Origin of the sequence: Anaeroglomus insulsum, from assembly GCF_050689095.1 — a bacterium.
In the GTDB taxonomy this organism is placed as follows: Bacteria; Planctomycetota; Phycisphaerae; order Sedimentisphaerales; family Anaerohalosphaeraceae; genus Anaeroglomus; species Anaeroglomus insulsum.
Genome location: NZ_JBOGCL010000004.1, coordinates 1 through 57,671, shown reverse-complemented (window position 1 = coordinate 57,671; position 57,671 = coordinate 1). Strand labels below are relative to the sequence as shown.

Below are 57,671 nucleotides of genomic sequence, written 5' to 3'. Positions count from 1 at the left end.
GTTGTTGAGTATATTCATCCGGATAAATTCGACTACTGGGCACAAACCGCCAAAGACCTGGGCTTTTCCTGGGTCCAAAGCTCCCCCTTTACCCGCAGTTCCTACCACGCAGAACAGGAATAATACACGACTTTTTTCATCTTGTGCCATTTCGCATCTGCCAGATTGGCCTTTATCGGACGTTTTGCAGATTGATTTTCATAATACATATTTTACTCATCAATAATCCGTATTGTTACTGATGTCAGGGGATTATTTAGGACTACGCAAAAAAAGTATTCTCGTCACGGTCTTGCGTTATTGGCCGCGTTATTATTCCTGGCGGTTTTTTCTGCCTTATCGGTCGGCTTTCTGAGCCTGTCCAGCGCCAACACCCAGATTGCCTGCAATCACAAGCATGGCAACGGTGCCCTGACCAGCGCCCTGTCGGGCTACGAGGTCGTGCGTTATCTGATGGAGGGGATTCAGATTTACGGCATGCATCCTGCCGGCACGGTGTATGAAGTCTATCAGCAGCTTCAGAATCGCATCAGCAGTTATGGGATGAGCTGCATTCAGGCCAGCTACAATCTCTCGGCAAACAAGATTACTGTAACCAATGTTCCCCTGACAGCAAACGGCAGCAAATCCTTCTATTTCACCCTGACCGGCGATGATACCGATTCGAACCTGTTTCATACCACCATTACCGGTATCAACGGCGATATCAGCCGGCGCATCGCGGTGAACTATCAACTGATTGCCCGCGGTCACAGCGTATTTGATTTCGGTATCGCCACCAAAGGTCCCCTGCTGATGAGCGGACAAACCTCGGTCAGCGGCGTCAACATTGCGGTGGAATCCGATGTGTTCATCGATGCCAATACGACCGGCGATTCCTTTACCATCAGCAACCAGGCTCTTGTGCAGGGCAATGTGCATATTGTCAATCCTTATGCGTCTTATACCATCGGCAACAAATCCAGCATTGGCGGTGAAACCGGCAAAGCGGCGGAAGACCACGTGTATGTGGTGGTCGATCCCGTGGATTTTCCCACTGCCAACCCCACGTATTTTCGACAATTTGCCACCGGTCCCACCATCGATAAAACCAACGTAAATAATTATACCGTTCTGGAAAACGCAGTGATTGCGGCGGGAACCAATCCCACGTTTGCCAGTGATATGGTGATTAAAGGGGTATTGTATGTTGAACAACCCAATACCGTCAAATTCTCTGCCAAGACCACGGTGCAGGGTATTATCGCGGCGGAATCGCAGGCCGGCGTCATCAATACTGCCAATAGCCTTCAATTTACCGGCCAAGTTGTCTGTGTGGATGTGTCCACCCTGGAAGGGTCGCAATTTGATGCCATACGGAGAGAAACCGGTACGTTTTTGATGGCACCCGGATTTTATGCGGACTTTACCGGACAGGCCAACGTGATCAATGGCGTGATGGCCGTGGGCGGCATTCGCTTTACAGGGGATGCCGGCGGTACCATCAATGGTTCGATTATCAATTACTCCTCTGTGCCTGTCACCCTGCAGGGACAAAGTGAGCTGTTGTTCAACCGTTCCGGCACGTCCCAGAATCCTGCAGGTTTTGTCCCTGTCAGGACGATTACCCTTGATCCCTCCTCATATTGCGAAATTTAACTTACCGGACTTACACTCCCCCTTGTTTTCAACCGCAACATTTGCCATATTTTCTTTAGAGATGTTGAAATACTATTCGTTTCGGGGGGAAACCAATGAAACGTGTCAGACAACCTGGTTATCAGCACCACCGCGGCATCGCCTTGATTGCAGCGATGATCTTTCTGGCCATCTTTGCGTCGCTGTCGATTGGCTTTTTAAGCCTGTCCAGTGCCAACACGCAGATGGCGGCCAATCACAAGGCCGGCAATAACGCCCTGAATGCAGCCTTGTCGGGTCTGGACTGTGCGCTCTATGTCGCACGCAAAGCTTCGACCACCAATCCCTTGAAGACCGGGTATAATTATGTCACAGCAACCGAAGCCGACACGATGTGGTCCAAGCTGTGTTCGCAGTTGCAGACGGTCAAGCTGGGCAATGTGACGGTACCCAATGCCATGGCATTCACCGATGCCGGCGGTACCGGGATGCGTATTTTTACGCCTGCTTTTATTCCCTGTCAGAGCGGCGGTGCTTTTCAAATTACCTTTTGCCGATATAACAGCAATCCCAAACAAGTGGTCGTTCAGGTCACCGGAACTGATGAGGGCATCAGCCGGACACTGAAACTCAATCTGAACATCGTCAAAGATGCGACCGTGATGAACTATGCGCTGGCCGGACGCGGACGGATGTGGATTACCGGCGACACGACCATTCACGGCAGCATTTACAGCTCATGGAACCGGGCTGCGATCTCGCCTTTTAATATGACTTCCGATTCAAGGGTCGAAGGGACCATTAACACGGTGTTATCCAAAGAGACCATTCGGGCTCAGTCGTATCAGCTGGAAACCCTGGACAGTGACGGCAATCCCATGTTTGATGCGGATGGCAACCGAATCTATACCTCTGCTGACGAAATCCAGGGATACCACGAAGGCATTAACTACGGGGTTCCCGACCAGAGTAATATTCCCGGCCTGAGCATCAGTGATTACAATACATCGATGTATAAAAACGCGATTCCCAATGTCACAGTCCCTGCAACCGGCTCGCGGGTGGAAAACGGCAGAATTTCGACCACCGGCATCACCAAAGTCCGCGAGTATTTTCCTCATGCCGCGGGCAACTACAGCCAGCCTGCCAGCAGCAGCAGTCGCACGCTGGATCGCTATAAATATGAAAACAAGACTTTCCGAAATGTCGTATTAAACAGCAACAACAACGCCTTATTCAAAAACTGTACCTTTGAGGAAGTGCTGTATATCGACTGTTCGACCAGCACCAGCACCTATTACAACAATGTGCGGTTTGAAAACTGCACGTTTAACGGGGTCATCATTACCAACACCCCCAGCAGTCTGAACTGGCAGGCCAATTGTCTGTATTTCACGGGAACGGCGACATTCCAGAATAATTCTTCGATTCCCGAGGCGACGATTCTGGCTCCCCACTTCAACGTCAACCTGGGCAATACCAACCCCAACACCGGCGACAATAACATCCTGACAGGGGCCATTGTCGGCGGGATTGTGGACGTGCGCGGCAACGCCCAGATTTACGGCACCATTATCTCGATGGCCGATACGACCAGTTACACCTCGGGCTATGTTACCAACATCGGTGCCACGCTGAATGACGGCGGTTCGGAAACCACCGAAGCGGGGGATATTGGAACCATCGAAATTACCCCCGCGACGGAGAACCTGCTGCCCAGCGGGATCACCAGCCCTGTGATATTTAAACCTGCAACCGACTCTTATCAGGAATGCATTTAACCGACTTTAATCGAAAGGAAATATCTATGAAACGGATGATGATTGCACTGCTTTTACTGGTTTGCCTTGTGATGGTTCAAGGCAGCGTGTATGCCCACAGCCTTGCGTACAATACCGGCACGGTCGCTCTGAGTGACGGCGATGAGGGTGATATGCCTTCCGACGGCGACGGCGGCGACAGCTCTTCGGGCAGCGAAGCGAATGAGTAGCAAGCAGGGAGTGAACTCCTTTTCCAATAAGGCCGTCTGTGATTACACCTTCCGGGCGGCCTTCTTTTTGCGCTGTGGGCCGACTATGTTTTGTCCGCTCCCAGAGACAGAATAACCTCATAAAGGGCCTGTGTGCCCTGGGAGCCACGGCCTTTGGCAGCCAGGATACCCAGCAGCTCGGCGGCCAGGGCTGTCCCCGGCAGAGGCTGGCCGATTTTGCGGGCGGTTTCCTGCACCAGACGCAAATCCTTCAATTGCAAATCCACCTTGAAGGCGGGGGCGAAATCACCTGCCAGAATTTTCGGGCCCAGATTCACCAGGGATCGGCTGGAGGCGGCACCGGCGGAAGTGGCGGCCAGGGTCGTATCGAGATTCAGTCCTGCCCGTTTGGCAAAGGCCAGCCCTTCGGCAATACTCATAATCGTATGGATGACCATGATCTGATTCACCAGTTTGGTGGTTTGGCCGGAGCCGACCGGTCCGCACCAGGTAATCGCGGTCCCCATGGCATTCAGAACCGGGCGAATGGATTGCACAACCTCCTGCGGACCGCCAATCATAATCGAGAGCTTGGCTTCTATGGCCCCTTTCTGTCCGCCGCTGACAGGGGCATCCAGCAACGTGATATGTCTGACTGCCAACTGCTCAGCCATACGGACGGTGGCGTCGGGACTGATGGTGGAATGATCCACACACACAGCGCCGGGCTTTGCGGACTGAATCACACCGTCGGAACCGAGCAGGACTTTTTCCACATCGGGCGTATCGGGCAGACAGGTAAAAATGATATCGGCATTCTGGGCGGCCTGTGCAGGACTGTCGGCCCAGACGGCACCGGCGGCCAAAACCTCGGCGGCCTTTGACTTGGTGCGGGTATGGACCGTAACCCGGTAACCTGCCTTGAGCAGATTCAGGGTCATCGGAGCCCCCATAATCCCCAAACCGATAAAAGCCAGCTGCTGTGTCATCGGACTACCGCACCAGTCCCAGTCGGCGCAGGGTTGCTTTGGCCCATTTTCCGGCGCGAATCTGCGACCAGACAAACAGCCACACCACCACCAGCCAGAGTGCGACGAATCGCAGATAGCACATCACCTGCCAGAAGGAGGATAATTTTGCCTTGGCCGCCCATTCACACAGCAATTCCCTAGGCAGATAAATCGCTCCGGTAACCACCCCCGGCAACAGCACCTGCCAGGGCAACAGAATCACCAGTGCAAACAGCGAGATGAAGAACGCCCGGCTGATATGATTGATGCCGCCAAGTCTGCCGGTCAGCGAAATCTTCAGGCTCATCAGCAGCATCAGACAGTACATCGTCGAGGTAATAACCAGAATAAAATTGCACGCATTGACCACCATTATAACGGTATGACAGGATGGACGGATGCGGAAAAGTTCCGGCAGCGTGTCCTCTTGCGTCGAAGCCTGAGACCGTGACATAGCGTCTTGCGTCGCAGCTGGTGTCGCAGTCTGCTGGACCGGTTCGACAGTCAATGTATCCGAAGACAGATCGCCGGACACGACATTCTGTACCGACTCGGCCAGGGCTGTGATTTGGCTGGCAGCCTCAGCCACATCCGACGACCCCGCATCCTGAACAGCTGGGGAATTGACATTCAGAGTGCCGGCCCTGCCGACTCCGGCAACCGGCCAACCGCTGCCCGCGCAGGGACAGTCGGAGGTATCAATACGGCCGGCACGTTCCAGCCAGAATACGATGCCAGTGACAATCAGGCAGAGCATGATCACGACAAACAGAAAATTCTTCATGGAACGAATCGCGCCGATGGCCTCGAGGCAATCGGTCGTATCAATCAAATCAGGGGTTTTCTGCGGTTTATTATCTTCCATATAAGGGTCTCCTGTCAGAGCATTTTTCGAAATGCATTATAGGCGGCGTTAACCGTCTTTTCAATATCTTCCGTTGTGTGGGCCAGCGAGATAAACATCGCCTCGAAGGCACTGGGGGCCAGGTAAATCCCCTGCTCCAGCATGGCGGCAAAAAACGCTTTAAAGCGAGGCATATTGCAGGCCTTGACGTCGTCGAAATGGTGTACAGGCCGGTCGGTAAAAAAGCAGGTCATGATGGAGCCGACCCGGTTGATAGTCATAGGGATGGCAGCCTTGCGAGCAGCATCAGCCAGACCTTCGGCTAACGCGGCTGCGGTTTGCTCCAGCGTTTGATAGCAACCAGGGTCCTGGAGGATGTCCAGACAGGCATTGGCGGCAGCCACAGCCAAAGGGTTGCCGCTGAGCGTGCCGGCCTGATACACCGGCCCCAGCGGAGCCAGCAGATCCATAATATCCTGTCTGCCACCGACGGCAGCACAGGGCAACCCCCCGCCGACAATTTTACCCAGACAGGTCAGGTCGGGCTGAATGGCGTAGAGCTGCTGGGCACCGCCGAAAGCGACACGAAAACCAGTAATGACTTCATCGAAAACCAGCACGGCGTTATGCTCGGTACATAATTGCCGAATCTGCTGGAGATAGCCGGGCTGTGGGAGGACGACGCCCATGTTGGCGGCGACGGGTTCAATGAGAACACCTGCGATCTGGCCCTGATACTTTTTAAACGCCAGCGTCAGGGCGTGGATGTCATTGTATGCAATCGTCACCGTCTTGGCAGCCAAATCCGCCGGGACACCGGCACTGGAGGCAGTGGATAATTCCGCAACGCCGGAGCCGGCCCTGACCAGCATACTGTCGCAGTGGCCGTGATAGCAGCCAATCATTTTAATGAGAATATCCCTGCCGGTATAGGCCCGGGCCAGTCGGACAGCAGTCATCGCCGCTTCGGTTCCGCTGCTGACGAGGCGGACTTTCTGGATGGATGGATAAGCCGAACAAATTCGCTGGGCCAGTTCGATTTCGCCTTCGGTAGGGGCCCCATAGGAAGTCCCCAGTGCGGCGGCCTGCTGGACAGCAGAGACAACCGCCGGGTGGGCATGGCCCAGAATCATCGGCCCCCAGGAACCAACGTAATCTATATATTCATTGCCGTCAATGTCCCAGATTCGGCTGCCGCGGGCAGACCGGATAAAGACCGGACAAAGCTGAACTTCGCGAAATGCCCGCACGGGAGAATTGACCCCGCCGGGAATGACCCGGCAAGCCCGTTCATAGGCCGATTGCGAATGCGTAAAACACCTGATTATTTGTTTTGATTGTTCGCCCATTGAGCGGCTGAATCCTCAATACTATACCTTTTGCGATCACGTATTAACGGGACAAAGTATAGTATCTTTGTGAAAGTTTGTCCAAATCTTTCTTGCGTGGCGGGCTTGCGAGACACGGGAGCAAATGCGGTCCTGTAAATTGCAAGGTCATTATTTACAAGAGATTAGACATCAGCCAAGGGCTGGCAAGAATTAGAGTTTACGGTCCAATTTACGATAACTGATAGCCTCACTGAGATGTTCAGGACGTATATTATCGCTTTGCTCCAAATCCGCAATCGTGCGGGCAACTTTACAAATTTTGTCATGAGCCCGGGCGGACAGGCCAAATTCGGTCATTGCCTGCTTGAGCATCATTTGGCAGGGGTCATCCAGCTTGCAGCATTTCTGGATATCGCGGTGGGTCATAGTTGCATTGGTCATCAGGCCGTCTTTGCCGAAGCGGGCGGACTGGATGGCGCGGGCTGCAGAGACCTGCCGACGAATCTGCTCGGAGGGGGTGCCGTCCGGCCCGCTGCGAAGGCAGTGGAAGGAAACGGGGGCGACTTCACAGTGAATATCGATGCGGTCCAGCAAAGGGCCGGAGATTTTGGCCATATAACGTTCAATCTGGACCGGGGTGCAGCGGCAGCGTTTATGGTCGGAGCCGAAATAGCCGCATGGACAGGGGTTCATGGCGGCTATCAGGATGAAACGGGCAGGGAAACGCATGGTGCCTTTGGCCCGGTTGACCATCACTGTTCCTTCTTCAAGAGGTTGACGAATCATTTCCAGGACATTGCGGGGAAATTCAGCAAATTCATCAAGAAAGAGGATGCCGTGATGCGACAGGCTCAGTTCACCGGGGCGAGGATGGGTGCCACCACCGACCAGCGATGGGCCGGAGGCGGTGTGGTGCGGGGTTCGCACCGGACGTGTGGCAATTAACGCCTTGCCCTTCTCCAGAAGCCCCACGGCGGAATAGACACGGGTGGTTTCCAGCGATTCGGCAAGGGTCAAATCCGGCATAATGGTCGCCATTCGCTGGGCCAACATGGTTTTGCCGGAGCCGGGCGGACCAATCATCATGACGTTGTGCCCCCCTGCTGCGGCAATGGTCAGGGCACGTTTGACGGATTCCTGACCTTTGACATCTGAAAAATCGATATCGTAGGCGGACGACTGGCGAAACAGACTTTCTATGTCGATTACAGTAGGTTCTATTGGGAGCTGATCGGTCAAAAATGCGACAGCCTGGGCAAGGGAGCCTACGCCAAAGACCTCGATATCCTGCACTACAGCGGCTTCGGGGGCGTTTTCGATAGGTACAATAATGCCTTTGAAGCCTTGTCTTGCGGCGGCCATAGCCATACTGAGGACGCCGTTGATGGGTCGGACACGGCCATCAAGGGCCAATTCGCCGGCAATCACGTAATCGCCCATTTTATCAGTGGTGATTTTATCTCCACTGGCGAGGATGCCCAAAGCAATGGGCAGATCGAAGGCGGGGCCGGCTTTTTTGACGTCGGCGGGTGCAAGGTTAATCAGGGCAAGTGTTTCCGGATATCGGAAACCCGAATTTGTGATGGCACTGCGAACGCGTTCAATGCTTTCCTTGACGGCGGCATCGGGCAGGCCGACAATCATCGGTTTTTCGAGGCCATTTAGCGAAATATCGACTTCGACTTCACAGAGAATCCCCTCAATGCCTTCCAAAGTCACTGAATACAGTCGGGACAGCATACAGATCCTTTTAAAAAAGTCCTTCACACTCCTTACTTTCCGGATTGGCCAAACTACAGAACCATTCAGATAGCCTGTATTGTAGAGATTTTTTGTCCAAACGACAAGTGTTTTCCGGGTTGTTTTGGCGGGATTATTGTGGTAAAATGGCGAAAGTAAAAAAGTAATAATCTATCTGTTATTTTTTGAATGCAAAAATATTTTATTCATATTAAAAATAATGTTGCATTCAAGCCGATGATTAGTATATAATGACGTTTGGAATTATAGCTCTTTTTCTTCTATTTACTCTCTATATGTTTCAAAGAGCTAAAGCGGGACGATAATACTAAGTTATATTTTCAGAATTCTATTAGAACGCTTTAGCAAGGCTGGTACCGAAAGGTATCAGCCTTTTTTTGTGTGTGACTCTCCCCCTGTCGGATCATCGTTTCGACATTTTCAGTCGTGTTTTCGCATATCAACCACCAGTGCGGCCAGCAGAATATGCCGGAGCCGTTCAACCGTCAGTCCGTCCAAATAATCTTCGGTGAAATCCAGTTTGAGTCTGCCTGGAAAATGCAGCAACTGGTTTTTAACCTCCCTTTTACTCATCACTGCGATATCGCAGCACAATTTTTCGAAATCGGCATATCGAGCCATACCTGTTACCCCATGACGTATTCACAACTTTGTCCTCTATGGAAATGTCTTCGGACAGGAATGCGGGCGGGTTAACAGAAAAGATGACAAGAAATATATACCCAACGGGGATAATGATTCCGCGACGGCCACAGGCCGTTTTATGCCGCTGGTACCCACGGGGTAACGTTACCCAACGCAGCCGCAGTATATTGCTGCTGGAAGCTGGCGGCCCAAAGCTCTTTAGCCGGCACGAACCGGAAAATTTCAAGCAGGATTAGTATAAAAAAAGGCCGCGGTGGTTTTCACCGCGGCCTTTGAAACCTTTTACCTGGCCGAGTTACTGTGCCTGTAACGGTGTGCTCCACTGGCCCGTATTCTGCAGCGGGGAGCGGTCGCGGTACCGAACACGGTACTGATAACCGACGAACTGGCTATCGACTCTGACCCAGATGACATTGGGTGTCGGAGCGGTCCCGTTCGGGTTATTCGGGAGACCCGCCATATTGTCGGCATTTCTCCACATCGCGTCGGCACCTGTCAGAGCATCTCCATCAACACGCTGGAACTGATATTCGACACCGCTGGCATCGGTGGCTTCCTGGGCCACAATCAGGTGATACCAGATTCCGTTGACATTGACCTTGGTGGCACTGGTCAGAACCGCCGGATTCGGCTGCGGAGGCTCATTATCCACAGCCTGCGGAGTTGCCGACGCGGCGGCAGACCATGCCGTCCATGGGCCTTTGTTATAGCGGCAACGAACCTGATAAGTATAAGCCTGTCCGTTGGTCAAGCCGGTATCGGTAAATACCCACGGTGTTGTCGAGTAGAAGGTGTTTGCCGGCAGGTTGGTACTGTTGGTGTGGTTCTGCACGGTAAAGATGACCGAACCACCCACAGCCGTCGGTCCAACAAATCTGGCATACTGATATTCCAGTCCCAATGCAGCAGACGTGGTAATCTGCAGCGCCGTCATGGTAATCCGAGTCTGATCCACAGGTGCAGGCAGAGTCGTCCACTGCATCACCGGGTTGACCACGGGGTTCAACGGATCCGGCTGCGGGAAGTACTGTGAACCCGGAATTCCAACCTGAGTCACCGCGGCAACCGTGGTATTGCCCATCGGGTCGCGAACCTGATATTGGAACTCATATGGGTCGCCAAAGATCAGACCACTGGAGATCGTATAGGCAGGATCTGCCAGCCATCCACTGTCGGGACCGCCAACCGGATTGACACAGACGAAGCGATACTGCAACTGACTTTCGGAGAACCAGTTATCTTTGGTGGGTTGTCCTGTCAACACCAACCGAGTGGGCGTATTGAAGGGCGCCACAATGGGATCGACCAATGCCCACGCCGGAGCCGTCGGACCTGCGTCATCGGCTTCGAGCCAGCATCGTGACAGAATCGCCACATCATCCAAGTCAACCGACGCATCATAGTTGAGGTCTGAGCCACCGCACCAGGTGTTCAGGTCACTGCAGTCAAACAGCCAGTGCACAACCAGCACAGCCAGATCATCCACTCCAACCTGTCCGTTCAGGACCAGGTCGGTCATGACACAATTGGAGGTACCCTGCTGGATTGAATAGTGATAGCCCATATCAACGATTCCCTTATCCAGACCGCCAAGAACGTTGGTGGTATAGGTGTCCAGCCCAAGTGTACCCGAAGGCATTGAACCGGTGCTGATGCAGGGTCCGCTCTGGTTGAGGTAGTAATTGCCCAATCCATCGGGGTGGACCTGGAATCCGGGGTCGGCGTTGATATTGCCTACCCCCCAATTGAGGGTCGAACCGGAAGCGACTCGAACCGAAGAAATGGTGTTTCCGCCCTGAACATTGCTATAGGAGATGCTCAAGGTCGCCGGTCTGGGATCAGCAATATATCCAGCCCCAACCGTAATCTGTGATCCTTCAGAGGCATTATTGCCCCAGAAGATACTATCAATAACACTGACATTGCTGCTATAGGCACAATACAAGCCGCCACCTGAGCCAGGACCACTGTAGTTGCCGCCGCGTCCGATGGACTGGTTGGCTGCAAACGTACAGTTGGCGAAACTGGAGACTGCAAACCAGTTGACTGAAGCCCCGCCGCCGTCCCGCCGTCCCACGTTGTTGTCGAACAGGCAGTTGAAGATACGCGAGTTGACAGGCACTTCACCGGTGACATAAAGACCGCCGCCGGAGATGTCGGCCAGGTTGGTCGTAAAGACCGAATGGCTCAGCTTGAGGTCGGCGCTGCCGACAAACAAACCACCGCCCATACCGGACGCGGCCAGGGTTTGATAGATTGTCGGCGGGTCAGTTTCATTTTCGCCAGGAATCACGTTGGCCGGCGGAGTCACCGCTTCATTACGTACAAACCGGGTATTGGTAATCTCGATGGTGTCGTATTCGGCATAGATACCCGAACCGGTATAAGCAAAGTTATCAAAGGCATTGCAATCCACCACGGTAGTCTGCGACTTATAGGCAAACAGACCGCCGCCGACCGCCGCCTCGTTGTTGTTGAAATCGCACCGCGTGAATACCACATCGCAGGCATTTTCGTAGGCAACCGCACCGCCAAAGCTGACATGGAATGTCATCGGCAGTTCAACGGTAACGCGATCGGCTGTGTTGTTATTAAACTTGCAATCCGTAAATTCGAGTGCACAATCCTGCAATGCAAATACGGCACCGCCAGCTGTGGGCAGATCAATCTGACGAGACGGTGTCGGCATGTCCGTCGCACCAATGCCGGTCAGACTACCATTGGTTCTGTTATTTTCAAAGACACAGCTGATGAATTTGGCTTTGGTGTCATAGGCACAATACACTGCGCCACCGTAACCGCTGTATCTCCAATACTCTTCATAGCTGTCTTTGTTGGGCGATCCGGACCGGGCATTGGCATACTCCGATGAGGCCAGAAACTCTTCCCAGTTTTTCCACTTACTCCAGCCAAACCACTTTGCCCAGACGTCATAATCATATTTGCCGAATAATTCGGAGTAGAAGTAGTAAGTATCGCCTTCTTCCCAGCCATCCCACCAGCCAAAGCTGTCATAGCTGTTTTCGATGGACTCAGACCAGGTCAGACCGCCGCCACGACCGCCGTGGGCCCCCTGGAATCCAGCACCACCGTTGCCCCCTGTACCGCCGAGGGCCTCATTGCCGGTAAAGGTACAATGATCGAAGGTGACATTACTGCTGAAGCCAGCATAGACAGCACCGCCATAAGCCCGGCCCGGCCATCCGCCATCGCCGCCGGTGGGATGCGCTTGACATCCGGCAGCGCCATCCTGACCATCGCCGCCCTGAGCCCTGTTGTTTTCAAAGCTGCAATAGGCGAAGATTGGAGAGCCTTCCACCACCGTTACCGCACCGCCGAGCACACTGCCGCCATTGGCGCCATCCATCACAGAGCCGCAAGTGAGCGTTTTGGCCGAGGCAATACCCCTCCAGCGGCATTGGTCAAAGATCACGTTACGAATTGTCGGGTTACCGCCAACGATATACATCTGGCCATAACGAAGCGTAATGCCTTCGATGACAGCTTCAGCAGGGGCATTGATCAGAGAGAATTCATAATGCTCAAACGCCGTCGCTCGTACGATTTCCGGATCCGCCGGATTGGAACTGGTGATTTTAATCTTTTTGCCGTTAAGGCTGATCGTAACCAAAGCGGCATCATAGTCGGTACCGCTGACGCCAGTGTCGCCCACTGCCGGGACATAGCGTCCGGGCAGAATGACGACGGTATCACCATCTTTGGCCAGATCCACAGCCTGCTGGACATCCATCAAGGCACTGGAGCCGCCAACCAGATAGGTTTGCCTCTGACGAACCAGCACGGTGATCGTCTTATTGGAGGTCATAACCACATAGTTGGTAGCCTTATCGGAGGTATCATTGACTGTACCGCCACTCCAGCCAGTGATGACATAATCGGGTTGAATGGTGGCCGTCAGCGAGACTTTCTGACCCATATAATAGGTCTGGGCCGACGGAGTAACCACACCTCGATTATCCTGAACATACGCCGTCAGGGTAAAGCGAGGCATGATATTGGCATTATCCACATTATAATAGTGATAGCCGATATCCACTATTCCGCTGTCGAGGATGACGGGGTCTCGGGCGTCTGTGGTATAGGTATTCAGTCCGAGGCTCAGTGCCGTCTGACTGCCGGCATTGACGGCCGGGCTGGATGGATTGAGGTAATAATCCCCTAATTTACCGGATACAAACAGCGGATTAGCCGCCAGATTGGCCGCATTGCCCGCGATGGCGTTCAACTGCGACACCGTCAAGGCAGAGGCTGTCTGAGCATCGAAATAGTCCCCGTTGGGATTGCTGTAGAACAGACAGTTCTTGACCGAGGCATTCGCCGTGGACGGCTGTTCATAGATCGCAAACTTGCTGTTGCCGCTGAAGATGCTGTTGGACACGGCGGCCACACTACTGTTGCTGATAAACAGGCCGCCGCCCTTGCCGTCGGTTGTATTGCCGACGATGGTGCAGTTATTGAACGACGGACTGACACCGTTGGTCATGGCCACCGCACCGCCGGTCAGTTTGGCGTAGTTATTCACCATCAGACAGTTATCGATCTGATGCCTGATAACCGCGTTGCCGCTGACCAGAGCAATCGCACCGCCCTGGCCCTGGCCGCTTTCGGCACGGTTTTCAACAAAGACCGAATCGACAATCGTGGCACTGGTATTCAGACAGGCCAACGCCCCGCCGAACCCTTCGCCGGTCACTGCCCGATGATAATACGACAAACCGGTTGCGGTATTGCCGCTGAACAGCGAATTGCCGATCTGGGCAACTCCTTCGGACATGTGCACGGCACCACCGCTCCAGGCTGTGTTATTAATGAAGTAGCACTGATTCAAGGTGCCCTCAAAATTCTGTGCATGGATTGCACCACCCCAGTTGCCGGCTTTGTTGTCGGCAAAGGTACACATCGTCAGGGTCATTTCCAGCGTGCGGGTGTTCGGGTCGGGGATGTAATAATACATATCGATCGCACCGCCGTTGGCTTCGGCTTCGTTGGCACCAAAGCTGCAGTTAATCGCTGTGAAGTCCGACTTGGCATTGATGGCACCGCCATAGGTCTTTGAGAAGTTTTTGTTGAAGCTGCAATTTTCAAAGACGACATTGCGGCAGTCCTCGCCGATAAACACGGCGCCGGCGCTGATGGTCAGGGCTTCCGGATAATACTGTTCATAAAGCTGCAGGACCCGTTCCGGCTGCAGATAGAAATCCAGGAACGTCTTTTGCCAGTCATAGTTGTTTTCGAATACGCAATCCTTGACATACACGCTGGTGTTTCGACCGATATCCAGAGCGCAGCCGCCATTGTTTTTAAAGACCAGATTACTAAAGTTTTCAATGGTGCTGTTGGGATCAATGGTAATTGCACCACCGCGAGTCAGGAACTGATATTCTTCGGAGGTCTGGGTAACCTGCTGGTCTCCCACGACATACTCCGTAGTGAGGGAATCTGCTTCAAAGGCTTTGTTGCCGTCGAACACGCAATTGACAACGCTGGAGGTCGCCCCTCTGCCAAGGGTAATCGCACCGCCGCGAATCATTCCGAAGGATAACGCATAGCCGTCAGTGCCAGGCGTTGAGGGGTTATACGGATCCGGATATTCCGCCCCATTTCCTTTGGCACCGCCGGTGCCGGCATAACCCTGGCGGGCGTAGTTGTTTGTAAAGGTACAGCCGGTAATGACGGCATTGCATTTTTCTTCAGCGTAGATAGCACCGCCAACCCCATCACCGATCCCGTTGCCGCCATCGCCGCCCCAGCTTTCACGACCGCTGCCGTCGGCATTGCTGCCATTGCCGCCGTTACCGCCGCAGCCGCCAAAGGCTCGGTTTTCCGTGAAGATACAGTTTTGAATCAGCGGCGAACTCCGGTCCAGAATCGCAATTGCACCACCGTATCCATTGCCTTGCCCATCACCACCGTGGCCGCCGCTTTGGCCATCCTCGTTGCTGCCTGGCGTTGCAGTCCGGCCATTGGCGCCGCTGCCACCCCAGGCGGCGACGACCTGGCAATTATAGAATACGCAGTTGCGAATAATCGGTGAGCTGCCGTTTTCAATCAGAATGGCACCGCCGAAGCCGTCTCCGATGGCATCTTCGCCACTATTTGCGCGATCCGGCGGGGTGGGAGTGATCTGAGGATCATTCGGCACAGGTGGATTGGGAATTGCCGCGTCCTGGCCCCGTTGTCCAATCCAGAAGGCATTCCGAATGGTAAGGCCCTGGATGATGGTATTCCGGCCTTCGCCACGGCCGATTCTGAAGGCCCGCTGCGGGGCATACCGAGATCCCTGGCAGTCAATAATCGTGTTGGCCACCATCACCGGGTCATTGGGGTCTTCGGAGGTAATGATAACGCTCTTGCCCATCAAATCCAGACCTTCACCGGTCGGCGTGGCAATCGTATAAGGCAGATTGGGCCGCGGCGCCAGAATAATGGTATCCTTGTCGCGGGCCGCCGCCAACGCTGCATTCAGCGTCGGATAGTCTGTGGGGACCAGTCGATTGCGCGGGACATCCAGTTCAAATTCAACCTGAATGGTTCGATTGCCGCTCATCGTGACCGTATTGGTATTGCCGGTCAGGGTGTCATCGTCGGTTCCAACCCAGCGTTTAACCCGGTAGTTGTTCTGCGGGGTTGCCGTCAGAAGAACCACCGTTCCCTGTTTAATCATGGCCATATCGCCGGAGGTTGACACGGTCATCGAACCGGCGGGAGTCCATTCGGCCTTGAGGCTGCCGTAGGGATACTTATCCGCAATATAAACCGACGCGGTCAGCAGATAATCCCGCACCGCCAGAGCTGCATTCTGATGATAGCCGATATCTATCACACCGGTATCAGGCATATGATCGCTGCGAGTGGTCCCGATATAACCAAAGGTATTGGGGTCCATCAGACTCAGGCTGGCTGGATCGCCGGCATTGACACAGGGGCTGACAGCCCGCTGGCCGGCCTCGATCTGACTGAGGTAATAGGTTAAATGAATCGGAGAAGTGTCATCTGTTACACGGACAAACAGCGGGTCGTGGGCTTCAATATCATCTCCCATATTCCCGCCGAAATCCAGCCACAGGGGATCCCCGGGAGCTTCATAAATCTGAGCAAATCCACCCATAATATTGGAATAAGACGCAATCAGCGTAGTATACGGATTGCTGATCTGTGCAGGATCGCCAAGGGCAATCTGATTCCCATAGAAGGCGATATTATCCCAGACGATCGTATTGGTCAGCCAGGCGACCGCATCAAAACAGCCAATACCGCCGCCAAAACTGTACAGTCCGCTGGTACTATTATCAACGATCGTGCAATTGTACACATTTACAAAGGCCGAATTGACGGACATGCCGCCGCCGCCAAACTTGGATGCATTTCCGTTAATCAGGCAGTTGCGTACAATCTGATCCTGATCATCTCCGGCATGCAGGCCATAGCCTTCGATAAACAACCCGCCGCCAAAACCCTCGGCCGCATTGTCGGTCAATTTGCAGGACCGAATCAGGAATGAGCTGCCGAGGGCATACACGGCTGCACCGTCGCCGCCAACCTGGCCGGCATTGACTGCGGTGTTGTTGTAAGCCGTCAGATTATGCAGCAGAACATCGCTGTCATAGAAATACAAGCCGCCGCCGTTTTGAGCCTGGTTGTCGTACATCAGGCTGTCTTCACAGACCAAGACCATACGGCCCAAGGCAGCACCTGCCCCGTAAGCAGCGGTGTTGCCGGAGAAAGTAACCTTCTTGAAGATCACTTTGTTATCTGTCGAAGGAATCTCATTGAAGGCATAGACGCCGCCGCCGGCACCAATGTGATAGGTCAGATTGGTGTTGGCCGTGTTATTACTAAAAAACGAATTCTCGATACTCAGCGTGCCCACATTCGTATTGGGTCCCTGCGCGCCGGACTCATCCCAGACACATTCTACCGTATAGCAATAGAATCGTGTTGAGTCCTGGGGCGGAGTGGGAGACTGTTCTTCCCACTGGAATTTAATCAAGGATTTCACCTGCCGGCGTGTATCCTTGAAATAACCGAATATAATATCTTTCTGTGTGGTGTGGGCGGAACGATTGAATTTGCGATCGATCGTCAAAATGTCTGGATACACATTATTCTCACCCCTGCCAATTACATATCCAACAAATAAATCATCAACCGGTCGTCTTGCCGGAGATTGTGTTCCCTGCCAGAAAATACCGCCGCCGTCGCCTGCACCATCGTCGATGAGATTAGCAAGCCGATCCATACCCACGGTATTGCCGCTAAATTCACAGCCCACAAGTGTAACCTGGCAATTGGGTGAGCTGAAAATAGCGCCGCCGTCATAGCCGGCCGTATTGCCCAGAAACTGACAGGTCTCATAGATTACGGTGGCGGGAACCTCTTTTTCCTGGACTACCACCCGACGATTGTCCAGATACCCTTCGATCAAATCGGGTTCTTCAACAGGATCGCCAATGACAAAATCGGCACTGGCGATAAAGTCACCGCCGCCAAAGTCCCAATAGGATATATTATCTCGAATAATCGTATTTTTCACTGTCGCACGGCAACCGGACTGGTAAAAACACGCGCCGGCAGCCGTTCCCGTTGTACGGTACGGGGAATACCCGCCCTGTCGCATTCCGCCAGGGGATCCGGAACCGGGGTTGCCGGATGTTGCACCTATCCCGCCATCGCCGCCCCGCCCCCGCGGAGCACCGTTGCCGCCAGTGCCGCCGTCGCCGCCGTTGCCGCCGATACCAGCAATCTCGCCATCTCCGGCATTGCCGCCAGAACCGCCAGATCCACCCGCTCCGCCAGCCATCCCTTCGGCACTGCTGTCGCCGCCATTACCGCCATTGCCGCCGCGATAATCCTCGGAGGTGCGAACGTCTGTTGGCATAGCCATATTGCCGCTGAACAAGCAATTTTCAGCAGTAATCGCTGAGTTGGGACCATAATAGATTGCGGCCCCATAGGCATAAAAGCCATTGGAGCTGCCGTCGCCGCCCCAGCCGCCAAAACCACCTGAACTGCCATTGCCGCCGTTACCGCCATTGCCGCCATAGCTGCCAACGCCAACTCGCACCGAGCATTGATTGATGGTCACATTAGTCAATCTGATGGTATTGCTGCCTTCGGTGAAAATGGCGCCGCCATAGGCATTGCCGCCAAAGCCGGCGTTGCCGCCAAAGCCGCCATTGCCGCCGGGATTGTCTTGACCGCCGTCACTGCCGTTACCGCCGTTGCCGCCGGCCCCACCGTTACCACCCCAGGCCCGGCAATTTTCAATGACGGTATTCAGAATGACCGGCGAACTATTCCGTCCGCAATAGATGGCCCCGCCGCGGCCTTCACCGCCATCGCCACCATCGCCGCCATCGGCTCCGGGAGCGCCGGAGCTGGCCCCATTGCTTCCATTTTGACCAATCGCATTGCAATTTCTGAAAACACAGTGATTGATCGTCGGGCTGGCACCGTCGCCACAATAGATCGCACCACCGAACGCATTAGCCCCGTTCTGCCCGGGATTGCCAGGTGCAGTAAAGGGACTATTGACCGCATAGGCATTGATAATCGTCAGGCCGTCAACCACCATGGTGTTATCATGGCCTGCTACAAATAAAAACGCTCTGCGCTGATCATTTCCACCGCTGCTGTCGGATCCCTGGCAATCAATAATCGTGGCCGCCACGACAGCCGGGTCTTCAGGATTTTTGCTGCGAATGGTAATGTTCTTGGCAGTACCGGCTCCCGTAATGGGCGACAGGTTGCGATTGCCGCTAAATCGATAGGTACCAGGATGAATGACAACCGTATCGCCATTGTTGGCCGCGTTAACCGCATCTGAAATGGTTGCATAGGGGAAGGGCACTTCCAGCGTCCGGGCCTGAGGTGCCAATAAGACCTTGCTTTCTTCCGAAGGCGTTGTGGTATTGTTGGCCGCAGACTTGTCTCGAACCAGAACCACATAGTGATAGTAATAGCCCGGAGCCTCGCTGCTCAGACCGGCTTTGACAAATGCCGTACCCGCCTGCCAGCCGCTGCTGAGTGCCGAAGGATTGCCTGCATATCGCGGATCTGTTGTCGCGGTACATTCAAATTTATATTCAACCCCGCTTTGGTCGTAGTGTGTTGCCGCTTCCATTGCAATGGAGGTCGAACTGATTTTGCGGGGCCTGGCTTTCCAGCGGGCCGGATTGGGTGCCGGGGGCAGGGTGTCGGAACCTACCGAGGTTGTCGCGGAACTGGACACAGACCATTCGGTTTCGTTTTTATTGATGGATTTATCGCGGGCCTTGCAGCGGAAAGTCAGGGTTGTCCCCTGGGGTACATTGGTACACTGATACAGAGGGCTGTCCTGCCAGGCCGTGCTGTCAAAGGCATCATTTTCGATGCAATCAAAGAAATATTCAACGCCGGATTTATCCGTAGCATCAGCCGCCCGCATCACAATATGCGACGTCCCTGTCGCCGCCGGGGCGATATCCCACTGGGCCGGATTGGGCGTTGGAGCGATCGTATCACCGCCGCTGACTTTCTCAATCGCTGCCTCAATATTGACCAGCGGACGGGTAATAGTCGGGGCATTCTTATCGGTTGTCGGCGTGCCGGTTAAATTGAAAAGCTGAAGGACTTCAGATTGCGTCAGATAGTTGCCTGTTTTTTCGAAACTGGCCTGCTGCAGCACAGCTATCACGCCGGACACATAAGGTGTCGCGCACGAAGTACCGTTAAAGCAGCTCATCCAGTTGCCGGCATCATAGCCATTCACACCCACGATATCGGTTGTCGTGGTACAGTCCGCCGGGGCAAAGACATCCAGGAGTACACCGGTATTGGAATACGGCATCACCATCCCCGCTGCATCAATACCAACATCCACGCCTGCGGCATCCGATACAGCACCGACTGCGATGGTGTTGGAACAGCCTGCCGGCAATGCGATGCCCTCTTTAAACGAATCATTCCCGGAGGCAACCACAACAATCATCCCCGCCGCAACGCAATTCTTGGCAGCCTGTGCTTCAAGGGGCATCATCGCATCGGCAACCGCTTCGTCATTGACCGGGAAACTGAATCCCCAGCTATTGCTAATTACCAGAATCGGGTTGGAAGGATCGTCATATTTGTGTGTAACACACCAGTCCCACGAGGCCGCACCGCCATCATTTGTCGGGTTACCGGTTACATCATCGGAAATCTTCAACGCATAAATCTTGGCATCCGGAGCGACACCGCCAATATAATCTCCGGCTTCCATATAACTGCCTGCGGCCACACCCGAAACGCAGGTTCCGTGAGCCTGAGCAGCTCCCGGAAGAACAGGAGCGGGGTCATTATCCATATTGCCGAAATCATAGCCGCCAATCACCTTGCTGTTGGGGAATCCACCATTGCCCAGGGCCGGATGACGATAATCCGTGCCGCTGTCGACAATCGCTATCGCCACACCTTTTCCAGTGTATTTGAAGCGATAGGTCAACCCCTTAATCAAGGCAAGGCCCTGCTTCATCTGAAATGCAACATTCACAACCGGCTGAATATAACGCACCTTGTTATTGGCAATCAGCTTGTCCAGCCCGGCCTCGGTAATCGCCCCTGAAAATGCTGCGATATTGTCGTATTTATACCGCAGGGTAAATTCGCCCGTCGTCAGCGTGGACAGGACCTCATTCTGCTTGGTTTTGATTGCCGACTGCAGCGTGGCCAGGGACGTTTTGGAATTCCAGTCGGTCGTACTGCGGATCGCTTCCGGCTCGAACAGGCCGACGATCACAGGAACCTGGCTTTGCCCTGAGGCAAAACCGCTCTGGATTTTTGCAGCATCCGTAAACTTGGACGACCCATAATTCACAGCCGTCGCGCTGGATACCATCATCAGGCCAGCCAGCAATACACACCACACACTCATACGATTCATGACACCCTCCATACGGAAATAAGTCCTGATTCTCATATTCGCCTTTCCGAATCACATTCCAAGAAAACACAAGACGTCCCTGCCTTCAGAGGCGCTGTCAGGGATTATCGATTGTCTCTTAGAATCGGAAAAAGTCCCCATTGAGATTAAGCGGAAATTAGCACAAACGATACAAAAAGTCAAGAAGAATATAGAGTTACGACTCCCAACAGCCCACCCAAAACCGATATTATAGGACGTTTTTACAACATTCTGTTTAAACCTTTGCTCTACCCCCCAAAGACCAATAACTATTCAGTTCCCACTATTAGTAACTGATTTGATGATCCGATTTCAAATAAAATCTGAATTTTATGAAAATTTTTGGATTTTTCTTCACTTTTTTGCAAAATTTGATATACCCTTCACGATTTTATTTGTCTTGTCCCAGAATCTGGCCAGGGCAATCCCTATAAGCGGTATATATTAAGGTATGCATGTTGAATAGAGATACGTTGTGTATATCCATGCTCTAAAATCCAGACTTGCCGGTCAGGTCGCAATACCTGCCTCTAAATCCCACACCATTCGGGCTGTGGCGATAGCCTCTTTGGCAGAAGGACAAAGCATCATACGCAACCCGCTTTATTCCCACGATACTCTATCCTGTGTTAGTACTTATCGTGCCTTGGGCGCGACCATCGATACAACCAATCCGCTTGGATGGGTCGTAAAAGGAGTCTCCGGCGAAATTAACTACTATAAAGAGAGCATTGATGTCGGAAACTCTGGAACCACTTTCGCCATTGCCCTGGGTTCCGCAAGCCTGGCGGCTTCAGACAAAGAAGTCATTTTTACAGGCGACTACCAGATACAAAACCGACCAGTTGGTCCCCTTTGCACAGCGTTGACTCGGCTTGGAGCATGTTGCCAGCCTGTCAAGAATAATGACTGCGCCCCAGTTCGAGTCAAAGGGCAATTGTCGGGCGGCAAAGTCAGCATTCATTGCCGGACCAGTCAATATCTCAGCAGTCTTCTGCTGGCGTGCCCGCTTGCAAATGGGGATACTGAGATCGAAGTACCTCTGCTGTACGAACCGGATTACGCCAAAATGACTCTGGATTGGCTCGACAAGCAAGGCATTCGCTATTCGCGTCAGGAAATGGCACATTTCTCTATTTCCGGACGACAGAAATACACTTCTTTTGACTTGCCAGTGGCTGCTGATTTTTCCAGCGCAACTTTCTTTTTGTGTGCCGGAGCATTACTGGCCGACGAGCTGATGCTGACTGGGCTGGATTTTTCCGATAGCCAACCCGACAAAGCCGTGGTGGATTATTTACAGCAAATGGGGGCAGAGATCACCGTCAGCCCTGAGGGCGTCCTGGTCCGAAAATCCTCTCTGAAAGGGATCGATATTGATATGAACCGGACACCAGACGCCCTGCCGGCCATGGCCGTAACGGCGGCATTTGCATCCGGAACAACACGATTGCTCAATGTCCCGCAGGCCCGGACCAAGGAAACAGATCGTATCGCCTGTATGGCCAAAGAGTTAACAAAGCTTGGCGCAGATGTCGAAGAATTGCCCGACGGCATGGTGATTCACGGCGGCAACAAACTTCATCCTGCCGCCTTTCACGGCTATGATGACCATCGTATCGTAATGGCCTGTGCCATTGCCGGGATGTGTCTTGACGGCACATCAACGGTGGATACAGCAGAGGCTGCCGGCGTTACATTCCCCGATTTTGTCCCGCTGATGAACAGTATCGGCGCCAAGATTAATCTGTCTAAGTAAAAATGAACCATTTATGGAGTTTACCCGTACACAATCACTGCGCGTACTGAATAGAAGAAAGGTTAGGGAGTCCTGTTATGACCCAGAAACGATTTGAAATTGAAGGCCGCCAAATCATCCTTCATACCCCCGGTTCGATATGCACCACCGCTGGCGAACTGCTTCACAGCGAGGTTTTTGCCAGGGTCGTTGATTTATACTGCAAAACACTCCAAAAACAGGACTCGCCGGTATGGACCCTCTTTTCGGGCTTATTCGGCAGCCATTGTTCGGAGAAGATTATCGCGCTGCTGATTCAGCTTGCCGATATTTCGCTGGCGGATCTGGCAGACAATCAAACCGAACTCAAACCGCTTCTGGACCGCCCCAATCGCCTTCGGCTTCATGAGTTTGTCGAAGGGCTATACGACTTCTGGCGATCGTTTGACCGCTTTATGGTGCTGCACTCCGAACCCGGCAAGAGCAGTTTTGAACGCCGGCCCTATCGGTCGTTTAACGTCACCGTTGAAACGCTGACGCATATTGTTCGCGGCACGTATCGCGATATCTGTGAAAATATCACCGGGGACCATCCCCGCATTTACCGCCAGGTTTCAGCCGGCTGCGACATCGGTTTGATTGCCGTACCGCGTTCGACCACTCTGCCTGACAACTATGCATCCCTGCTCAATCAGATTCCGTTCATTCGTCAGGTCTGGATTGCCCCGCCGATGATCATCGATCCGCCGATGAATAAACGGACCGGTGAATTCAAGAAAGTGGAAAAAAACCCGATTGATGGATTACATCTGGATGCGACCAAGTGGCTTTGTTACCCTGCCCAGGTCGGACCAATGGTCATTTTTGTCTATTTCCACCAGCGGATGATTGATTTGGGATGTTCGCTGTCGAATCTGTTTGAGCTGGCCACCGACGAACAAATCGCCAAAGGCCCTGATGCGGTTTACTTATTCGGTACCGATCCGGAATTTATGAAACAGTATGGTCCCATGCCGACAGTCTTCTATGAAGACAACCCGCATCATCTGTTAGTCGCCGCAGTACCCTGCGAACCTCAATATGGATACTTCGGCTATCTGAAAAAGATGGTGCTGACGCTTCACAATATCGCGATGATGAAAAAAGGCCGGATGCCCTACCACGGCGCCATGGTGCGAATTACCCTGAAAAACGGCAAATCCGCCAATATCGTTCTGATTGGCGATACCGCCACAGGCAAATCCGAATCGCTGGAAGCCTTCCGGCATATCGGCAAAGACTATATCCGCGAATTGCGCATCATAGCTGATGATATGGGCTCTTTCGAAATCACCGCTGACGGCGTTATCCGCGGGTATGGTACGGAGATCGGCGCCTTCGTGCGTCTGGATGACCTTCAGGCCGGATATGCCTTTGAGCAAATCGACCGCGCCATCATTATGAGTCCTCAGAAAATCAATGCCCGCGTGGTCCTGCCGGTCACCAACCTGGATGAAGTCCTGCATGGGTACGCGGTGGACTATATCTTATATGCCAACAATTACGAGCAAGTGGACCAGGAACATCCTGTTCTGGAGCAATTTGATTGCCCGCAAAAGGCGATCCAGATATTTCGGGACGGTGCCAGCATGAGCAAAGGAACAACAACCTCGTCGGGTCTGGTCCATAACTATTATGCCAATATTTTCGGCCCCCCGCAGTACAAAGAGCTTCATGACAAACTTGCTAACGCGTTGTTCCAGGCAGCATTTGCCAAAGGGATATTCGTGGGTCAGATGCGAACGCGGCTGGGTATTGACGGGTATGAAACCGCCGGGCCGGAACAAGCCGCCAAAGCTCTGTTTGAACAAATTTCCAGGGGCTAAGCCAAACAGGTCTTCCCAGCAAAGGTTTTTTGTGATATAAGATGATTCTTTATATAGAAACTCTATTCACAGGAGGCTATTCATGATTGGTTGTCATACAGGACGATTTTTTCAGGTTTCGGTGGCGGGAGGCTCGTATCAGGAAGGTCTGACCGCTGTGGTTCAGGGTGCCCCCCCGGCGATGAGCCTGACCGAACAGGAGTTATACGGGGATCTGCTGCTGCGAAAACCCGGGGCGGATGAATTATCCAGTCCCCGCAAGGAGCCGGATTTGCCGGTGATTTATACCGGGCTGAATGCGGCCGATACCATCGAAAATGCCGGCAATAAAAACCTGACCAATGGAACTCCAATCACCATTTTGATTCCGAATCTGGACCGGCATTTCATTCACATCAAGCAATACCAGGACACCAATCGTACGCCACGGCCCGGCCATGCGTCCTGGGCGTCCTTCTGCAAATACGGCTCATGCGATGATGCCATTGGTGCAGGCATCTTCAGCGGACGGTACACCTCCACCATTGTCGCCGCAGGATATATCGCCAAGAAGATTCTTAAACAATTCGGTATTCAGGTATTTTCGTACATCCGTGAAGCCGCCGGCGTCCGGTGTCCGGATATGGACCACAAGACCATTTATGATTACACCGAACGCTATAAGCAGATGCGTCGGGACCTGGATCCATTCTATCAGGAAATTTATGTCAAAGGCCTGGTGACCATGGAGATGCGGTTTCTGGAGAAAATGAAGGTCTTTGCCCAGATTGAACAGGCCATAGACGATATCCGGGCCAAGGCGCCGTTGATTACCGCAGATGAAGTACGCGACAAATACGGCGTACATCATGTCATACTCTGTCCCGATCTGGACGTTGCCGAAGCCATGCTGCAGGCATGCAACAAAATTACCCGCAGCGGAGATTCTTCCGGCGGCGTTGTTGAAGTGGTGGTCACGGGTGTTCCGGTCGGCCTGGGAGAACCCGTCTTTGACAAGCTGGATGGCCGGTTAGGGCAAATGCTGGGCATTGGGGCCGTCAAAGGGATAGAGATTGGAGCCGGCTTTGCTGTCAAGGACATGACCGGAATCCAGTCCAATGACGCGATGCGGGCGGAACAGGGCCAGGTCCGGTTCTTGACGAATAACGCCGGAGGCATCACCGGAGGACTTTCCAGCGGGCAGGATATTGTCATCCGGCTGGCCGTCAAACCGACTCCCACCATCGACAAGGTTCAGCAGACCATCGACAAATACACGCTTGAGAACACTCAACTGGCAGCAATCACCCGACGCGATCCAACCATTGTCGGACGCATCTGGCCTGTCGCCGAAAATTATACGGCCCTGATTATGCTGGACAATCTGATGGCCTGGATGGGATATGAACAGCTCAAGGCACGATTCGCCTGAGATGGTGTCTTGTGCAAAACCTGCTGTATCAACAAAAAAGGGACGCTTTTGACGGCGTCCCTTTTTTATTGCTTGGTCCATAGACGGGATTGAGTTATCTGCCCATCGCAGCGATAGCATCTTCTTCCGCTTCATCTTTGAGCACAATGGTCGGCTTAACCAGAATCAGCAGAATGCGTTTATCCTGCACTTCACTGCGGTTGGAGAAGAAGCGTGAAAGAATCGGAATTTTACTTAAAATCGGAACACCAGCTTCCCGCTCGACCTGCGCCGTTAAGGTCAGACCTCCCAGAAAGACTGTCCCGCGATCCGGAATCGCAACGCGGGTCTGGACGGATGAGACCTGTTCTGTGGGATAGGAAATTTCCACTTTGACTTCCTCACCGGAGGTGGGGTTGAAGCCCAGAGTCTGTTCAATTTTGTTATCCGTCAAATCCAGCGTAAAGGTCGTAATACGCAAAATCACATACTTCATATCAGATGTGATCGTCGGAGTAATTGACAAACGCACACCGGAGTCAAAGTCTTCATAGGTGTTTTCAATATACGTATTGGTAATCGGCTGACCATCCGCCGGAGTAATCGTTTCGGTTCCCAGAGCTGCATCCGTACGAAGACGACGGACTGTGGTAACCTGCAGCGTGGCAGATTCGCCGCTGAGCACCATTGCCTTGGGAGCGGTCAACTGGCGGGAATTAGTGTGCATCTGCGTGGCCCGCAGCAGGAAATCCACCTGCAAATCATCCAGGACATAGGCAAAACCGGATTCCAGTGAAGGGCTGGATCCGCCCAGGGTCCCGCCCACCGCCGTGGGCTGAGAGGCCGCCGCGGTGTAGGTGTTCTGCTTGAACCTCAGAACTCCATCGCCGGCATCACTACTCCAGTTGCCGCCAACTTTCAACCGATTGATCTGGACGTCCAGGCCAATATCTTCGAGGAAATGCTCATCCACCAGCAGGAACCTCGCTTCAATCGCGACCTGCTGTCCAAGCTGTTTTCTCATCTCATCGAGGAATTTGCGAATCTTTTCATGATTTTCCGGCGTCTGCCAGACAATCAGCTTGGTTCCCATAAACTGCTCGATGCGGGCCTCACCGCCATTGTCGTACCAGCTTTCCGGATCGATCGTTTGCAGAATGGTATCAATCAGCTGGTCGCCCATTTCACGGGACCGCCAGCTTCCCAGATACTGACTGCTGCTGCCACTGCTGCGACGGTTGCCGCGGTTCTGTCCGCCGCTGGAACCGCCCTGGCCGCCCTGCATACCCTGATTGCCCTGGGTTTGTCCCATGACGTTATTGCTCTGGCCAACGCCCTGAATGCCGCCATTATATTCATCATAATCCGCCGGCGGACTGAGCAATTCGGCGACATCATAAACCACATTGATGAAGGGCTTGGGCAGATAATCCACCGTGGCCACAGTCACAATACCATACTGAACCACATAGCCCAGCTCGGCCATCCCGCCGGCACTGACTGCCTGAAGAACACGCTCCAGCCCAACCCGCAGAGGAACCGATACCAGGCCTTCTCCGCTCAGGGTGATGGGGGTCGTTTTTTCAATGAATGCGTTTTCGGTGATATCTTTCCACATCACGGCAATCGACAGCTGGGGCTGGACCGAATCCCGCAGAATATTAATCGCTTCTTCGAAGGTAGTTTCCGGCGTCAGGGCCGACAGGTTCACCAGCTGATCCAGCAGTTTATTCGCCGCTACATCCGCCGGACTCATCTGTTCCTGAAGCATCTGCTCTCGACGCTTGGAAATTTCTTTCCAGTTGCGAGGGTAATTAATTTCCTTGGAGAACGGGGTGGACTTTCCGCTGGTTTCCAGAATCAATTGCATCTCTTCTTTTTCTGCCTCCTGCTTGATGCGGAGCTGTTCGACCCAGCGAATGGTATTTTCCAGCGTCTTTTTCTTGATCAGGGCTTCCCGATTGTGGGGATCAACAGCCAACAGCTGCTCAAGCTGACCCAGGGCTTCTTCATACCGCTCTTCGGCCTCAAAGGCAAGAGCCCGTTCCATATAATCACGGACCGCCTTGGCCCGCTGGATATCCAGATCCTGGCGAATTTTTGTGGTTATCTGGTCGGCCTGTTCCTGTTTGATCTTGGCCTGCTGCTCGTTGTAGGTTTTTTCGTCGGCCGCAACCGCCTCTTCCTTTTCAGTCAGTTTCTTCTTGAGGTCGCCATATTCATCCCCCAGCAGCAGCCGGTTGTGTTCCAGTGTCGAGAATGCATTTCGCAACGCGGTTCTGGCGGCGGAGAAATCCTGTTTGGCTTTGGCCTGATCGGCTTTGTTCAGGGCGTCGGCCACCACAGCCCGCGTATAGCTTCGCTGAACTTCCTGTTTGCGAATCACTTCCTGCAGATAGGAATTCTGCTGGGCGGGAGTCACTGCCTGAGCCGGAGTCTGGGCAGTCACGACCGTCGCTGCTGCTTGGTTCTGCACCGCCTCAGGCTGCTGGGTGGGTGTCTCCACCACCTCGACAGTCACCGGTGTTGCGACCGCCTCGGCCAGAATCGGAGCCACCTCCTGAGCCTTAGCCTCCCCCGCTTCCGCAGCGGCGGGTTGTTCGGCTTTCACTTCCGCCTCGACCCCTTCTACTGCTGCCGCAGCAGGCTGCTGGGCAGAGTTGGACGCGGGAGTTTGCTGACTCAGGGATGCATTGACCTTGTTCAGGTCGGCAGTAATGATACTTTTTTCCACATCATTCACGTAGGGACTGGCCTGAATCTGCAACAGAAGCTTCTTGGCCTCGGTATAATTCCCTTCAGCAATATACTGGTCAATTTGTTTTCTGATCCCCACAATCTTTTCGCGTTCGGCCAAAGCCGTCTGAATCTGCTGGGCAAGTTCTTTGGCTTTCTGCTTCTGAGTATCGGTTAAAAAGGTGCCATAAGCTTGTTCCAGCTCAGCCAGGTCCCCCTGAGCCTTGGTATACATCCCCCGCTTAATCCATTCTTCCACGACCTTCAGGGAGCTGTCGGCCTTTTGCTGCTTGGCTTCCTGCTCTGAGGCCGGGGTGTCCGCTGCCCGAATGGTGCCTGAAGTCCAGACAAACGCCAATACGGCAAACAGAAGTGCGAGTGTACCGGCTCGACGTACCCAAATAAATGATTGCGTACTCACCAGAAAAACCTCCAGAAAATCTGAATTATTAGTTCAATTATTCCTGACAAACCCTGCCGACCGAAATTATGGAGACACTATATCCCATATAACAGTCGATTCGTAAGTGTATACCTTGGATGAGATTATTGCAAGCGAAAAAATTCGTGTTTACCCTCGATAATTTAGTTGTTTTTTATACGGTTCATTTGTATATTCCGCCTCGCTGTAACATAGATGCTTAGAGGACTTACACATTGACAAATCAAGCTATCAATACTGATTCGCCAGATCATATCACTCGGCCAAACATCAGCATTGCAATTGAAACCAGCGGCAGAACAGGTTCGGTGGCGATTGCCTGCGAGGATGCAATCCTGGACCATACCACGTTGTCAGGTTTTCAAAAGCACAGTTCTGAACTGCTGCCAGCCATTCAAAGTCTTTTATCAAGACACGGATTGTCCACTAAAGACATTCAGCATATCTATCTCCCCAAAGGCCCCGGCAGTTTTACCGGCATACGCATCGCCGTCACCTTCGCCAAGATGGCGGCTTTTGCCATGGGGGCCAAGATCGTTGCGGTCAATACACTCGATGCGCTGGCACACAATGCTCTGTATTATATGGATAACACAAACTCCGATATCCAGCGGATTGCACCTATTCTCGATGCAAAAAAGGGGTATTTCTACGTCGCCATCTTCAATAAGACAAGCAACGGACTCCATCGGATAACCGAGGATTTAATGATAACGCCGGCAGCTTTTTTATCGGACTATTGCCAAAACCAATCCAAAACAGCTCTGCTGGGTGAGGGCCTGGTGTATTATCACAAGCACTTCGAGCATCCCAACACGGTTATTCTGGACAAATGCTCCTGGCCAGCCAACGCTGTTTCAGTCTGGCATGTGGCCCGACCACGGGCAAAACAGGGGCAGTTTGACGACCCGAATACGCTGGTTCCGCTTTATATCCGCAGACCCGAAGCCGAAGAAAACTGGGAAAAAGCCCGCCACATCCCGCAAACCCGGTAAAAAACAGGTCTTCCTCTGATTTCATATAAAAAGCTTTTTTTGTGCTTTTTTTGTTGATAAAATGCTACCAGGATGGTATGTTTTGTGGTCTTTTCTGGCATGGGTTTCACTGCCAGGCAGGCGGAATACGCCTGGGTGAGTAGCTCAGCAGGTAGAGCAACGCACTTTTAATGCGTAGGTCTTGGGTTCGAATCCCAACTCACCCAGTTCAGATAAGGCCTTATAAGTGATGAACTTATGAGGCCTTTTTTGTGTTTTTATGTGCTCTTGGCATTTCCTTTTTTCTTATGCCTGATCAATTTGCCCATTATTGTACCACGGGAAATTCTGTAATTCGCAACGTCGAGCAGCCGTAGGGAATCAGAGTGATTTCCTCGTCCGGTTTATCCCGCAGATGCGACTGCGGCAGGCTGTGCGGCAGCGGCCCGGCCATCTCATTATACAACTGCCACTCCGGCACAATCTTGCCCCGTGTTTTGAGTTCAATCGGGGCATTTTCCAGATTCCATGGGTATCCACTGACGTTATCCTTCTTCTGAACGACAAAACCCTTTGCGGGATTATTCACCGCTCCATCCAGCAGGCCGTAATTCCATGGACTTTTCGGATAGACTTCATAGTATTCCCCGAAATGATCCCGCCCCTCGACGAATTTCCAGTCTTCTTCGATTTTCAGCACATACACCAGTGGCCCCCGCTCTACGGCGACGGAGTTTTCCACCCATCGGCTGGTTCTCACCTCCATCGGCAATTCCAGCTCGACAGTATCTTCATTCTTCCATACCCGGCTGATCTTGGCAATCTGTCCGGCGGCCGCCGTCCCCCAGACCTCCTTATTCATCAGAATCTTCGCCTCCCTGCACCAGGCGGGCACTCGCAGATGCAGCGGAAACGCCGTATGGTCTTTCGTGTATACCGTAAACCGGATATGTTCATCAAACGGATAATCCGTTTGTTCGACAATCCGAACCGGGACGCCATTGGCAACTTTTGCGTTCACCTGGCAAGCCCCATAGACCAGCGCCGCCAACCCCCCATCGGCCGTGGCGTACCACAGATTCTGCACCAGCTTCGGCCAGCCCTGATGCATATTGCACGTGCAGCATGGATACCCCGTCAGCAGACCGAAACATGAATCCGTCCCGCCGTGACTTTCATCCTCATAAAAATTCCGCTTGTGTCGGGACACCTTGACCTGATTGGCAGTTTGAAAATACTGGCGATATTTAAAATCATCCGTGGCCTGTGTCGGCAGCGCATTAAAGGCAATCTTTTCCAGATGGTCGGCCAGTTGCGTATCCCCGGTAATCGTCAGCATGCTTTCCAGCGAAAACATCATCTCCACAACCGAACAGAACTCAATGCCCTGCGTCGGGTTATTGCCGTGCATCGGTTCATCGCCGCCATACATCCCCTGCGGCTGGCCGTGAAACAGGCGGATATCCCGCAAGGCATTTTGGGCCGCAATCAGATATTTCTCCTCCGGATGCTGCTGATAATAAATCACCGGCGTCTTGAGTCCCTGCGCCAGATTCACGCAATGAAAACTCTGCAACTGCCCCACGTGCATCCGGGCAATCAGCTCCTGGTTGAACGGATAGCGGTTGCCGATGGTATTGGGATAGAGATGCGCCAGGTTATCCTGCGGATTGTTGTAGGGATTCAGGAAAATCTCGGTATAGGGGAAGGTCTGCTGATAAATCAGCTCCGCCAATTCCAGCAGAAACGCATCGCCGGTCTTGTTGTACAGCCAATAGACGACCATCAGATTATCCGCCCCGCGCCGATTGGCCCAGAATGACCAGTGGTCCAAATGATACTCCGGCAACTGTTTTAGCTGATATTGAAAATACTTCGTCAGGACCGCAATCACCCGCTCATCCCGGGTCGCCTCGTAATACTGTTGCAGGATTTTGAGCATTACCATCCGCGGCCACCAGTCCTCACGCGGTTCCTTCTGGATGCCCGGCTCATCTTTGGGCCGTTCCTTGAACCGCTCGGGGCCAAGATACCCATCGTCCCGCTGATGGGTCAGCGTCCACTCCACCCAGGGCCTGACTTTTTCAATCAGGGCCGGGTCGTTCAGGATATACGCCAGCGGCAAGAGGCCATCGATCCAATAAAGCCCCCGTTCCCAACTGTCGCCATCTCCGCCCAGCCAGCCGTTTCTCGGTCCGACCACCTGACTATACCAGACATCGAGATTTCCCGTTAGCCCCGTTTGCATCCGGCCCAACTGCTCGCGGAGCCACCCTTCCGGCCGGATCGCCCCCACCGGCAGCAACACATACGGATTGGCCTTCAAAGGCGGTCGGTTATTCATATCATTGGCCGCCTTAGCAACTCCAGCAGCCGTGCACAGCCCCATTACCCCAACAACGATCCATTCCATTCTTTTGCGTTTCATCTGTCCACTTTCTAAAGAATTGGTTGTGAGAACGTACCATTGTTATTTACACCATCCATAAATAATTTTATCTTTTTTTTTGAAATGAATAGGGATTTAGAGAGTACAGCAGGAGCAAATTTCCCGCTGGCCTGAGATATCATATGAGCCGGACAGTTTTCACAGTCCCGTCCTGCAAGGCATTCTTTTGTGCCTTGCTCAATTCTTAACCTATTGTATTCAAGAGACTTAATCGTTTAGCAGAACGTCAGCCCACCGCTCAAGACAAGCTTTTTTGTTGATTTGAGAAGATCAAATAATTAGAATAAAGAGATGTCAAGTCAGGAATCCGGAGATAAAAAGTATCATTCTGGTCCGCGTAAAGAGTCCAGGGATGTGGCTTGAAAGCTCAGTCAGAAAGCTGGCTTTAATGTTCATCTCCGGGTTGTAGTCGTTAGGAGGTGTTTTATGAACAGACGATGTTTCTATGCGTGCTGTACTGTCCCTGCTTTATTGCTGACCCTGATGCTGTCCAACACCGTTTATGCCGAGTTTGAGGGAATTCGGATTACCACTCATGCTGCCGATCAATGGATGCCCGCGGTCTCCGGTGACCGCATTGTCTGGCAGGATACACGCAATGTCCCCACTTTAGGCGATATTTACCTCTATGATATCGGCACCATGACCGAACGAGCCCTCTGCACGGCCGTTCGCGTGCAGATGAATCCGGCCATCGACGGGCCACGGATCGTCTGGCAGGATGACCGCTGGGGCAGCGGCTTTTTGTACCGACACGATATTTATATGTATGATATGTTAACCTCGGTGGAGAGTCCTGTAACCACCGCTACGGGATTTCAGATGTATCCGGCGATCTCCGGCAGCCGAATCGTCTGGCACGATACACGAGGAACAACACCCCCCAACATTTATCTGTACGACCTGGCCACCGGCATTGAGACCTGCCTATGGGGTGATCCCGGCAGTCAATACAGTCCCGATATCTCCGGCAGCCGCGTTGTCTGTCTGGACGACCGGACGGGTTATCGCAACGTCCGTCTTTTTGATCTGTCCACACAAACTGAAACCGCGATCACGGATGTCGCATCCGCCAAGGAACATGTCGCCATCTGCGGTGATCTGATTGTCTGGGATGATATGCGCAACGGGCAGTGGGACATTTACCTTTATAATATTGCCACAGCCCAGGAAATCCGCATCACCTCCGACCCGGGCGATCAGAAAGCCCCTCGGGTTTCATCGGAGGCGATTGTTTGGGAAGACTATCGCAACGATGCACAGGGCGACATCTATCTATATGATCTGGCCTCCGGAAGGACAGTACCGCTGGTCACGGGAGCATCCCGGCAATTCCAGCCGGATATCGACGGCCACCGGGTGGTCTGGACAGATGATCGGCACGGTAACATGGACATATTCTATCTGGACTACACCCCTCCGACCGGGTCGGATGTCGAGGTCACAGTGACCGACATGCAGGACCCTGTGCTGCAAGGCGATGTCATTGTCTATCATATCCGGGTCCGGAACAACGGCCCGGAGGATGCAAACGGTATTGTACTGGTGGATTGGCTGGATGAGAACCTGGAGTATATCTCGGCCTACAGCTCACGCGGACTATGTCACTATACCCTGCTCGATGAACGGCCCGTCGTGATTTGTCCGATGGGCGATTTGAAAGAAGGCTGGTATGGGGATGTCACCGTTCTGGCCCGCGCGACTCGGACAGGCAAATTTCCAAATCGAGCCGAAGCTGACATCGCCTCAGAGGATTATTTTCCCGCCAACAACACCGCCGAGATTCACACCACATCGGTCGCGTTTCTTAAAAAGGGACTCGGGACCGGCTGGCTTCCACGGGTCAAGACCGACTCTTTCGGGGCGGCGCATCTGTGCTTTATCCGGGATGGTCTGCCGGGGATTGAATATAATGATTGGCCGTATGCAGCGCCCATCGTTCATTGCTGGGATGATGTCATCTATGCAACCAACCAAAGCGGGCAGTGGCGGCAGGAGATTGCATTCGACGGTATTGGACATCCGAATCCGCCTGGGGTGGTAAACCCCTATTACCATTACGAACAGCCGCTGCGAGCGGATTTAGCGATGGACCGAGACGGCCATGTCCATTTGGCTTATATCGTGGATGATGTGGAATTGAATATCCTGGGGCAACCTTACAATAATTCACTTCGTCTCGAATATCGCAGCAACCAATCCGGAGCCTGGTCATCACCCCAGGAAGTCGCTCAGGTGCAGATTGTCAACAACGGGGAACCTGTCAATGTCGGCAGCGGTCTGTGGTCGCATGATATTGAAGTCGATGCCAGCGGCAAGGCACACATGATCTATATGCAGTGCGACGGACCGGCTTCGCAGGGATACCTGGTCTATTGCACCAACCGTTTCGGTTCCTGGCAGCAGCACGTTCTTCCAGCCAAAGGATATGATTGCGTAGCCATGGCACTGGATGCCGACGGTTGGGCCCATGTCGCCTATTACACCTGGGATTTAATTGAGGGACGACCCGTTGATTACCAGGGGATTGCTTATCTCACCAATAGCCCGGGCGGCATCTGGAAAACCCCTGAGGCCGTCGAATCCCTCTGGTCCGGCGGACAGATGGAAGGCATGCGGTGCGATATCGAGGTTGATTCCCAGAATCGCCCGCACATCAGCTATGTCAGCGGTCAGGGCCAGTCCCGTCAGGATTATCGACACGCCGTCCGCACCGAACAGGGCTGGCAGCACAGTCTGATCCAATACGGTGAGTTTGCCACGGAGGGGGCGATGCTGGCAATAGGACCGCAAGATATTCCCGCTGTCTGTTTTGATTCGGTCTATGTCCGACAGCAGCCGTCCGGCTGGCAGGCTGAGGAGGTCGGCAATCAAGTCCAAGATATTGCCATCGATTCTGCCGGCGGCGTCCACATGGTCTATTCCACAGCCTATGACGGAGCATCTGCCCGAGTCTATTATTATTCCCAGCGCGGCACTGACAGCGATCACGACGGTATCGCCGACGGCTTTGAAGCCGGGCCCAACGGGAATGACCCGCTCTATGATGGCAACCATGACGGCATTCCGGACACACAACAGGATTCCGTAGCCTCATTCCCGACGCACAATGATTATGCCTATATCACCGTGGCGTGTCCCGAAGAATATGTGCTGTTCAACGTCGGATATCAGGAAAATCCGTCCCCGCCGGACGTCCCCGCCGACTGGAATTTTGTGTTTGATTTTATTCGGTTGATGGTGGTCAACCTGCCGATCGGCGGCTCGACAACCTTGACTTTATGGCTGCCGGAAGGCACCGAACCTCAGGCGTATTATAAATACGGACCAACGCCGGCAATGCCGACACCTCATTGGTATTCCTTTATGTACGATGACAATGACGGTACCGGCGCGGTCATTGAGGGCAACCGAATCACACTGCACTTGGTGGATGGCCAGCGGGGTGATAACGACCTTCTGTGCAACGGCGTAATCATGGATCCCGGAGCACCGGCTTTGTATCAGCCCTGCATCGTGGACCTGGAGGATTTGGTTGCATTTTTGGATGAATGGATGATGCAGCCGCCAACCCCCGAACTTAGATGCGATTTTGACGCAGATGGCTCGGTTGGCTTGTCAGACTTCATCGAATTCAGCCGATACTGGCTGCAGCCTTGCCCGCCTGCGTGGCCATTTTAACTGATCCTGCCTGGAAGGTCCGGCTCGATCAGAAAATGTTATAGTGACACCCCTTTTGTCGACTTATCCTGCCGTTTAATCAATCTTAGGAGGTCAGGATCGATAATGCTTTGTTCATCTCCAAAGCATATTATCCCCCGTTCGGCAGGGGTCTTATCCGGGAGATTTGAATCCCTGTCCCGCTATGAGTTCCATTTTGTTTCTTCCCCCTGAATAAAACATACAATCCGCTGTTTTTTTTCGAACAAATTCACCGTTATTACCCTAAAAAAGTGCAACATTCATCAATTGCTTTTCGTCTTTAGAGTCGGCAACATACTGAGTCGCTACCGTAGTCTGGGCTACGGCCGGGCCAAATTGTATCTATTAGCATTGTAACAGGAGAATTGTATGCAGGACAGGCTGACAAGAAAACTCGTGGCAGGATGTATCTTCTCTTTAATTGGGTCTTTGTGCTATGCTGGCGATCCGGTCTGGCCGACCTGGCGTGGCCCCGGTATGAGCGGCATCAGTCCGGACGGCAACCCTCCGATTAAATGGAGTGAAACCGAGAATATTCTGTGGAAGGTCAAGCTCGAAGGCGATCCGTCCGATGGCAGTCCGATTATCACGGGCGACAAGATTATCTTCCAATCCGCAGTTGATACCGGCAAAAAGCCCAACACAGCTGCTGAACCGGCTCCCCAGTCGGCTCCCGGCGGTCGTCCCGGCAGAGGCTCGGGCAGAGGCCCTGCATCCATTTACCAATTCAATGTCGTCTGCCTGGATCGCAATACGGGCAAAGAAATCTGGAAAACCACCGTCCGGGAAGTCGTTCCGCATGAAGGTCATCACGGCGACCACGGATTCGCATCGTATTCGCCGGTTACCGATGGCAAACGGATTTGGGCAGATTTCGGCTCGCGCGGGGTATATTGCCTCGATATGGACGGCAAGGTGCTCTGGCAGCAGGACTTAGCCCAAAAGACTATACGGGCCGGTTTTGGCGAAGGCAACTCCCCTGCCCTGGTTGGCGACCTGCTGATTGTAGTTGTCGATCACGAAGGCCAGTCCTTTATTGCCGCCCTCAATAAAGACACCGGCAAGACCGTCTGGAAGCAGGATCGCGACGAACCGACCTCCTGGACAAGCCCTCTGATCGTACAGTATGACGGGCAGACACAGATTGTCGTCGTCGGGCGAAACCGGACGCGCGCTTATGACCCTAAAGACGGCAAGGTCATCTGGGAATGCGGCGGCCAGACCGAAAATGTAATCCCGACGCCGGTCGCAGGCTTTGATATGGTCTTCTGTACCAGCGGCTACCGCGGCAGCAAACTGCAGGCTATTAAACTCGGCAAAACCGGCGACCTGACCGGGACCGATGCCATTGCCTGGGAAGTCAACGAAGGCACTCCCTATGTGCCCTCACCGCTGCTGTATGAGGACAAGGTCTATGTCAATGCGGTTAATAATCCTGTGATTTATTGCTATAATGCCAAGACCGGCAAGCCCTATTACGTCAAGCAAAACCTCGATGAAATGAAGGGAATGTATGCATCACCCGTCGGAGCGGCAGGCCGGGTCTATTTCGTCGGACGTAATGGCGTAACGTATGTACTGAGCAATTCGGATGAATATAAACTGCTTTCCGTTAATAAGCTGGATGATGGCTTCGACGCCTCCCCCGCCATTGTCGGTGACCGCATTTATTTGCGCGGCAAGCAGAATCTGTATTGTATTGCTGAGTCGAAAGCAGAAACCAAATAGATAAAAAAAGCCAGATAGTCTCTTAAAAGCGGCAGTAACGCCCCAGTGTTTTGAGATATTCTAAGGTGTTTTTATAGATGTATTAATCTAAGCCCACGCCATATGGTGTGGGCTTTTTTATCTATTTTTATATCCGATGCCGGCAATCTTTATATGGGTACTATCCAAAAACCTGCCAAACAGGTTTGCATTCATCGCTTAAGCTGTTATAATTCCTCTGTTTCTGGCATCCTTAAAAATCAGCCGTAAAAGGGAACGGATATGCGAAAAGCAGGGATTGGTTTACTTTTAATACTATGCACGGTGTGTACTGGCCGGGCGGAGACATTACGATTGACTCCGCAGGGGCAATGGCAGAATCTGGCCGCCGACCCGCAGGGTCAGCATGTCCTTGCGCTTGCGGAGCTTAAGCAGAAGATTCTGGCCGGGGATAAAAACGATGCCCTCGAGGCTCTTGAAAAGTTTAAAACCGACTACGCCGAGTATGCCGGAGACGACCTGAATGCCTATATTGAGGCGGAAACCCTGTACGCCAAGCAGAACTGGTCCAAGGCCACCAAACAATTTCAAAAATTCGTGAAAGACTGGCCCGAAAGCCCGTTTTTTGATATTGCCAATGAGCGGCTGTATTCCATCGGCACGGCGTTCCTGAATGGGCAGAAACGCCAGGTACTGGGCATTTTATGGCTGTCAGCGTTTGACAATGGCGTGGAAATCATGCGAGACATTGCTGACCGCATGGGAACCGGTCCGATGGGGCTGCGGGCGCTGGTAACGCTGGCCGAGGCATACGAAAAACGCAAGATGTACGCCGAGGCGTATGAAGTCTGGTCGGAAGTGGCCGACAAGTGGCCCACCGGTGATGTCGGTCAGCAGGCCCTGCTGCGGATGGCACAGTGTCTTCATGCCGCCTATAAGGGGCCGCGATATGACCCCACCTGGCTGGTCAGCGCCAAAGCCTATTATGAGGATTATCTCAAGCGGTATCCCCAGCAGGCCGCCCAGATCAAGACTTCAGATACAATTGCCATGATTGTTCAGCAGCAGGCGTACAAGAACTACTGGATTGCCCAGTATTACGACCGTACCGATCATCCGCTGGCCGCGAATCTGTATTATCAGTATGTCATTGATACCTGGCCGGAATCCGAAGCCGGCTATATGGCGGTCCAGTCGCAGCAGCAGGGCTATCACTATCCAAAAACGCTTTGCCGCAGGACCTTTGATGTGGGGTGTCGATTTTTGGATAGCTGGTTTGGCATCGGCCTTCTGTTCGGCAAGACGTCCCAGGAATAACTTGAATTGGATAACACATGAGAGCAATAGCACTTATAGCAGGTTGGATTGCAGCCGCCGTTTCGCTGTGCGGCTGCCAGGGATACAGCAATTCGTGGCTGCATCGGGATGACGTCAGTACGGTGTATGTGGAAATGATGGAAACCAGCAGCTTTCGGCGCGGTCATGAGTTCGCCCTGACCGATGCCATCTGCAAACGGATCGAGGCGCAAACGCCGTATAAAATCGTGTCCGATCGCGAGGTAGCCGACACCATTCTCAGCGGCAGCATGACTATTGGAACCGGCATACTGACGACAGAACGCTGGGAAGGCCGACCGCTGGAATACGAAACGTCCGTGGCAGTCACGGTCACCTGGAAAAACCTGAAGACCGGTCAGCTTCTTATCGACCGCGAAGTGGTGTTCGGCTCCGCTTCCTACTCCTCGCAGCTGGGACAGAGCTTTGACTACTCCATCGGGCTGGCGGTGAACAATGCGGCCCAAAAAGTCGTAGAATTGATGGAAAAACCCTGGTAAAACACGAAACCCAGTAAGTCTTTATAGTTGACGGCCTGCGACGTTTCTGCCGTGCGCTGTCAACTGTAATTTTTTAACCATATAGCACAAAAAAACAGGAATCTATGGCAGAACAACAAAAAAACAAGCAGACTCCGGGGCAGCCGCCTGCAGGGGTGGGCAAGTATAATCGCAGCCCGTTTAGCTGGCTGCTGATCGCGTTGATCGCAACCACACTGCTGATGACACTAAACAAGTGGCAGCGCGTCGAGCAGATCAATTATAGCCCTGATTTTCTCAATCTCATTCGACAGGGCTATGTCGAAAGCGTCAGAATTGAACATGAACGCATTGTCGGTGTCTTTAGCGAAGCTGGCCAGAAATCCCGCAAACCCACGGATCCCACCAGCTTTGAAGTGGTCTACATCCAGCCGATGTGGGACAAAGACCTGCAGCCTCTCCTGCAAAAGCATAACGTCATCGTCAAGGGTGGAAAGCCCGATATGTGGATGCCGCTGCTGTGGAATCTGCTGCCGTTTGCGCTGCTGGCGGCGATGATTTATTTCTTCTTCCTGCGAGGCATGCGAAGCGGGGGCGGACTGGGCACAGCACTGAGCTTTGGGCGAAGTAAACACCGCGTCCGTGCCGGCAAAGACACCAAGATTACCTTTGCCGACGTGGCAGGCATCGATGAGGCCAAAGAAGAAGTGGCCGAAGTGATCGAGTTTCTGAAAAACCCCAAAAAATTCAAGAAAATCGGCGGACGCATTCCCCGCGGTGTGCTGCTGGTCGGCCCTCCCGGCTGCGGCAAAACCCTGCTGGCCAAGGCGATTGCCGGCGAATCCGATGTGCCGTTTTTCAGCATCTCCGGCAGTGATTTTGTCGAGATGTTTGTCGGCGTCGGTGCCAGCCGCGTCCGAGACCTGTTCCGTCAGGCCAAGGAAAATTCGCCGTGCATCATCTTCCTCGATGAAATCGATGCCATTGGTAAAAAACGGGGCCCTGGTTTTGTCAGCGGCGGCCACGATGAACGTGAGCAGACGCTCAATGCCATCCTCGTTGAAATGGACGGTTTTGAAACTGACGACCAGGTCATTGTCATTGCCGCCACCAATCGCGCCGATATTCTCGACAGCGCCCTGACCCGCCCCGGGCGGTTTGACCGCCAAGTGGTGGTCCCGCTGCCGGATCTCAAAGGCCGTATGAGCATTCTCCGAATCCATGCTCAGAAAGTCAAATGCGGTCCTGACGTCGATTGGGAAAAAATGGCTCGCGGAACGCCGATGTTCAGCGGTGCCGAACTGGAGGCGCTGATTAACGAAGCTGCCATTGGGGCCAGCATGCAGAATAAAGATTACGTCGAAATGGCTGATCTTGAAGAAGCTCGCGACAAGGTGCGCTGGGGCCGTGCCAAACGCAGCCGTGTCGTCGATGAACAGGATAAGCGTCTGGCCGCTTACCACGAGGCGGGTCATGCCCTGGTTCAATCGCTGCTTAAAGACGCTGACCCCCTGCACAAAGTCAGTATTATCCCGCGTGGTCAGATGGGCGGAGCCACCTTTGCTCTGCCTGAAAAAGACCGCATGTTCTATTCGCGGAAATACTGCCGGGCACAGATTCAGATTTGCTTTGGCGGGCGCATCGCCGAAGAAATGTTCTGCGATGACATTACCAGCGGTGCCCAGGCTGACATCAAACAAGCTACTCTGCTGGCCCGGGCGATGGTCATGGAATGGGGTATGGGCGAACAGCTTGGGCCGGTCAATTATTCCTCCGACCCGGCCTCTGAGGCCTATATGATGCAGTTCGGCCCGGAGTTCTCTCAGAAGACCGCAGAGATGATTGACGCGGAAGTGCGGAAGATTATCGACACGGCCTATACGGAAGCCTCTGATTTATTAGAAACCAATCGCGACAAGGTGGATGCATTAGCCAAGGCCTTGCTCAAATATGAGACTCTGGATGCCGACGACGTCAAATTGATTCTGTCCGGCGGGTCTCTGGAAAAGCCGACTCTCAATGACCTTTTAGCCAAGGAACAGAACAAGGCCCCCCATGAGACTCCGGCCCCTGAAGAGTATCGAAAAGACTATTGATTCGCCTGCCATTTTTGAATGGCAAACCCAAAAATTGGCAGAGTATCGCATTTGTAAGGACTTGCGAAGAAAATCGCAAGTCCTTATTTTTCAATGTGATAGATGTTTTTTGGCAAGCTGGCACATAATTTGTAATCTCCCTGTCAGGCTGAACAAGGCCCAAATAACGACGTAAAACAATTGTTTGGAGCTGACAATTTGGAGTCCATAGCGATCAAGTCGATACGCAGAAATGCAACACTCACACGCTGCGTCTATCGCGGGTATCCAACGTGAAATCAAGTTCTTGAAAACAAAACGAAAGGCTCTGCTCATGGTGAGGAGCCGTACCGAAGGAAAATGGAAAGGACAAATAATGAACACATTATTGAAGCGATGTTTGGGACTGGTATTGATCGTTGCAGTATTAAGCTCGATGGTATCGGCTGCTGAAGACAACGGCATCGAAACGCTGCGTAAAACATCCCAGGCGTTTACCGAAGTCGCCAAAAAAGCCGTACCGGCTGTCGTTGCTGTGCAGGTCGAACAAGAAGTCAAATCCGAAATGGATATCTTTGAGAACTCGCCCTTTGATGATGAATTTTTCCGCCGGTTTTTTGGTCCCCGCTTTTCCCCTCGCAATTCCGAACCTCGCATTCGCAGAGGACAAGGCTCCGGCTTTATCATTTCCCCCGACGGCTACATCCTGACCAACAATCATGTTGTGGACAGTGCCGATAAAATTACGGTTGTTCTCAAAGATGGCCGCAAACTCGATGCCAAAGTCATCGGCACGGATCCGGATTCCGACGTCGCAGTCATCAAAGTCGAAGGCGATAATTTTCCCATTATTGAGCTGGGGGATTCCGACAGTCTTGAAATCGGTGAATGGGTCATCGCCGTGGGCAACCCGTTTGGTCTTGCAGAAACTGTAACCGTCGGTGTGGTCAGCGCCAAGGGACGCCAGGTCGGCATCACCGAAGGCGGCTATGAAGACTTTATCCAGACGGATGCCGCCATCAATCCCGGCAACTCCGGCGGTCCCCTGCTGAATCTCGATGGCAAGGCCGTGGGTATCAATTCCGCAATCATCAGTCAATCCGGCGGCTATATGGGGATTGGTCTGGCCATCCCCATCAATATGGCCAACGCCGTCAAAGAACAGCTTATTTCCGGCGGCAAAGTCGTTCGCGGCTATGTGGGGATTACCATGAATCCCGAGGGCCTGACTCCCGAACTGGCCGAATCGTTCGGCTATAAAGGCGAAGGCGGTGTCCTGGTTACTGAAGTGATGGAAGATTCTCCGGCAGCCAAAGCCGGTCTCAAGCAGGGCGACATTATTACTCAGCTTAATGGCAAGCCCGTCTCCGGCAACGATTCCTTCCGCAATACCGTCTCGCTGATGGCTCCCGGAACCAAAATCAAGCTGACGGTTTTCCGTGACGGCAAAGAGAAAAATATCACTGTCGAGGTGGCTTCTCTGTCAGAAAGTAAAATGTCCACCAAAACCTCTGAAATCGGCAAGAAATTAGGCTTATCGGTGGTCCCGGTGGATTCCGATGCTGCCCGTCAATTGGGTGCCAAAGGCGATCAGGGCGTGGTCGTGGCAGAGGTAACACCGCGAAGCCCCGCTCAAAGGGCCGGCATTCGTCCCGGAATGATTATTCTCAGCGTCAACCGGGTGTATATCAATTCCGTGGGTGAGTTCAATGAGGCCCTCAAGGAAACCGAGCAAACCCGCACAGCTCGTCTTCTGATCAAGACGGGCCGAATGGCTCAGTATGTTCTTTTGAAACTGGACGACAAATAAACCGCTCTGATTCTGATTGTCGATAAAAAGCCCCGCCAGAAATGGCGGGGCTTTTTTTATGGAGTTCAAATGCTGCCTCTACAGGACGCGGGTGATCTGTGATGTCAGCTTGTCAATGCGCCCGCGAAAATCCGGCTCGGTTTTATACATCTGCTCGACCTTGGCGCAGGCGTGAAGCACCGTGGAATGATCCCGCCCGCCCAGATGCCCGCCGATTTCCTCCAGACTGTGACGGGTCAGAGTGCGTGCCAGGTACATGCAAACCTGACGCGGCAGAGCGATGCTCTGGCTGCGTTTTTTACTCTGCAAGTCCGTAATGCGAATATCAAAAGCCTCCGCCACCGCAGCAATAATATCGCCCAGAGACAGGATTTTGGCCGATTCACTTTCCTGATAGCCCAGTGCCTGCCGGGCCAGTTCCAGCGATACTTCTTTTTGAGCGGTGCGGGCTGTGGCATAAATGACCGTCAAAGCCCCCTCCAGTTCCCGGATGTTGCTCTTGACATGCTCGGCGATCAGCTCGGCAACCCCCTCGGGCAGCACCAGTCCTCGCAGACTGGCCTTCTTTTTGACGATGGCAATGCGGGTTTCGTAACTGGGGGCATCCAGTCGAGCCACCAGACCCCACTTGAATCGGCTGATGAGACGGTCTTCAAGAGCCTGCAAATCCGCCGGGGCACTGTCGGCGGTCAGCACAATCTGCCGCTGGTTGTTGTACAGCGCATTAAAGGTATGGAAAAACTCTTCCTGGCTTTGCTCACGTTCCCGTAAAAACTGTACATCATCGATAATCAGCATATCCACCGAACGATACAGGTTTTGAAAATCGGCTAATTGTCCTTTTTCGATGGCGCTGATGAAGCCGTTGACAAACGCCTCACAACTGAGAAACTGTACCGACAATCCCGCTTTATTCCGCAGGCTTTCATGACAAACCGCATGCAGAAGGTGGGTTTTGCCCAGGCCGGAATTACCGTATAAAAACAGGGGATTATAAATCGTCCCGGGATTTTGACTGACCGCGATGCAGCTTGCATGGGCCAGCCGATTGCACGGCCCGACTACAAAACTCTCAAAGGTATAATCCGGATGCAGCTTGACCCCGCTTTGCACCATGGCTGGAACCACCGCAGCCGTACTTATGGGACGAAACTGCACACTGACCAGATGTCCCGTGATATTCTGGGCAGCCTGGGTGAATGTCGATAGGCACCGATCCTGCAGATATTGCGCAGTGACCGCATCCGGACAGCCGATGTGCAAAACCCCGCCGTCAAATTCCTCCACAACCAGGTCATCAAACCACGTGCGGATATTGACAGGGTCCAGGGTCTTGGCCCGTTCCAGAATCGCTTCAAATAACTGACTGGATTCCTGTGATTTTGCCAACTTCGCTATTCCATGCGTTTTAGGTCTGTTTTAATACCTTCCAGCCGATTACATCAATCGGGAGAAACAATCTACTCACCGACTGCAAGCCTGTCAAAGAAATTCCCCCTCCCGTAAAAACTTGCCCGCCCGCGAACTTTTTTGTTGAAGAGTCGTACACTATATATTACTATATGACAAATTAATCACATAAGAACATTATAACTATGGAAAAACAATTGATTTACGAAAAACAGGCTAATGTCGCCAAGGCCATTGCCCATCCTCTGCGGATGGCGATTCTGGATTTTTTACGCGAGGGACCCCAGTGTGTCTGCGACATTGCCGACGCGGTCAAATCCGAACGCTCCAACATCTCCAAGCATTTATCGATTATGGTAGCCGCGGGGGTGCTGGAATATCGCAAGCAGGGCCTTCAGGTCATCTATAAGATTCGCACCCCGTGTACCTTACGGTTTGTGGACTGCCTGACTGAGGCGATTAAGGAAAACGCCCTGCGAGAACAAAAACTGCTTAATGTCATCTAAGATTGGAGACATTCAAGATATGGACTGGAAACAAGAATGGAAGAAACTGGCAATCATTGTAGTTGTGTTTTTAGCCTGTTTTTATTTACCCATAGGTACCCCGCGGTTTGATAATGCGATCACAGAATCTCTGCATTTAGTGAAGTGGTATGCACAGGAACACGTTCTGCTATGCCTGGTCCCGGCATTCTTTATCGCCGGAGCGATTTCAGTCTTTGTCAGCCAGGCCTCAGTGATGAAGTATCTGGGAGCCAAAGCCAATAAGGTTTTGGCTTATGGTGTCGCTTCGGTGTCCGGAACGATATTGGCGGTTTGCTCGTGTACGATTTTGCCGTTATTTGCCGGAATCTATCGTATGGGGGCGGGTTTAGGACCTGCCACGGCATTTTTATATTCGGGACCTGCCATCAATATTCTTGCCATCATCCTCACAGCTCGCATTCTCGGCGTCGAACTGGGGATTGCCCGTGCCGTCGGTGCCATTGCCTTCAGCGTACTGATTGGTCTGATTATGCATTTTATCTACCGCAAGGAAGAAATTGAGAAAGCCAACGGTCAGATGGCCATGCCCGAACCGCAAGTGGCCCGCCCGCTCTGGCAAAATGCCCTGTTTTTTGCGGTGATGATTGGCGTGCTGGTCTTTGCCAATTGGGGATCACCCAATGATTTTATCTTCAAGACCACAGATGGTTCTACCATTCATGCTGCGATTTTGAAATCCCCTGAACACGGAAGCCCCTTAACAGGGTCCTATACTCTCAAACGACTGGATGGCGAGCAGCTCGGCAGCGAACTTGAATTGCCGGCAGATTCAGTCGTTGAAAAGAAACCGGTAGCCGGTACCTGGACCACGATTTGGTCTTATAAATGGCTGATTACAGCCGCCTTTTCAATTGCTCTTGGACTAATCCTGATTCTGTGGTTTGGCATCACATGGTGGAAGGTTGTGATCACGGCTATTCCAGTGGCGGCGTTGTCGTTGATGCTGCCGATGGAGGGGATGATGGTGATGATTCCGTTCACTGCCGCGGTCATCGGTTTATCCTGGATGACCAGCACCGACAAAGGTGAAGCCGGGGAATGGTTTGCTTCAACCTGGTCATTTGCCAAACAGATATTGCCGTTATTGTTTTTTGGAGTTCTGTTTGCCGGGGCATTTTTAGGGCGACCCGGTCATGAAGGTCTGATTCCCAACCAATGGGTTGAGTGGGCCGTCGGCGGCAATTCACTGCGAGCGAATCTATTTGCTTCGGTTGCCGGGGCATTTATGTATTTTGCCACGCTGACGGAAGTCCCGATTTTGCAGGGACTGATTGGTTCGGGCATGGGCAAGGGACCTGCTCTGGCATTGCTTCTGGCAGGCCCGGCGTTGAGTCTGCCCAGTATGCTGGTGATTCGTTCGGTGATGGGAACCAAAAAAACAATCGTTTTTGTGTCTTTGGTCATCGTGATGGCGACCCTCAGCGGCATGTGTTACGGTGCTTTTTTCTAAGGCAAAGAAGATGAACCAGGAACCAGCGACATTCACAGTCAAGGCAATTGGGGTGATCCACAGTCCCTTTACCCATCCCAAGGAAGCTCCGATTCAGCCGGCGTTTGCCAAGGGAGCCGAGGGCATCATCGACCTATTCGAGCCTTATACCGCAGCATTGAAAGATCTGGACGGCTTTGAGCGAATCTGGCTGATTTTTTACTGCGACCGTGCGGCAGAATGGAAACCATTGTCCAAGCCCTATTTAGATACCGTCGAGCGTGGATTATTTGCCACACGATCTCCAGCCAGACCTAATCCGATTGGTATTTCGTCCGTGCGATTGATGCGGATTGAAGGCCATCGGCTGTATGTGCAGGACATCGACGCCCTGGATGGAACGCCGCTATTGGATATCAAGCCCTATTCGGGCAAATTCGATACGTTTTTAACCCAGCGAAACGGCTGGATGGATACCGTGGATACGAGCCATCCGAAAGCCGACGAGCGATTCTGGAAACCTCAAACATAAGGATAAAGGATAGGATCATGAAAAAGATTCAGATTCTTGGGACAGGTTGTCCTAAATGCAAACAATTGGCTCAGTGTGCCGAGCAGGCGGCCAATGAACTGGCCATTCCCTACGAGATTGAAAAGGTGACTCAGATTAACGATATCATGAAGTTCGGGGTCATGATCACGCCTGCGTTGGTGGTTGACGGCAAAGTGCTATCCGCAGGCAAAGTCTTGACGCTTGATGAAATGAAAAAGTGTCTGCAATAACATCACGAAAGGATATCACAATGGCTAACCAAAACAGTTGTATGTGTTCCGGCGGACCAAAATTGATCTTTGCCTGCAGCGGTGCGGCTGATGTCGGTGCGATTGCCGACCAGGCAGCTCGAAAACTGACCCGGGATGGGGCCGGCAAAATGTTTTGCCTGGCCGGCATCGGCGGGCGAATCGACGGTATTATGAAAACAACACAGGCCGCCTCATCCATTCTGGCCATCGACGGCTGCCCGCTGAATTGTGTCAAAGCCAGCCTTGAAAAGGCCGGATTTGCCAATTTCAAACATCTCCAGCTTGCCGATCTGGGTCTGGAAAAAGGCAAAAGCCCGGTCACCGAAGACAATATCACCAAGGCCTGCACTGCGGCGATGTCCTTGCTGTAATGAGAATGTCGTTACGGTTGTCTTGAACTCTTTTTGAATAAAGGAATAACCATGAATTCGTATGCCAAGATGGGAATTGTTGTGGTGTTGATGATGGCAGTGGGGGCCGTTGTAATCTTCAAACAGGGAGGAATGCCCTGTTGCTCACCATCCACGGCATCGCAGCCAGAACCGGCGGTTTCCTCCGCTGCTGCCGCAACCCGAGAAACCGCTGGCCCGTTTGCAACGTCAGGTCTGCCGACACTGCTTGATCTGGGGGCGGGCAAATGTGTGCCGTGCAAGATGATGAAGCCGATTCTGGATGAATTACAAGAACAATACAAAGGTAAAATGAATGTGGTTTTCATCGATGTCTGGGAAAATCCGGATCAAGCGAAGAAATACAGCATAAACCTCATCCCCACACAGATCTTTTATAACCAGGACGGCAAGGAATTATTCCGTCACGAGGGATTTTTCTCCAAAGAAGATATTCTGGAAAAATGGAAACAACTGGGTGTGGAAATTGGCACAACCCCCTCCGTTCCGGAATTCAGCCGTCTGGAACCGGCTGCGGTGGATACTCGCCCCAAAGATCAGATTTGTTATATGTGTGACGGCACGATTGATCCCAAAACACGGGTGACAGTGAAGACGGAAAAAGGGGATGTGCAGATGTGCAGTCTGCACTGCTACTTTATCATGTATTCCTGCCTGACCGAGGACAAGACCGATTTTGAACAGAAAGTCTCAGTCACAGACTATGTTTCCGGGGCCCCTGTTGCTCTGACAGACGCTACGTTTCTGGCAGGAACCGACCCGCAGGGACGCCCTGTCCTGCATGCCTATGCGACCGCGGATGCGGCCAAACAGGCCCAGCAGACCGCCGGCGGCAATGTGATTGGACTGGATGCGCTCAAACAAAACGAATTGTCTGTTCGCTGCGGCTTCTGTGACCGGGCCTGCTATCCGCAGGATGCCGCGGAGGTGATTGTCGATGGCGGGATCCGAACCTGGGGCTGCTGTTCGCATTGCGCCCTCGGTGTCGCGGCCCGTACCGGCAAGGATATCGAAGTCCATGAAAAAGACCGTCTGACCGGCCAGCCGATTGTCGTTAAGACCCTCAACGGCAGCATTGCCTCACTGGAACCGTCCACCGCCGTGGCATGGTTCGGCCAGCGCAAGAAACCGGATGGCACCTGGACCTCAGCCGGCTGTTTCCATCAGGGCTTTTTCGTCAATGCCGATAATCTCAAACAATGGGTTGAAAAAAATCCGCATGAAACCGGCAAGCTGATTACCATCCATCAGGCCCTGGCCGATAAAATGAAACTGTCGCCCGAACAAATCCAGAAGGCCTGCAAAATCGGCGAATGTGCCCCCAAATAATAAAAATGACACTATTGCATGCAAAAAGGACCTTTATGAAATCGAAATCGGCTTTGTTGGCAATCATGACGGTTGTCCTTATATCGAGTTCATCTGTCTGGGCACAACAGAAGGCGGAAAATCCATTTAAAACCGTTGAGGAAGTGTATCCCGGCTTAACTTCGGGAGGTTTGTCGCTGGCTGTCCTGACGGATCTTCCGGAAGGAATCCTGTTAAAAGCAGGCACTGTCGAGATGACATCTGAAAACATTTCCAAAATCATTGATTCCCAACCCGAACCGGTCAGGGAAGAACTGAAAAAAAATGCTTTTTTCATTCTGGAACAGGAAGCGGCAGGCAGGATTTTGCTGGACTTGGCGAAAAAAGCCGCTGTACAGCCCCAGGTGGAAATTCCAAAAGACGAAAATGAGCTGATTAGACAGTTTTTTGAAACAGCTGTTTTCAAAAACATTGAAGTCACAGACGCCGAAATCAAGACGTTTTATGAAAACAACAAGGACATGTGCGGCGGGGCAACATTCGAACAGATTAAATCATCCCTGAAAGAATATGTATTGGATCAGAAGAAACAGCAAATCGCTTCCGAATATATCCGCGACCTGGGCAAACAGATTCCGATTCAGGTTTCCGAAAGCTGGGTCAAGCAGCAGGCGGCATTGGCATTTGATAATCCGGTGGACAAAGCCCGCAAAAGCGGAAAACCCTCTGTGGTGGATTTTGGCGCCAGCGGCTGCAGACCCTGTGATATGATGACACCGATCCTTGAAACACTTGCCAAAAAATATGAGGGCAAAGTCAACGTGCTTTTTGTCCACGTTCGCGAACAGCAGATACTAGCCGCGCGATACGGCATTCAATCCATTCCCGTGCAGGTCTTTTTCGATCAAAACGGACGGGAAGTATTTCGTCATACAGGGTTCTTTGCTCAGGATGAAATTGAGAAAAAGTTTAAAGAGATGGGAATTCAATAACTTATGCAGGAACTGTTTACCCAGCTCACCCGTGCAGTGGAAGGGACATGGTTCATCGCCGTAACTGCCTCCTTTATTTGGGGCATTCTAAGCATTCTGTTAAGTCCCTGTCATCTGGCCAGTATCCCCCTGATTGTCGGCTTCATCGATGAACAGGGTAAAATCTCCACCAAACGGGCATTTTGGATTTCCACGTTATTTGCAGTGGGAATCCTGATTACCATCGGTGTCATTGGAGCCATTACGGCTGCCTTAGGCAGGATGATGGGGGATGTCGGCAGATATGGAAACTATTTTGTGGCCTTGATCTTCTTTGTGGTGGGACTTCATCTGCTGGAGGTGATACCCATGCCATGGTCCGGACCCGGACAGGTCGGGATGAAGCGAAAGGGAATGCTTGCCGCATTCATTTTGGGGCTGGTGTTCGGCATTGCCCTGGGGCCTTGCACTTTTGCTTATATGGCTCCGATGCTGGGGGTCACATTCAAGCTGGCCTCAACCCATCTGGCATACGGCATCCTCCTGTTATTAGTCTACGGTATTGGACATTGTTCGGTCATTGTCTTTGCCGGCACATTCACCGAAGTCATTCAGCGATATATGAACTGGAACGAACAATCGAGAGGCTCAGCCATCCTCAAAAAACTCTGCGGCGTGCTGGTCCTGCTGGGGGGATTGTACATGATTTATACGGCGTCCTGAAACGCTATCGAAATGCATATCAATAAGGAGAAATTGCTATGGACAGAAGACACTTTGTATCACAGGGGATCACCGCAGTAACAGGTCTTTCGCTGGGGGCGATGGCCGCCGAAAGTGAACCGGAATCCAAAATCATCATCATCGGCGTCAGCTGCAGCCCCCGCAAGGGCAAAACCACCGCCACGTCGGTCAAAATTGCCCTGGAAGCAGCTCAGGCCGTCAGTCCACGCATCGAAACACAGCTGATCGATCTGGCCGATATGAAAATCTCCGGCTGGAAAGGCGGCGCCAAGCCGGACGCTCCGCAAATCCCCTTTGATGATTATGAAGTCCATGTGGAGCCGCATTTTATGGCCCCGAACCTGGGCGGCCTGATTATCGGTTCCCCGGTTTACTTCCGCAGCATGAGCGCTCTTTGCAAGGCGTTTCTCGAACGCCTCTACACCGTTCGGACGCCTGTAATGCGATTGGCTGATAAGCCCGTCGGCGCCCTGGCCGTCGGATCCTTCCGCAATGGCGGGCAGGAGCTGGTCATCGAACAGATTCTCTCGGCGATGCTGTGCTATGAACCCTTCATTGTCGGCGGAAAACCCAGCGCTCATCAGGGTGCGACGCTGTGGAATAATTACAGTGACGACATTACCAAAGACGAATTTGGGGTGGATACCGCCAAAAAACTGGGCATTCGCATAGCGGAAGCCGCTCTGAAAAACGCAGACCGCTGACACGGGTGTCCGCGGTTCTGCTCCGGACGGCTTCCAAAGTCTTGACACGCTCCGGGGCTTCTGTCAAAATAGCGGCAGGAAACGGAATGAGCTTAACAGCAGGAGCGTTTAATGTCGCATTCGGTACTGGATTGCAAAAAAGTACTCGATACCATCGTTCGTTTGCAGATGCGTATTGAAGATCGCTTCCCGGGCAGCGGCCTGGGCCGGGTCTGCGGGGAACTGATCGAAATTGCCCGGCAGACCGACCAGACCATCCGGCTCATCCAGCAGCCCAGCTATATGTACCGCATCCTGGTTTTTGCGGTGGTCTTAATATTGGTTGTGATTGCCGGACTCGGATGGAGCCAGCGCAAAGTCAGCCAGGACGACACCGTCCTGGTCAATATGGTTCAGGTCCTCGAAGGCACAATCAATATCCTGTTTCTTATCGGCGGGGCCATTCTGTTTCTGGTATCGATTGAAAACCGAATCAAGCGGCAAAAGGTCATCCAGGCCGTCAACATCCTGCGATGCCTGGCCCACGTCGTCGATTCGCACCAGTTGACCAAAGACCCCTGTATTACAGACGCTTCGGCTCTTCGTACAGCCCATTCCCCCGAACGGCCCCTGAACAGCTTTCAGGTCTGCCGCTATCTGGATTACTGCTCGGAGATGCTCTCGCTGGTCAGCAAGGTCGCCTTTCTGTATGTGCAGGATTACCATGACCCCGTCGCCACCGAGGCCGTCAACGACCTCGAAGACCTCACCAACGGCCTGAGCACCAAAATCTGGCAGAAAATCATCACCGTTAAAAGCATCCCCGGCCTGCAGGCCGACTCCCCCAGGGACCTGTTATAAAATAATCAAGGCAGGTTCCTGGTTTTGATCAACTAATCAGTTCTGATTGGGACAGGTTTCCCGACCTGCCAGGGTCCAACCCGAATAGCGGCTGGCGGCCAACCCGGAGCCCAAAAGCCACGAATCCCCCCGACCCCAAATGGGGTCAAATCTGGCTTTAAAAAGTCATTATTTCTACTCCAAACCTCTCTTCATGTCCTTCTTTGTAAAAACACTCCATGCTCCAGCCCCCAATGGATTCGGTATGTGCAAAAAATAATGGCACAATATCCCCCTTGTTTCTGGGCAGAAAAGTTCTGCCAGATTCATCCCGCTCCCTATAAACTTGTTATACTGATCCTGCTTGAAATTTCCCGTTTCGTCGCGGCTAAGTACAGTAGCTTCAACCACTTGCTTCTTTTGCTCGCGGAATAATCATACCCGTTGGGTATATCACATTGACTTAAAACGACTTATCGTATTGTGAAGCCGCCCGAAAACCGGACAGCAGCAATCCTGTTTCAGCAGGCCATCGCGTGCAGCCGATGGTCGCGGATTTCCTGGGCAACCTTGAATCCGGCATCCAGGGTTTTCGAAAAATCAGGATCAAGCGCATCCGTAATATGGTGTGCCGCAAGAAAACTCTCGGCCAGCGTCGTGGCATTCACAAAACCATCCCGACGCACTTTTTGACGCATCCATTGAATAATTTGTTCTTCTGTCATTGTTTGTTTCTCCAGCCAGGCACTCCGCCGGGACGTAACGCTATCCCGGATAGTGTAGGTGTTAAATTTGGATCTGAGCGGAATATAGCCTGGAATTATATGAACTTTAGTATTATATCGGCATTCGGGGCAAAAATATACACTTTTTTGATAAAATAGGGCAATTCCAGGGCAAAAACAGCCGTATCAGGACTAAAAATGCGGTTTTTTTCGATTTTGTCCGATAAAAATTGAAGAAATCATAAAGTTTTGGTCGAAGATTCCGATAATATGATAGATGAATATCAATACTGATATTCAAAGAATGTAAACCGAATTGCCTGAATGACTGGCCGGAATCAATATAATTATAATACACTGGCACAACAGGATCGATTTGGAGAAAACCGTTTCAAGGATGAAACCCGGGGGGGGCACAAGGAAGAGTCTATGAGAACCATAGCTGTTATCAATCAAAAGGGCGGGGTGGGGAAAACAACTATTTCAATCAATCTGGCCAGTGCCATGGCCAATCGCGGTTATCGCACGCTATTGGTGGATATGGATCCCCAGTCGCATTGTGCCGTCGGCCTGGCAGTCCCGGAAGAACAGATCGAACACAGCATGTTCGATGTCTTGATTGGGCAGACCCGCGGTGAGCCGTTGCGTATTACTGAAATTCTCTGGAAAATCTCCGAACGTTTTGAATTAGCTCCCTCCACGATCGACCTGGCCACCTTTGAAACCCAGACCACCGGCCAGCCGGATCGGGAAAACACTCTCCGCACTATCCTGGCTCAGGTTCGCAACGAATTCGACTATGTGATTATCGACTGCCCGCCATCGGTGGGGCTGTTGACCTTCAATGCCCTTCGTGCCGCTACCGATGTGGTGGTCCCTGTGGAAATGGGCTATTTCTCTCTGCACGGCCTCAGCAAACAGCTGGATACCCTCAACGCCCTGTCCCAGCAGTGCCCCGAGCGGGTCAATGTGATGATTCTGGCCAGCATGTACGATATCCGCACGAAGATGGCCCGCGAAATCCTGGCCGAACTCCGCAAGCACTTCAGCAGCCGGATGTTCAAAACCGTCATCAACTTCAATACCAAGCTCAAGGAAGCCGCCAGCCTCGGCCAGCCCATCAGTGAATATGATCCGGCCAGCAAGGGATTCAAGGACTTCCTGGCTCTGGCTGATGAACTGGTCGGGTCCGACACCCAGACCCATAAGGCCGAACTGGTAAACTCCCTCCAGACCCGCCTGAAATCCATTAGTGCCAGCGCCGATGAACTCCTGGCCTCAATTAAAGAACCCAAAATGTCCATTGAGCCCGAACAGCCCAAAACCACACTCGAACAGAAACTGGCCGATTTCTATGGTGTCCGCCAGGTCAATGGCACGGTGGTCTTCTCGGCCCTGTATCCCCGGGCACAAACCGTCCACATTGCCGGAGATTTCAATGGCTGGAAACCCGAACAGACCCCGCTGGAAAAAGTCAGCGAAAACGGCAACTGGCAGATTAAACTGCCCCTGAGCAAAGGAACCTATCGGTATCGCCTGGTTGTCGATGGCCAGTGGCAGCAAGACCCCTATAATGAAATGACCGAGCTGAATCCCTTTGGTGATTACAACTCCGTTCTCAACGTTCAGTAGAAGCCATTACCAGTGCCAACACATTTCAAAACGGCGACGCTTCCCGTCGCCGTTTTTTCTTGCGCCTATCGAATAAAATTCGTAAAGATCGTGTCTTCCCGTTGGGGCAGGGCAACCCCCGCTTTCATGCCGGCTTCTTTGCATTTCAAAAACCAGGCCATATTCCTGCCCAATACCCGCATAATCTGCATCCCCTCCAAATCCTTTTTCACATCGTCGGGAGTCGAGCCGTGCACCATATTCCAGTATCGCGACGAGATCACCGGCATCTGGGAGATGGTGAAATACTTGTTAAGCTGGTCAAATGTCGCCGTCGTTCCCGCCCGTCGGGCGCTGACCACCGCAGCCGCCGGCTTCAAATAAAAACACTGCCTGCCGGATAAGGCGTTGGCATAAAACACGCGATCCATAAAGCAGGTCAATGCCCCCGCCGCAGCGGCATAATACACCGGCGACCCGAACACAAACCCGTCGGCATCTTTGGCGATATCCAGAAAATCATTGACCTTATCCGAAAAAACACAGCGTCCCAGTTCCTGACATTTCCGACAGGCAATGCATCCGGCCAGCGGTTTTGTCCCAATGTGAAAGAATTCGGTCTCAATCCCCTCGGCATTGAGCGTCCGGCCCACCTCCGCCAGCGCCGTATACGTACACCCGGTTTCATGAGGACTTCCGTTGACTAATAATACCTTCATAGCAATCTCCTGACTAAAACACAAAAAAGTCTCAAATGCAGCCAAGCAAGGCTACCCAACTTATCATAGCCCAAAATACAAGACTCCGAAAGACATTTCCCGGGTTCTATCTGCCCAGGCAAAGCCAAAGAAAGCTCCTCACAAATAAATGATAGCAGATAGAATAAGTTGACATAGCAATTGATTCCTCCACCCAATCGAATTCTCCCTTCTTTCCTTGATTTTACGGCTCGGTCTTGTATAATCGCCTGCCGATCAAGGAATCCTTATAACAAGACGCATCAAGTCTGGAAAGGTTTAATTATGGCAAATGCGATAGTCAGTCAGTCTGGCGGCCCGACCGGGGTTATCAACGCCTCGTTGGTCGGCGTCATCGAAGAAGCCTGCAAATGCAAGGAAATCACCAACCTCTATGGTGCGATTCATGCGGTTGCTGGCATCAAAAAAGAGCACTTTATCGACCTTAAAAAGCTGTCGATCGACACCCTCGAACGCGTGGCCGGTTCGCCGTCCTCGGCACTGGGTTCCAGCCGCGACAAGCCGGATGAGGCCTATTGTGCCCAGATCCTGGAAGTCTTCAAGAAACGCGATATCCGCTATTTCTTCTACATCGGCGGCAATGACAGTGCCAACACCTGTTACATCATCAACACCATGGCCGAGAAATCCGGCTATGACCTCAAGGCCTTCCACGTTCCCAAAACCATCGACAACGACCTGCGCGTTACCGACCATTGTCCCGGCTATGGCACCGCCGCCAAATTTGTGGCCTGTGCCGTGATGGGCGATGACCTCGACAACCGGGCATTGCCGGGCGTCAAAATTGACGTCATCATGGGACGCCATGCCGGCTTCCTGACCGGTGCTGCAGCCCTGGCCAAGACCCGCGAAGACGATGGCCCGCATTTGATTTACCTCCCCGAACGACCGGTTACAATGGAGAAATTCCTCGCCGACGTCGAAGGGGTCTATAAGAAACTCGGACGCTGCGTCATCGCGGTCAGCGAAGGCATCAGTGATACGGACCATGTAACCTGGGCCGAAAAACTGGCCGCCAACGCCGAACGTGATGCTCACGGCAACGTGCAGCTTTCCGGCACCGGCGCCCTGGCTGACTTCCTGGCCAGTCAGATCAAAGGCAAGCTGGGTATCAAACGTGTCCGCGCCGATACCTTCGGCTATCTGCAGCGCAGCTTCGCCGGCCTCCAGTCCGAAACCGACGTCAAGGAAGCCCGCGAGTGCGGCCGCAAAGCGGTCCAGTACGCGATGAAGGAAGACAACGGCTCGGTCGCAATGAAACGCACCGGCAACGGCGCCAAGTACGGCGTGGAATACTTCCGCACCAACCTGTCCGAAGTCGCCGAAAAGACCAAATCCGTCCCCGATGAATTCATCAACAAGGATGGCAACGGCATGACTCCAGCTTTCATTGAGTACGCTGCTCCGCTGTGCGGTGCCCTGCCCAAAACCGAATATCTCGGCGGCTATCCGAAAGTGTAAATTCCTGCCGTAGCAGATTGAACTTCCATCAAACACAAAAGCCCGACGGTTTGCCCCGCCGGGCTTTTTTCTTGTATGTCTGTCTGCTCATTCAATCGGCTCTGTAGAAAACAACCCGTTATTTTAATCCGAAGAGCTTATATAAAATA

At 52.6% G+C, this 57,671-nt stretch carries 37 protein-coding genes and 1 tRNA gene (1 of these 38 running past the window's edge); 27 read left to right on the top strand and 11 right to left on the bottom strand.

All coding sequences use genetic code 11. The annotated features are described in order from the left end of the window. The 4 genes from lipA to ACQ9LF_RS05010 all read left to right on the top strand — a co-directional run. On the top strand, positions 1–123 hold the 3' end of the coding sequence (gene lipA, locus ACQ9LF_RS05025) for a lipoyl synthase (protein ID WP_462488283.1). The gene continues 729 nt to the left of window position 1, outside the view; 123 of the gene's 852 nt are visible here — the last part of the coding sequence; its start codon lies beyond the left edge, outside the window; the stop codon is at positions 121–123. 177 nt (positions 124–300) lie between these two features. Next, positions 301–1,638, top strand: a complete 1,338-nt coding sequence (locus tag ACQ9LF_RS05020) for a hypothetical protein (protein WP_462488282.1) — start codon at positions 301–303, stop codon at positions 1,636–1,638. A gap of 95 nt (positions 1,639–1,733) precedes the next feature. Beyond that, complete coding sequence (locus ACQ9LF_RS05015) at positions 1,734–3,398, top strand: pilus assembly PilX family protein (RefSeq protein WP_462488281.1); 1,665 nt, start codon at positions 1,734–1,736, stop codon at positions 3,396–3,398. Between the two features lie 26 nt (positions 3,399–3,424). After that, positions 3,425–3,607, top strand: a complete 183-nt coding sequence (locus ACQ9LF_RS05010; protein WP_462488280.1) for a hypothetical protein — start codon at positions 3,425–3,427, stop codon at positions 3,605–3,607. 83 nt (positions 3,608–3,690) lie between these two features. Here the strand turns inward: ACQ9LF_RS05010 and ACQ9LF_RS05005 are convergent, their stop codons facing one another. The 6 genes from ACQ9LF_RS05005 to ACQ9LF_RS04980 all read right to left on the bottom strand — a co-directional run bounded on the left by ACQ9LF_RS05005 (position 3,691) and on the right by ACQ9LF_RS04980 (position 21,097). Then, positions 3,691–4,575: an NAD(P)-dependent oxidoreductase gene (locus ACQ9LF_RS05005; protein ID WP_462488279.1), complete on the bottom strand. Its 885-nt coding sequence runs from the start codon at positions 4,573–4,575 to the stop codon at positions 3,691–3,693. Between the two features lie 4 nt (positions 4,576–4,579). Then, complete coding sequence (locus ACQ9LF_RS05000; protein WP_462488278.1) at positions 4,580–5,461, bottom strand: hypothetical protein; 882 nt, start codon at positions 5,459–5,461, stop codon at positions 4,580–4,582. Positions 5,462–5,475: 14 nt separating this feature from the next. After that, a complete protein-coding gene (gene hemL, locus ACQ9LF_RS04995) occupies positions 5,476–6,789 on the bottom strand; it encodes a glutamate-1-semialdehyde 2,1-aminomutase (protein WP_462488277.1) in 1,314 nt (437 codons plus the stop codon). 192 nt (positions 6,790–6,981) lie between these two features. Continuing rightward, entirely contained in the window at positions 6,982–8,511 is a 1,530-nt protein-coding gene (locus ACQ9LF_RS04990; protein ID WP_462488276.1) for a YifB family Mg chelatase-like AAA ATPase, read from the bottom strand. 441 nt (positions 8,512–8,952) lie between these two features. Beyond that, positions 8,953–9,153 carry a hypothetical protein gene (locus tag ACQ9LF_RS04985; protein ID WP_462488275.1) on the bottom strand — a complete coding sequence of 67 codons (201 nt, stop codon included), beginning with the start codon at positions 9,151–9,153 and terminating at the stop codon, positions 8,953–8,955. Positions 9,154–9,472: 319 nt separating this feature from the next. Beyond that, positions 9,473–21,097, bottom strand: coding sequence for a S8 family serine peptidase (locus ACQ9LF_RS04980; RefSeq protein ID WP_462488274.1), 11,625 nt, complete (start codon positions 21,095–21,097; stop codon positions 9,473–9,475). 496 nt (positions 21,098–21,593) lie between these two features. Between ACQ9LF_RS04980 and aroA the strand changes: the two genes are divergently transcribed. From aroA to ACQ9LF_RS04965, 3 genes are all read left to right on the top strand, one after another. Continuing rightward, a complete protein-coding gene (aroA, locus tag ACQ9LF_RS04975; RefSeq protein ID WP_462488273.1) occupies positions 21,594–22,877 on the top strand; it encodes a 3-phosphoshikimate 1-carboxyvinyltransferase in 1,284 nt (427 codons plus the stop codon). Between the two features lie 77 nt (positions 22,878–22,954). Continuing rightward, complete coding sequence (locus ACQ9LF_RS04970) at positions 22,955–24,721, top strand: phosphoenolpyruvate carboxykinase (RefSeq protein WP_462488272.1); 1,767 nt, start codon at positions 22,955–22,957, stop codon at positions 24,719–24,721. A gap of 82 nt (positions 24,722–24,803) precedes the next feature. Next, positions 24,804–26,132, top strand: a complete 1,329-nt coding sequence (locus tag ACQ9LF_RS04965) for a chorismate synthase (protein WP_462488271.1) — start codon at positions 24,804–24,806, stop codon at positions 26,130–26,132. A 94-nt stretch (positions 26,133–26,226) separates the two neighbouring features. Here the strand turns inward: ACQ9LF_RS04965 and ACQ9LF_RS04960 are convergent, their stop codons facing one another. After that, on the bottom strand, positions 26,227–29,268 hold the full coding sequence (locus ACQ9LF_RS04960; protein ID WP_462488270.1) for a hypothetical protein: 3,042 nt from the start codon (positions 29,266–29,268) through the stop codon (positions 26,227–26,229). 236 nt (positions 29,269–29,504) lie between these two features. Between ACQ9LF_RS04960 and tsaB the strand changes: the two genes are divergently transcribed. After that, entirely contained in the window at positions 29,505–30,284 is a 780-nt protein-coding gene (gene tsaB, locus ACQ9LF_RS04955) for a tRNA (adenosine(37)-N6)-threonylcarbamoyltransferase complex dimerization subunit type 1 TsaB (protein ID WP_462488269.1), read from the top strand. A 133-nt stretch (positions 30,285–30,417) separates the two neighbouring features. Further along, a tRNA-Lys gene (locus tag ACQ9LF_RS04950) sits at positions 30,418–30,490 on the top strand. A gap of 101 nt (positions 30,491–30,591) precedes the next feature. On the opposite strand, the gene ACQ9LF_RS04945 is transcribed toward ACQ9LF_RS04950, so the two are convergent. Next, entirely contained in the window at positions 30,592–32,691 is a 2,100-nt protein-coding gene (locus ACQ9LF_RS04945; protein ID WP_462488268.1) for a beta-L-arabinofuranosidase domain-containing protein, read from the bottom strand. Between the two features lie 447 nt (positions 32,692–33,138). On the opposite strand from ACQ9LF_RS04945, the gene ACQ9LF_RS04940 reads away from it, so the two are divergent. The 6 genes from ACQ9LF_RS04940 (at position 33,139) to ACQ9LF_RS04915 (ending at position 43,820) form a co-directional block, all read left to right on the top strand. Then, positions 33,139–36,393 carry a choice-of-anchor U domain-containing protein gene (locus tag ACQ9LF_RS04940; RefSeq protein ID WP_462488267.1) on the top strand — a complete coding sequence of 1,085 codons (3,255 nt, stop codon included), beginning with the start codon at positions 33,139–33,141 and terminating at the stop codon, positions 36,391–36,393. Positions 36,394–36,783: 390 nt separating this feature from the next. Beyond that, positions 36,784–38,142, top strand: a complete 1,359-nt coding sequence (locus tag ACQ9LF_RS04935) for a PQQ-binding-like beta-propeller repeat protein (RefSeq protein ID WP_462488266.1) — start codon at positions 36,784–36,786, stop codon at positions 38,140–38,142. A gap of 261 nt (positions 38,143–38,403) precedes the next feature. Continuing rightward, positions 38,404–39,438, top strand: a complete 1,035-nt coding sequence (locus ACQ9LF_RS04930; protein WP_462488265.1) for a tetratricopeptide repeat protein — start codon at positions 38,404–38,406, stop codon at positions 39,436–39,438. Between the two features lie 17 nt (positions 39,439–39,455). Next, positions 39,456–39,956, top strand: coding sequence for an LPS assembly lipoprotein LptE (gene lptE / locus ACQ9LF_RS04925; RefSeq protein ID WP_462488264.1), 501 nt, complete (start codon positions 39,456–39,458; stop codon positions 39,954–39,956). A 104-nt stretch (positions 39,957–40,060) separates the two neighbouring features. After that, complete coding sequence (gene ftsH / locus ACQ9LF_RS04920) at positions 40,061–42,031, top strand: ATP-dependent zinc metalloprotease FtsH (protein ID WP_462488263.1); 1,971 nt, start codon at positions 40,061–40,063, stop codon at positions 42,029–42,031. 355 nt (positions 42,032–42,386) lie between these two features. Next, complete coding sequence (locus ACQ9LF_RS04915) at positions 42,387–43,820, top strand: Do family serine endopeptidase (RefSeq protein ID WP_462488262.1); 1,434 nt, start codon at positions 42,387–42,389, stop codon at positions 43,818–43,820. A 78-nt stretch (positions 43,821–43,898) separates the two neighbouring features. Here ACQ9LF_RS04915 and dnaA read toward each other — a convergent pair whose 3' ends face one another. Continuing rightward, a complete protein-coding gene (dnaA, locus tag ACQ9LF_RS04910) occupies positions 43,899–45,209 on the bottom strand; it encodes a chromosomal replication initiator protein DnaA (RefSeq protein ID WP_462488261.1) in 1,311 nt (436 codons plus the stop codon). A gap of 206 nt (positions 45,210–45,415) precedes the next feature. Here dnaA and ACQ9LF_RS04905 point away from each other — a divergent pair, with 206 nt between their 5' ends. From ACQ9LF_RS04905 to ACQ9LF_RS04860, 10 genes are all read left to right on the top strand, one after another. Then, positions 45,416–45,736, top strand: a complete 321-nt coding sequence (locus tag ACQ9LF_RS04905; protein ID WP_462488260.1) for an ArsR/SmtB family transcription factor — start codon at positions 45,416–45,418, stop codon at positions 45,734–45,736. Between the two features lie 19 nt (positions 45,737–45,755). Beyond that, a complete protein-coding gene (locus ACQ9LF_RS04900; RefSeq protein WP_462488259.1) occupies positions 45,756–47,228 on the top strand; it encodes a permease in 1,473 nt (490 codons plus the stop codon). A gap of 10 nt (positions 47,229–47,238) precedes the next feature. After that, positions 47,239–47,739 (top strand): tRNA (N6-threonylcarbamoyladenosine(37)-N6)-methyltransferase TrmO, encoded by a 501-nt coding sequence (gene tsaA / locus ACQ9LF_RS04895; RefSeq protein ID WP_462488258.1) that lies wholly within the window; start codon positions 47,239–47,241, stop codon positions 47,737–47,739. Between the two features lie 17 nt (positions 47,740–47,756). Then, on the top strand, positions 47,757–47,990 hold the full coding sequence (locus tag ACQ9LF_RS04890) for a thioredoxin family protein (protein WP_462488257.1): 234 nt from the start codon (positions 47,757–47,759) through the stop codon (positions 47,988–47,990). Positions 47,991–48,010: 20 nt separating this feature from the next. After that, positions 48,011–48,382, top strand: coding sequence for a putative zinc-binding protein (locus ACQ9LF_RS04885; protein ID WP_462488256.1), 372 nt, complete (start codon positions 48,011–48,013; stop codon positions 48,380–48,382). A 51-nt stretch (positions 48,383–48,433) separates the two neighbouring features. Continuing rightward, positions 48,434–49,750: an organomercurial lyase gene (gene merB, locus ACQ9LF_RS04880; protein WP_462488255.1), complete on the top strand. Its 1,317-nt coding sequence runs from the start codon at positions 48,434–48,436 to the stop codon at positions 49,748–49,750. A gap of 35 nt (positions 49,751–49,785) precedes the next feature. Continuing rightward, positions 49,786–50,721, top strand: a complete 936-nt coding sequence (locus ACQ9LF_RS04875; protein ID WP_462488254.1) for a thioredoxin family protein — start codon at positions 49,786–49,788, stop codon at positions 50,719–50,721. A gap of 3 nt (positions 50,722–50,724) precedes the next feature. Next, a complete protein-coding gene (locus tag ACQ9LF_RS04870; protein WP_462488253.1) occupies positions 50,725–51,423 on the top strand; it encodes a cytochrome c biogenesis CcdA family protein in 699 nt (232 codons plus the stop codon). Positions 51,424–51,461: 38 nt separating this feature from the next. Further along, the gene (locus tag ACQ9LF_RS04865; protein WP_462488252.1) at positions 51,462–52,148 is read left to right on the top strand and encodes a flavodoxin family protein; all 687 of its coding nucleotides are present in this window, start codon (positions 51,462–51,464) and stop codon (positions 52,146–52,148) included. A 111-nt stretch (positions 52,149–52,259) separates the two neighbouring features. Continuing rightward, positions 52,260–52,988, top strand: coding sequence for a hypothetical protein (locus ACQ9LF_RS04860; RefSeq protein ID WP_462488251.1), 729 nt, complete (start codon positions 52,260–52,262; stop codon positions 52,986–52,988). 500 nt (positions 52,989–53,488) lie between these two features. On the opposite strand, the gene ACQ9LF_RS04855 is transcribed toward ACQ9LF_RS04860, so the two are convergent. Then, complete coding sequence (locus tag ACQ9LF_RS04855) at positions 53,489–53,692, bottom strand: hypothetical protein (RefSeq protein WP_462488250.1); 204 nt, start codon at positions 53,690–53,692, stop codon at positions 53,489–53,491. A gap of 429 nt (positions 53,693–54,121) precedes the next feature. Here ACQ9LF_RS04855 and ACQ9LF_RS04850 point away from each other — a divergent pair, with 429 nt between their 5' ends. After that, positions 54,122–55,324 (top strand): AAA family ATPase, encoded by a 1,203-nt coding sequence (locus ACQ9LF_RS04850; RefSeq protein WP_462488249.1) that lies wholly within the window; start codon positions 54,122–54,124, stop codon positions 55,322–55,324. Positions 55,325–55,389: 65 nt separating this feature from the next. On the opposite strand, the gene ACQ9LF_RS04845 is transcribed toward ACQ9LF_RS04850, so the two are convergent. Next, entirely contained in the window at positions 55,390–56,022 is a 633-nt protein-coding gene (locus ACQ9LF_RS04845; protein ID WP_462488248.1) for a flavodoxin family protein, read from the bottom strand. Positions 56,023–56,325: 303 nt separating this feature from the next. Here ACQ9LF_RS04845 and ACQ9LF_RS04840 point away from each other — a divergent pair, with 303 nt between their 5' ends. Next, positions 56,326–57,522, top strand: coding sequence for a 6-phosphofructokinase (locus ACQ9LF_RS04840; protein ID WP_462488247.1), 1,197 nt, complete (start codon positions 56,326–56,328; stop codon positions 57,520–57,522). Positions 57,523–57,671: the final 149 nt, after the last annotated feature.

What these genes read in the sequence shown, in the direction of transcription:
- ACQ9LF_RS05015 (WP_462488281.1), top strand. Translation starts at nt 1,734, where the DNA reads ATGAAACGTGTCAGACAACCTGGTTATCAGCACCACCGCGGCATCGCC.
- ACQ9LF_RS05010 (WP_462488280.1), top strand. Translation starts at nt 3,425, where the DNA reads ATGAAACGGATGATGATTGCACTGCTTTTACTGGTTTGCCTTGTGATG.
- ACQ9LF_RS05005 (WP_462488279.1), bottom strand. Translation starts at nt 4,575, where the DNA reads ATGACACAGCAGCTGGCTTTTATCGGTTTGGGGATTATGGGGGCTCCG.
- ACQ9LF_RS05000 (WP_462488278.1), bottom strand. Translation starts at nt 5,461, where the DNA reads ATGGAAGATAATAAACCGCAGAAAACCCCTGATTTGATTGATACGACC.
- hemL (WP_462488277.1), bottom strand. Translation starts at nt 6,789, where the DNA reads ATGGGCGAACAATCAAAACAAATAATCAGGTGTTTTACGCATTCGCAA.
- ACQ9LF_RS04990 (WP_462488276.1), bottom strand. Translation starts at nt 8,511, where the DNA reads ATGCTGTCCCGACTGTATTCAGTGACTTTGGAAGGCATTGAGGGGATT.
- ACQ9LF_RS04985 (WP_462488275.1), bottom strand. Translation starts at nt 9,153, where the DNA reads ATGGCTCGATATGCCGATTTCGAAAAATTGTGCTGCGATATCGCAGTG.
- ACQ9LF_RS04980 (WP_462488274.1), bottom strand. Translation starts at nt 21,097, where the DNA reads ATGAATCGTATGAGTGTGTGGTGTGTATTGCTGGCTGGCCTGATGATG.
- ACQ9LF_RS04970 (WP_462488272.1), top strand. Translation starts at nt 22,955, where the DNA reads ATGACCCAGAAACGATTTGAAATTGAAGGCCGCCAAATCATCCTTCAT.
- ACQ9LF_RS04965 (WP_462488271.1), top strand. Translation starts at nt 24,804, where the DNA reads ATGATTGGTTGTCATACAGGACGATTTTTTCAGGTTTCGGTGGCGGGA.
- ACQ9LF_RS04945 (WP_462488268.1), bottom strand. Translation starts at nt 32,691, where the DNA reads ATGAAACGCAAAAGAATGGAATGGATCGTTGTTGGGGTAATGGGGCTG.
- ACQ9LF_RS04940 (WP_462488267.1), top strand. Translation starts at nt 33,139, where the DNA reads ATGAACAGACGATGTTTCTATGCGTGCTGTACTGTCCCTGCTTTATTG.
- ACQ9LF_RS04935 (WP_462488266.1), top strand. Translation starts at nt 36,784, where the DNA reads ATGCAGGACAGGCTGACAAGAAAACTCGTGGCAGGATGTATCTTCTCT.
- ACQ9LF_RS04930 (WP_462488265.1), top strand. Translation starts at nt 38,404, where the DNA reads ATGCGAAAAGCAGGGATTGGTTTACTTTTAATACTATGCACGGTGTGT.
- lptE (WP_462488264.1), top strand. Translation starts at nt 39,456, where the DNA reads ATGAGAGCAATAGCACTTATAGCAGGTTGGATTGCAGCCGCCGTTTCG.
- ftsH (WP_462488263.1), top strand. Translation starts at nt 40,061, where the DNA reads ATGGCAGAACAACAAAAAAACAAGCAGACTCCGGGGCAGCCGCCTGCA.
- ACQ9LF_RS04915 (WP_462488262.1), top strand. Translation starts at nt 42,387, where the DNA reads ATGAACACATTATTGAAGCGATGTTTGGGACTGGTATTGATCGTTGCA.
- ACQ9LF_RS04905 (WP_462488260.1), top strand. Translation starts at nt 45,416, where the DNA reads ATGGAAAAACAATTGATTTACGAAAAACAGGCTAATGTCGCCAAGGCC.
- ACQ9LF_RS04900 (WP_462488259.1), top strand. Translation starts at nt 45,756, where the DNA reads ATGGACTGGAAACAAGAATGGAAGAAACTGGCAATCATTGTAGTTGTG.
- tsaA (WP_462488258.1), top strand. Translation starts at nt 47,239, where the DNA reads ATGAACCAGGAACCAGCGACATTCACAGTCAAGGCAATTGGGGTGATC.
- ACQ9LF_RS04890 (WP_462488257.1), top strand. Translation starts at nt 47,757, where the DNA reads ATGAAAAAGATTCAGATTCTTGGGACAGGTTGTCCTAAATGCAAACAA.
- ACQ9LF_RS04885 (WP_462488256.1), top strand. Translation starts at nt 48,011, where the DNA reads ATGGCTAACCAAAACAGTTGTATGTGTTCCGGCGGACCAAAATTGATC.
- merB (WP_462488255.1), top strand. Translation starts at nt 48,434, where the DNA reads ATGAATTCGTATGCCAAGATGGGAATTGTTGTGGTGTTGATGATGGCA.
- ACQ9LF_RS04875 (WP_462488254.1), top strand. Translation starts at nt 49,786, where the DNA reads ATGAAATCGAAATCGGCTTTGTTGGCAATCATGACGGTTGTCCTTATA.
- ACQ9LF_RS04870 (WP_462488253.1), top strand. Translation starts at nt 50,725, where the DNA reads ATGCAGGAACTGTTTACCCAGCTCACCCGTGCAGTGGAAGGGACATGG.
- ACQ9LF_RS04865 (WP_462488252.1), top strand. Translation starts at nt 51,462, where the DNA reads ATGGACAGAAGACACTTTGTATCACAGGGGATCACCGCAGTAACAGGT.
- ACQ9LF_RS04860 (WP_462488251.1), top strand. Translation starts at nt 52,260, where the DNA reads ATGTCGCATTCGGTACTGGATTGCAAAAAAGTACTCGATACCATCGTT.
- ACQ9LF_RS04855 (WP_462488250.1), bottom strand. Translation starts at nt 53,692, where the DNA reads ATGACAGAAGAACAAATTATTCAATGGATGCGTCAAAAAGTGCGTCGG.
- ACQ9LF_RS04850 (WP_462488249.1), top strand. Translation starts at nt 54,122, where the DNA reads ATGAGAACCATAGCTGTTATCAATCAAAAGGGCGGGGTGGGGAAAACA.
- ACQ9LF_RS04845 (WP_462488248.1), bottom strand. Translation starts at nt 56,022, where the DNA reads ATGAAGGTATTATTAGTCAACGGAAGTCCTCATGAAACCGGGTGTACG.
- ACQ9LF_RS04840 (WP_462488247.1), top strand. Translation starts at nt 56,326, where the DNA reads ATGGCAAATGCGATAGTCAGTCAGTCTGGCGGCCCGACCGGGGTTATC.